The following is a 57,671-nucleotide window of genomic DNA, read 5'->3' on the forward strand; positions in this document are numbered from 1 at the left end:
CACGACCCCGTCGCCGTCGGATTCTCCTGGTCGCGCAACCCCGCCTACCAGCTCAGCGACCAGTTCGGCGGACCCCACGGCGACTACTACAACGACATCACCCGGGTCCCGGCCGGCGCCCGCGCCACCACCGTCGCCCTGCGGGCCGGCGCCCGCGTCGACCAGGTGAGCCTCACCCTCGCGGGCGGCACCGTACTCACCCACGGCGGCAGCGGCGGCACCGCCGCCTCCCTGACGCTGGGCGGCGACGAATACCTCACCACCGCCTACCTGTGCCAGGGCCAGAAGGACGGCCACACCAGGATCTTCTACGCCAGGTTCACCACCAACCTCGGCCGCACACTCGCCGGCGGGACCACGACCTCCACATGCGTCACCCGCACCGCGCCCACCGGCCGGCAGATAGCCGGGTTCCACGGACGGTCCGGCGACGCGGTCGACAAGATCGGATTCGTCTACACCCGGCGTTGAGCCGACCGCCGACGACGGCGGGCGCCCAAATCGTCCAGACGACGGACACCGACGCGGACAGCCGGCTGTGGCAGACGGTGACCTTGGACTGATTCCCTCCGTGCGGGCCGCCCTCCTCTCAGCCGTCCCGGCGCGCTGCTCGGGCGGACCGAGCAAGGCGAGGGCCTGAGGACGGTGCCGGCGCGAGGGGGGCCTGCACCGTCCCTGTGTCACAGAGGAACTCCTCAAGGGCCGCCATCGCAACCCGCCTCCGCGCCGGGCCCCTCACCCCCCTCCCGGGCAGTCGATGCGAAGCGAACCGTGCGGGTCGCCGTGAGCGGCGCCCGTCACGACCCCGGCCTCAGCCCAGTCGGGCGAGCCGCCTCAGCAGTGCGCCGCGGCCCCGGTCCGGCACCGTCCACAGGGTCTGGCCGCTGACGCCCCAGCGTTCCAGCAGCGCGTTGGCGGCGAGGAAGCCACTCGTGGCGGCGCGTTCCATGAGCGCCACCGGCAGTTCCGTGCGCACGAGGTCGCCGGCCACCACCAGGCCCGGGTCGCAGGTGCGCACCGTGGGCCGGTCGTCGTAACCGCCGACCGGGAACAGGGGGCAGTCGGACCGCCACTCGTGCCGTTCGTCGACCACCCTCGCCGCTCGCGTCTCCGGATACACCCGGTGCAGTTGCTCCACCAGGCGCTTCTGTTCCACGTCGTGGGCCGGGCGCTCGGGCAGGGCATAGGCGTGCAGTTCGACGACCGAGCCGCCGGTGCGGGCGGCCCAGCGCGCGGCCTCGCCCTCCCAGCGTTCCAGCACGCTGACGTTGTCGAGGCTCCCGTAGCCGCTGGTCCCGAGGAATCCCGGTCGGTCGGCGGCGACCGGGCGGTCCAGCCACAGGCGTGAGACGAGGAAGGGCGGCGCGGTGCGCAGCCTGGTCGTCCGCTCACGCCAGTCGGCGTCCGCCAACTGTGGGGAACGCGCGACGAGGGACCGCAGGCCCGCCGCGTCCAGGGCCAGCACGGTGGTGTCGTAGCGCCGCTGCGCGGCGTCGGCGGCGACGAGGAAGCCGCCGTCCGCGGTCGGCTCGACCGCCTCGACACGGACGCCGGTGCGCAGGTCGACGCCGTGACCGCGCAGATAGCCGGCGAGAGGATCCCAGAGAGACGCGGGGAAAGGCTCGTCCGGCACGTCGAACAGCAGGCCCTCCGACGAGCCGAGGAAGTAGATGTGGAACATCAGCACCATCTCCGCCGCCGAGAGATGGCGGGGGTCGGCGAAGAAGCTCCGGGAGAAGACCTCGAACGCGAGGTGGTGGGCCGCCTCGGGAAAGCGGATCGACCGGAGGAAGTCGTGGGCGCTGACGTCGTCCAGCCGCGCGTAGACCTCGGGGACGCGCACGTCCAGGAGGGGCAGTGCGGCGACGGGGTTCATGCGGGCGAGGTCGCGCAGTCCGAAGGTCGGGCTGAGGGCCACGAATCCGAGAGCGCTCCAGGGCGGGGTGCGCGGGACGTGCCGGAAGCTGTCGTGCACGCCGCTGCCGTGCCGCAGGGGGTAGTCGGGCAGCCCGCGCAGACGTTCCAGCCCCGGATCGGTGCGGCGCAGCAGTCCGCGCAGGTTGTAGTACTGCCGGAAGAAGGCGTGGAAGCCCCGGCTCATGGTGACTTCGCTGCCGTCGGCGAGGACGGTGGGCCGGCCGGCGAGACGTCCTCCCAGGGCGTCCTCGCGTTCGTAGAGCGTGACTCGCACACCCCGTTCGGCCAGGGCCGTCGCGGCGGCCAGTCCGGCGATGCCGCCGCCCACGACCGCGGTCGTGGGACGACGGGCGCCGGTGAGGCAGGGTGCGCCGGGGGCGGGGAGCAGGGTGCGGGCGCGCCGGTCCCTGCCGCGGCGGGGCGCGGTCGACCGCGGGGAGCAGGTCATCGGGCGTTCTCCGCGCCGGCGTGCGGGCGGCGGGCGACGACGGTGTGGGTGACGCCGGTCTGCCAGCCCGGCAGGGGCAGCACCCGCACGTCGCGCAGGCCCGCCGCACGGACCCGGGCGGCGAAGCGGTCCGCGGTGTCGAACTCCACGACACTGCGCCACAGATGGCGGTACAGGCCGCCGTCGCCCAGCACGGTGGCGACGGGCAGGACGATGCCGCGGCACACGCCCGTCCACACCGCGCGGTGAACGCTGCGGCCGCTCAGGGTGTACTCGTGGACCGCGAGCCGGCCCCCCGGCGCGAGCACGTCGTGCACCGACGAGAGCACGGCGTCGGAATCGGTGACGTTGCGGAAGAGATAGGCCGCGAAGACCGCGTCGAAGGGGCCGTGCACGCCTGCCGCGGCCAGCCGCTCGGCAGGGGCGCGCACGAACGTCACCCCGCTCCGCCACGGTTTGCCGACGGCGCGCTCCAGCATGCCGGCCGACGCGTCCACGGCGGTGATCTCGGCGCCGGGCAGGACGGCGGCAAGGGCGGCCGTGGAGGCCCCCGTGCCGCAGCCGAGGTCCAGCACGCGAAGCCCGGCGCCGCCGTCGGGCAGGCCGAGACGGCGTGCCGAGCGGCGCAGGTGGCCGTGGTAGCCGGGGTTGGCGGCGACCAGGGCGTCGTAGCTGCGGGAAGCGTGGTCGAACGCGGCGGCCAGGTCCTCGTCGCGCAGCAGGGTCATACGGTCTCCTCGGTCGGGTGCACGGAACTGCTTGTGTGCCGGCGGGTCATGGTCCGTGACGGGGCGTGCGGGGAAGCCAGGGGAGCTCGGCCGCGCTGCGGAGCATCGGCAGGACGGGGGTGCGGATGCCGACGGAGAGGTCCTCGTGCAGACGGGTCTCGCCGTCGAGGAAGCGCAGCAGCCGTCGCATCGGCACCTGCGCGAAGAGCCGGGCGAAGAACGCGGCGCCGTCCACGCGGCCGCTGTCCAGTGCCCGCAGCATCACCGCGTCCATGGCGCGCGAGCGGGCCGAGTGGGCGGGCGGGGGCAGCGGGTGGCGGCCCGCGCGCAGGGCGTCGGCGACGGCCCGCGTCTGACGCTGGACGGCGGAGAACGTGTACCCCGTGGACGGCCGGGTGGCGCCGCCCGCCGCGCCGATGCGGAAGACCGAGGGCGACGCCCGGCGGGCGAAGCGGGCGTCGGTCATGGGGATGACGCCCGTCTCGGTCGCGGTGACCTCGAAGCCGCCGAGACACAGCACGTCGTCGGCGTACCGGCGCAGCGCCTCCTCGTAGGCATGCTCGGGGAGGACGGCGTGGGAGAACTGGGTGTACTCCACGAGTGCCCGGTGGCGATCGGTGGGCAGCAGGTAGCCGAAGGCGAGACCCTGCGGCGGCTGAGGCACCCGGAAGTCCATGAGCAGCGCCGTGCCGGGGTCGAACACCGGGCGGTCGGTGCGCACGAACCAGCCGCGGAAGTGCTGCAGCAGGGTGGTGCGGGCCGCCGGGAGGCGGGCGAGCGGCCGGGAGTCGAACACCCAGCGGGCGTGCACGGTGACGGGGCGGCCGTCGTCGGTGCGCGCGAGGATCTCGGCTCCGTCTGCGTCGCCGCGCACCGTCTCGACGGCCGCCTCCAGCCGTCGCACGTCGTCGCTGTGGGCCAGGGCGTGGCCGACATGGCGTTCGAAGTCGTCGGAGCGCAGCATCTTGTAGCGGAGCGGGGCGATGTCGTCCTCGGACGACCGGCCGGTGGGGTCGTGTACGCGCAGCCGACGCCATTCGGCGGTCACGGCGTCGTCGTAGCGCCCGTCACCCGCTTCCCAGTAGCACCAGGTGCGCCGCGGCGGACGGAGGGGGCCGGGCGGGGCGTCCAGCAGCACCGTGGACACCGGCCTGCCCTGCCGGGCAGGGTGCGAGAGGCGGTGGGCGAGGGACAGTCCGGCTGCTCCCGCGCCCAGGATGGCCACCTCTGCGTGCAGCACGAGCCGCTCCCTCCGTCCGGCGCTCCCACCGGCGGCCGCGTCCGCGGCCGGTGATCTGTCAGAAGCATTCACCCGGGGAGGCCTCGGCGGATGCAGGCTCCGCCGGGTTGTCGGCCGTGTGGGTCCCGCCTGCCCGATCCGAAGGGTGACGAGGCACGGGACGCCCGGGGCACGAGGCAGGGGCAGGGAGACAGGGAAAGAGGCAGGGGCAGAAGCGCCGAGGGGCCTCTGAGACAGGGCGTGGAGGGCAGGGCACGGGGGCTGGGCACGGGCCACGAGGGCAGGGAGCAGAACGGCAGAGGGGATGGCCTGGGGGCGGAGCGCGGCGGAGGAGCCGCTCGGCAGCTCGGCGGAGGAGCCGCTCAGGGACTCGGCGGAGGAGCCGCTCAGGGTCTCGGCGGAGGAGCCGCTCAGGGACTCGGCTTGCGCCGCCGGACCGGCCGGAGTCGGGTGAGGCGCCGGACCACGGCCTTCGTCGCTCCGAACGAGCACTGCCACACCTGTCGGCAGGCTCGCCGGAGGGAGCTGACGGGCGACGGCGGGAGGAGGGGCGGGGGCCGGAGCGGCGGCCCCGGCCGTCGGCGGTCGGCCTCGAGATGGGCCCGCACGGTCGCCCACACCCGGGCGGGGGGCGGGTGCAGCGTCTCGCCCGGACGGTGGAGGCGGCCGGCCGCGGCAGCGCGTTCGTAGGCGGTGAGCCGTTCGCGGCAGATGTGACACAGGCTCAGGTGCCGTGCGGCGCCGGCGCCCCAGACCGCACGCTCGCCGTCCAGGGCGTGAGCGGCCAGTTCGGCGGAGGGAATGTGGGGCAGCGCCCGCCGCTCGGCCACGCCGACGCCTCCTCCCTGCGGCCGCTCTGCGGTCGCCTCGTCACCTCTACCGGGGGACGGGGCACGGCGGATGCATCGCGGACGCATCCTCGGCGCGGTGACCTGCCGGGCCGACCGGGCCGCAACGGCGCCCAGGGGGCAGCGCGGAGGCCGTCCGCCGGTCGCGTCGCTTGTGCATCGGATCACTCGGCGTGGTCGGCGAGGTCGTGGACGCCGCTTTCCCGGAGACAGCGGCTGAGCCGGTGCAGACCGCGCCTGGCGTGGCTCTTGACCGTGCCCAGGGGCCAGCCGGTGAGTGCGGCGATCTGCGGCTGCGTCAGGTCGTCGTAGAAGGCGAGCGTGAGCACACGTCGCTGGGCGGCGGGCAGTCTGGCGAGCTCGCTGCCGACGAGGACCCGGTCGAGCACGGCCTCGGGCTGCGCGTCGTGGTCCACGGACCCGACCGACATGCGCGCCCCTGCCGCGGCCACCAGCTCGGCGCGTCGTGTGCGGGCCGACAGGGCGTCGGCGATCTTGCGGCGGGTGATCCCGACGAGCCACGCCCCCAGCGCGCCCCGCTCCGGAGCGAACCCGGCACGCCCCCGCCAGGCGGCCAGGAACACCGTCTGGGTGACGTCCTCCGCTTCCCGGGCGTCCGCGAGGGAGCGCAGCGCGAGGGTGTGCACCAGTGCGCCCCACCGGTGGTAGACGGCGGCCAGACACGCCTCGTCGCCGTCGACGAAGCCCGCCGCGAGTTCCTCGTCGGCCAGGGAGTCCTCCGTCGGGGCCCGCAGCGGGACGTTGCCGGCGGTCTGCTCGGTGACTGGGCGTGCAGTCATGACGCTGCTCCTCGTGCGGGCGGTGACCATGCCGTCTCGGGCGGATGCGCGCAGGAAGTCCCCGTACGTGGGCTCCCCTGCCGACGCTTCGGTCGCGGACGGCGATCGCGGCTCCCTCACCATGCGAAGCGCGCACGAGGCGCGACAACTCGCATCGTCTGTGCATCGGTTTGAAGCCCGCTTCAGGTGCGGAGTCGTCGCTCGATCGCCCTTTCGAGCGAGAACCGACCGCACGTTCTCCCCCGATGGCGCATCCGTGGCGGCCCCGGCTGCGGAAGGAATGACGTCAGACCCGAAGCGACCGTGGCGAGAGGAACCGGGATGCGTCCCACCGAGGCGAAGGATCTTCCCGTGCCCGAGAAGGCACCCGATCCTCGGACCGAGCCCCCGCCGAGCGGCCGCCCCCGCATGGCGGACGGCCGCCGCTCCCGAGGCAGCCGCCCACAGGACCCGCCCGACCGGCCGGACGCGAACCGCCCCGATGCCGTCGACGCGGTCGACGCCGATGTGCCCGCGGCCGTGGGGCGCGTCCTCGACGCCCTCCTGGCCGAACGGGTGGAGCACGCCGCCGCCCTCGACCCGGTGTTCGGCCGTGACCTCGCCGAACGCGTCGCGCGGTGCACCCTGGAGGGGGGCAAGCGCATGCGCCCCCAGTTCGTGTGGTGGGCGCTGCGCGCCTGCGGCGGCGGAGCCGGGGAGGCGGAGGCCGCCCTGCGCGTCGGGGCCGCCCTCGAACTGATCCAGACCTGCGCCCTCGTCCACGACGACGTCATGGACGGCTCCCGGCTGCGCCGCGGACGGCTCGCCCTGCACGCGGACGTCACCGCCCAGTACGCCGACGCCGTGCCCGCCGACCGCTCCCGGGGCTTCGGCGAAGCCGCGGCGATCCTCGCCGGGGACCTGGCCCTGGCCTGGGCCGACGACACCGTCGCGGCCGTCGACGCGCCCCCGGACACGGCCCGCGTCGTGCGCGACCTGTGGAGCACGATGCGCACGGAGATGGTGGCCGGGCAGTACCTGGACATCCAGGGTCAGGCGACCTCCTCGGTGTCCCTGGCCAGGGCCGTCCGCGCCGCCTGCCTCAAGAGCGCGCTGTACTCGGTCGAACGCCCGCTGGCGCTCGGCGCCGCCCTGGCGGGAGCGGACGCCGCGCAGAGCGCGGCCCTGTGCTCGGCGGGCCGGTGCGTCGGCATCGCGTTCCAGCTGCGCGACGACCTGGCCGACGCCTTCGGCGACCCTCGGCGCACCGGCAAACCCGCGGGCGGCGACATCCGGACGGGCAAGCCCACCTATCTGGTGGCGGTGGCGCAGGCCCGTGCCGAGTCGACGGGCGACCGCCGCGGCGCCGCCGTGCTGCGGCGCGCCCTCGGCCGCGCCGACCTCTCCGAGAGCGGTCTCGCCGAGGTCCGTGACGTGCTGGTGTCCACCGGCGCCCGTGATCTCGTCGAGGCGAAGATCGACCGGCTGGTCGCCCAGGGGATGCGCCACCTGGACTCCGTGGTCCTGGAGCCGCAGGGCCGCAGGCGCCTACGACGGCTGCTGCACGCCTCGGCCGGCACGGCGCCCGCCCACACCCCCACCCCCGCATCCGGAGCGTGCGGAGCGGAGGACGGCGGCCTGCCGCTCTCCCTCCTCCTCTCCGCCGGCGCCGACGGAGTCCTGCGATGACCAGAACCGTTCCCGGACCCACGGATCACGTCGTGGTGATCGGCGCCGGGCTCTCCGGCCTGGCGGCCACGCTGCACCTGCTCGGCGCGGGCCGCCGGGTCACCCTGCTCGAACGCGACACGCTGCCCGGAGGCCGCGCCGGACGCCTGGAGCGCGCCGGCTACCGCATCGACACCGGGCCCACCGTGCTGACCATGCCCGACCTCGCCGACGAGGCGTTCGCAGCGGTCGGCGAGAACCTGCGCGACCGCGTCGACCTCATTCCCCTGCACCCCGCGTACCGGGCGCTGTTCGCCGACGGCAGCGGCCTCGACGTGCACACCGACCCGCAGGCGATGGAAGCGGAGGTCGAGCGCTTCGCGGGCGCGGCGGAAGCCGCGGGGTACCGACGGCTGCGCGCGTGGCTGGAGCGGTTGTACCGGGCTCAGATGCGGCGCTTCATCGACGCCAACTTCGACTCACCCTTCCAGCTGCTGACCCCGGACCTGGCCCGGCTCGCCGCCCTCGGCGGATTCGGACGGCTGGACGCGAGGATCGGCCGTCACCTGCGCGACGAACGGCTGCGCCGCGTCTTCTCCTTCCAGGCGCTGTACGCCGGAGTCACGCCGGCCCGCGCCCTGGCCGCGTACGCCGTCATCGCCTACATGGACACCGTCGCCGGCGTGTACTTCCCCCGCGGGGGGATGCACGCCCTGCCGCAGGCCATGGCGGACGCCGCCGCGAAGGCGGGCGCAGATCTGCGGTTCGGCCAGGAGGTCACCCGGCTGGAACGCTCCGCCGGCCGAATCACCGCCGTCGTCACCGGCCAGGACCGCATCGCCTGCGACGCCGTCGTCCTGACCCCGGAGCTGCCCGTCTCCTACGCGCTCCTCGGCCGCACACCGCACCGCCCCCTGGAGATCCGGCACGCGCCGTCGGCCGTCGTCCTGCACGCCGGAACCGACCGCACCTGGCCCGGACTCGCCCACCACACCCTGTCGTTCGGAGCGCGGTGGCACCGCACCTTCGACGAACTCACCCGCGAGGGGCGACTGATGAGCGACCCGTCGCTGCTCGTCACCCGTCCCACCGCCACCGACCCGACGCTCGCCCCGCCCGGCCGCCACCTCCACTACGTCCTGGCCCCCTGCCCGAACACCGACATCGGGCCGGACGCCGCCGCCTGGAGCGACCTCGCACCGCGGTATCGCGACAGCGTCCTGCGGGAACTCGAACGGCGCGGGCTCCACGGCATCGCCGACGCCGTGGAGGAGGAAGTCCTCGTCACTCCCGCCGACTGGACGGCCCAGGGACACGCGGCCGGCACGCCGTTCTCGGCCGCCCACACCTTCGCGCAGACCGGCCCGTTCCGGCCGCGCAACCTCGTCCGCGGCACCGACAACGCCGTGCTGGCGGGCTGCGGCACCACCCCGGGGGTCGGCGTCCCCACCGTGCTGCTGTCCGGCAAGCTCGCCGCGGCGCGGATCACCGGCCGGCACACGCGGCCCGCACCGCGGCGCGGGCGCACCCCGTCGGCGACGGCGAGCACCCCGGCCGTGTCGCCCGTGTCGCCCCTGCAGGAAGGAGCGAGCCCGTGACCGCCCGGGAACTCGACGCGGCGCGCATCACCGAACCGGCGCTGCGCGCGGCCTACGCACAGTGCCGCCGGCTCAACGCCCGGCACGGCAGGACGTACTTCCTCGCCACCCGGCTGCTCCCCGTGGAACGCCGTCCCGCCGTCCACGCCCTCTACGGCTTCGCCCGCTGGGCCGACGACATCGTCGACTCACTGGAGCCCGGGGTCCCCGTCCATCGCCGCGCGGCCGACCTCACCCGCCTGCAGGAGCGCCTGCACCGCGGGCTCCGGGACGGCCACAGCACCGAGCCGGTGGTCCTCGCGCTCGCCGACACGGCGCGGCGTTACGCCATCGACCACCGGCACTTCCACGACTTCATGGCCTCCATGCGCAGCGACCTGGAGGTCACCGACTACCCGACCTACGCCGACCTGCGCGCCTACATGCACGGTTCGGCCGCGGTGATCGGGCTGCAGATGCTGCCGATCCTGGGCACCGTGGTCCCCCGCGAGGAAGCGGCCCCGCACGCCGCGGCCCTGGGGGTCGCCTTCCAGCTGAGCAACTTCCTGCGCGACGCGGGCGAGGACCTCGACCGCGGGCGGGTCTACCTGCCCGCCGATCTGCTGTCCGCGCACGGCGTGGACCGCGAGCTGCTGCACTGGAGCCGGAGCACCGGCCGCCGCGACCCGCGGATCCGCGCGGCCCTCGAGGCCTTCGCGCACCTGACCCGCGGCGTCTACCGCGAGGCGGCGCCGGGAATCGCCATGCTGGACCCGGTGTCCCGTCCCTGCATCCGCACCGCCTTCGTTCTGTACGGCGGCATCCTGGACGCCGTCGCCGACGACGGCTACACGGTGCTGCACCGCCGTGCCGTGGTCCCGCGGCGACGGCGCGCCGCGGTGGCCGCCGACGGGCTGGTGCGTCTGCTCGCCGCCCGCGCCGCAGCCCGCGCCGGCCGCCGGACGGCGCTTCCCCCGTTGTCCGCGTCCGCCGGACGACGGCCCGCGGCGTCCGGGAGCGCCGCGGTGGAGCCCCTTCACGAGGAGGTCGTGTGAGCCCTGACCGTCCCCCGCGCCGCGGACGTCTTCCGTTGTCGCTGCGCAGGCGTCCGGTCGCCTGGGAGCGACAGCGTCCGACCTGGCGCGAGGCCCGTCCGGCGGTGATCGCCCAGGCGCTCGAGCGTGCGCAGGCCCGTCCGTCGGGCAACTGGTACGTCGTGGGCGCGAGCCGGGACGTGGGCGACGATCGGCCCCTGGCCCGCACGATCGCCGGGCAGGAGATCGTCGTCTGGCGCGACGCCTCGGGCCGGCTCGTCGCCGGGCCGGGAATCTGCCCGCACCTGGGGGCGCCGCTGCGCGACAGCCCCGTGCGGTGCGGCGCCCTGGTCTGCCACTGGCACGGACTCGCCCTGCGCGGCGGGCCGTTCGCGGGCTGGGACCCCCTGCCCGCACACGACGACGGCGTGCTGGTGTGGGTGCGCCTGGACGACGTGGGCGGCGAGCCTCCTCTCGAAGCGCCGGTGGTGCCGGCCAGGCCCGCACCGGCGGGCGCGGTGTCGGCGGTCTACGTCGGCGTCGGCACGTGCGAGCCTGAGGACGTCGTGGCCAACCGGCTGGATCCGTGGCACGGCGCCTGGTTCCACCCCTATTCCTTCGTCGACCTGACCGTCGTCGACGCTCCCGCGACGCAGGCACGGAGCACGGCGGAGACTCGGGGCACGGCGAAGGCGCACGGGACGGCGCAGGCGTACGCGGAGGGGGACGACGCGGAGGGGGACGACGCTTTCACCGTCGACGTCTCGTTCAAGCTCGCCGGCCGGCTGGTGGTGCCCGTCCGTGCGGTGTTCACCGCGCCCGAGCCGCGCACCGTCGTCATGCGCATCACCGAGGGCGAGGGCCTGGGTTCGGTGGTGGAGACCCACGCGACGCCGCTCGGGCACGACGACCGGGGCAGGCCGCGCACGGCGGTGGTGGAGGCCGTCGTGGCCGCGTCGGACCGCCCCGGCTTCGGCGTGGCGCGCGCGTTGTCGCCGCTGCTGCGTCCGCTCGTGCGTGCCGCCGCCGGACGACTGTGGCGTGACGACCTGGCCTACGCGGAGCGGCGCTGGCACCTGCGCTCGACGGGGCGTTTCCCCGGCTGAGCCGGTCCCGTCCCTGTTCTCGTGGTTCTCGTGGTTCTCATTTCCGTTCCCGTTGGGCGGGCGTCGCGGGCAGGGCGTCGACGGCCTTGCAGAGGAAGGTGAGAGCGCGGGGGAAGTCGTGCAGGCGCTCGGCCAGGACGCCGAGCCCGAGGCGCAGGCTGTGGGCGGGCACCCCGCGGGCGGTGAGGATGCCGGCGCTCCACGTGGTGAACGTCGTGAACAGGTCGGCGTCGTCGACGTAGAGGGCGGTGGCCAGGAAGTCGACGATGCGGGCGAGCTCTTCCGCGGTGCGTTCACGCTGGGCGGGCGTGCAGGACCTCATGGCGGGCCGGCGCTCGTCCAGGTCGGACACGCACTGCCGGACCAGGGTGGGCCGGCTGCCCTTGACGAGGGTGTACTCCTGGTCGGCGAGGTGGGAGAGGTCGTGGGTCCGGTGGCGCCGGTCCGTCCTCGGCGGGGTGAGGCCCCGGGCGAGGCGGTCCGCGGCGGAGCGGGCGTCGGGGGCCCAGACGTCGGCCCGGACGAGGCGGGCGTAGCGGCCGTCGGGGCCGAACGCCGCGCCGCCGACCATGACGGGGACGCCGAGGGACTGCACGGCGGTCACCGCCCTGTGCGCGGCGGGCAGATGGGTGGGGATCGAGGCCGACAGCAGCACGGCGACGGGGTTGGTCCGGTGCACGTGCGCGACGAGACGCGGGGTGGGGGTGCGGGCGCCGAGGAAGTCCACCTGCCAGCCCCTCCGGACGAGCACTTCGGCGAGCAGCCGGGCGGGGAGGAAGTGCCACTCGCCGTCGACGCAGGCCACCGTGATCCGCCCCCGATCGCACGGCCCGGACGGCACGGGGCGGCGGGCGAGGACGGCGACGACCCGGTCGGCGATCGCGCTGGCGGCGTGCTCCTCGGCCACGCTGATCCGGTCGGCGGCCCACTCCGCTCCCACGCGATGCTGCACCCCGGCGACGACGTCCAGCAACAGCGTCTCCTCGTCCGCTCCCGCGTCGGCCGCCGCGGTCACCATCCGCACGGCGGCCGACTCGTCCCTGTCGATCACGGCGGCCCAGAGCCGGGCCGACAGCGCCGTGAGGTCCGTGCCGGTTCCGGCGGCCGCCGTCACCGCCGCGCTCGGCGCGCAGGTCGGTCCCGGCGCCCCTCGACGACGCGGCCCGTGCCGTCGCCGACGGCGGAGTTGGTGATCGCGAGGGTGGCCAGGTCGTCGTGGCTGCCGTCGCCGAGCCACTGCGCGGCCAGCATCTGCACCCGCTCCACCACCGCCCCGGCGGGCATCCGCGCGCATTCCCGCAGGGCCCCCTGCAGCCGGGCCTCGCCGTAGAGCTGGTCGCCGAGCGGCCCGCCGCGGGCCTCGGTGACGCCGTCCGTGTACAGCAGGCACGTCTCCCCCGGCGCCAGGACCACGTCCGCACTGCGCGCGGTGATCTCGGGCAGCGCGCCCACCAGCGTTCCGCCGGTGTCGGCCTCCTCGACCCGGCCGTCGCCGCGAATGATCAGCGGCGGCAGATGCCCGGCGCTGGTCAGCCGCAGTTCCACCTGATCCGCCCGGCGGCGCACGGAGGCCAGCACCAGCGTCGCGAACCGCGTGTGGTGGGAGTCGAGGAGCGCGTTGTTGAGGAGGGTGAGGACCTGCCCGTGGTCGCCGGACAGCGGCAGGAGCGCATGCAGCACACTGCGGATCTTCCCGGTCAGCACGGCGGCTTCCAGACCCTTGCCGGCCACGTCGCCGAGGACGACGAACGTCTCCTTCGACGGGTCCGCGCCGGGATGGACGTCGTAGAAGTCACCGCCGACGAGCTCGTGGTCCTGCGACGCCCGGAAGGCGCCCGCGTACTCCACGCCGTGCACCCGTTCCAGCCGCGGGGGCAGCAACTCCCGCAGCAGTGTGGCCGTGATGGTCGCCTGCTCCGCGTACAGACGCGCCGCGGACAGGGCCGCGCCGGCCCGCGCGGCGAACAGCCCGGCGAAGACCTCCTCGCCGTCGGTGAACGCACGCCGGGTGCTGGAGCGCAGCAGTATCAGCACTCCGGCCGGGACCCCATGCCCAGGCAGCGGCGTGATGATCACCGATCCGATCGGGCCGTCGAAACCGGGCGGAAGAACCCACTCCGGCAGGCCGTCCGGGTCGATCCAGCGGGTGGGCACGGGCGGGAAGCCCTGCAACGCCTCCGCGAGTCCGGGCACCGCCGCCGTCTCGACCTGCGCCACCGCCCGGGAGAGCGCGCCGCCCGCCCGCGCATACGTCAGCGAGTGGCGGCGTCCTCGGGCCGGGGCGACGATGACCGCCGCGTCGGCCAGATGATCGGCGGCCATCCTCGCCGTCACCTCCGTGCAGCGGTCCACGTTCAGCGACGACGACAGCGCGCCGGAGATGTCGGCGAGCAGTGACGTGCGCTCGCGTTCGCTGTGCAGCGCCCGCTGCGCCGAGCGGAGATCGGTGTCCTCGACCAGCCACCACACCACGTTCCCGCCCTCGCCGGGCGAGGGATGGGCCGCGAAGGTGCGGTCCGCGACGGCGCCGGACACTGCGCCGGACGGGGTTCCGGTCGCCCGCAGGCTGCCGTGCGCCGTCGCGAGCCAGTGCGGCAGGCCGCCCTCCGTGAAGTCGTCGCCGGCGCGGTGGGAGAACAGGCTGCGGGCCGCGCGGTTCGCTTCGACCACGGCACCGCCGTCGTCGACGACGAGCACGGGGCAGGGGGCGCTCCATGCGGCGCCCATGGCGACGCCGTGCGGCATCTCGGAGATATTCGGAGAAGCGGTCACGAGTGGGGGAACGCGGCGCGCACCCCACCGCCTCTCCGCCGATCAGAAAAGGTTGTCATCCGGCAACCATCCCTCATCGTCCGGTCCCGTGCAACGCCCGGCGTGATTCCTCACGACTTCACCACCTCGACGTACGCCCTCCCGTGCGGCCACGAGCCCGCGGGCGAGGGCGTCCGGGCCTCGCCGTCAGGCGGCGGACCACTGATGGGGCCCGCCTCCCCGCCATTCCACCCATCGTGCGTCGTCGAGCACGCCGTCCGGGTCGGCGACGCCGGCCGCTTCGAGGAACACGGTCAGATCGTGGTCCGAGTAGGCCGTGCCGAGGATCTCGTCCCGCCCGCCGGTGTGCACGGTCACCCGCCGGCCGCCCGACGGGGACGGCCGGTGGACGACGATCGGAGCACCGGCCACCCCTCCAGCGTGCCTCCCGGCCGGCGCCGGAGCCAGTCCGCGGCGGCGGGTGTCGACGCGCGGACGGTCGCGGCGGTCGGGCCCGCGACGGGCGGTCCGTTCAACCGTTCGGTTGACACCGGGTTCCGTCTTCCGGCGCGCCGGTCGATGCGAACGGACGACGCGAGACGGCGTCGGACCCGCCCACACTGGCAGGGCCCAGGCGCCGGGTTCCCCACCCCACCCCCCTCAGAGAGGCCTTTTCAGCGTGTCCAGTTTTCTCAGCAGACGACATGTCCTCGCCACCGGCGCCGGCGCCGCTCTCGGTCTCGGCACGGCGGGCGCGAACGCAGCCCCGGCGGCCGCCGCCCCCACCGCCTCCCGACGCCCGGCCGGAGCCGGGGCCGAGGAGAACAGGACGCTCGACGAGCTGTACCGGGCCGCCGTCGCGGAAGGCGGCCGGCTCGTGGTCTACGCCGGCGGCGACACCCCCACCCAGCAGGACGCCACGAAGGCCGCCTTCCGCAGCCGCTTCCCGGACATCGACCTGACGCTCGTCGTCGACTACAGCAAGTACCACGACGTCCGCCTCGACAACCAGTTCGCGACCGACAGCGTCGTGCCGGACGTCATGCAGCTCCAGACCCTCCAGGACTTCACGCGCTGGAAGGACCAGGGCCGTCTGCTCCACTACCGGCCCGCGGGCTTCTCCCGGGTGTACGACGGCTTCAAGGACCCCGAGGGCGCGTGGGTGGCCGTCGGCGCGCTCGCCTTCAGCTTCATGTACGGCTCGGCGGCGGTCGGCTCCCACCCGCCCCGCACTCCGCTCGACCTGGTCGACCCCCGGTGGAAGGGGCGGATCGCCTCCTCGTACCCGCACGACGACGACGCGGTGCTGTACCTGTACTCCCTGTACGTGCGGAAGTACGGCTGGGAGTGGGCGGCGAAGCTCGCCGCCCAGGACGTGCGCTTCGCCCGGGGCAGCCACTCGCCCGGGCAGGCCGTGTCCGCCGGCGAGAAGGCGATCGGCATAGGCGGCGCGGGAACGCTGACCGCTCCGCCGTCCTCACCGGTCCGATTCGTCGTCGCCGACGGTCATCCGTTCATGTCGTGGGGGCAGCGCCTGGCGATCCTCCGGCAGGCCGCCCATCCCACGGCCGCCAAGCTGTTCCTCAACTGGCAGCTGTCGCCGGAGGTGCAGAACCGCTCCTTCAACGGCTGGTCCGTACGCACCGACGTGACCCCGCCCAGCGGTCTGAAGCCGATCTGGGAGTACCCGAACGGCAACCTGGACGGGTTCCCCCGCTTCATGGCGGACCGGGCCCAGGTCGAACGCTGGAAGCAGACCTTCGCCCTGTACTTCGGCGAGGTCCAGGGCGAGCCGACGCCCGGCCGGCTGGGGCTGCACCCGGGGGCATGACGCGCGGCGGGGGGCCGCCGGTGCGCCGGAGAGACGACCGGCGGCCGGCGGTCCTGGCCGCACACGGCCGGTGCAGGCGGTGGATAGACTCGGGCGGCTTGTCCGAGTGGATCATCCGTCCAGGGGAGTTCGCCGTGACCGACCACGCCTCCGTCCGCACCCCGTCGTCGGCCCGCCGCGCCCTGTCGACGCTCGACCGCGTCCCGCATCTCGTCTTCTTCTGTGTCGTCGGCGCCGCGTCGGTCCGGCTCGTCCGTGAACCGAACCCGCTGTGCACGCAGATCGTGGCCGTCAGCGGACTGCTCGCCGTGGGCTACGCGGCGGGCTTATGGCTGTGGAGCAGACTCGACGGACTCGCCCGCGGACTGTGGGTGACCGCGCTGCTGCTGCTCTGGACCGCGCTCATGTTCCTCAACCCGTCGCCCCTGGCCGCCGCCTACGCCTGGTGCGGTGTGCCGCTGGCCTGTCTGGTCCTGCGCGCCCTCGGCCGGCGCGGCGCGACGGTCGCGCTGGCCGGCATCACCGTGGTGCTGCTCGGCCGGCTGGCCCATCAGGCGGGGGGATTCGACGCCGAGAGGGTCCTGATCCCCGTGGCGGCCGTCTGGGGCACCGTGACGTTGTACCGCGCGCTCCAGCAGGACGCGACGGAGCGTCAGCGGCTGCTGGCGGAGCTGCGCGGGACGCGGCGCGTCCTTGCTGCCGAGCAGCGCAGGGCGGGAGCGCTGGCGGAGCGTGAGCGGATCGCCAGGGATCTGCACGACACCCTCGCGCAGGAGCTCGCCGGCCACCTGATGCTGCTGCACGCGGCGGAACGGGATCTGGCGGAGCGGCCGGACGCCGCGCGCGACCGGGTCCGCGCGGCCGTCGACGGTCTGGACGCGGGCCTCGCGGAGACCCGGCGGATCATTCACGACCTGACGCCGTCCGCCGTGGTCGAATCCGGGCTCGAGGACTCCTTGAGACTGCTGTGCGGCCGCGCACAGCAGGAGGGGACGGCCGGGTGCGTGACGTTCCGTTCGGTGGGGGCTCGCCCGGCGGAGGTGAGCGTGGAATCCGCGGCCACGCTGTTCCGGGTCGCCCAGAGCTCGCTGGCCAACGTCAGGGAGCACGCGCGCGCCCGGAACGTGCTGGTGACGCTTCGTCAGCGGCAGGGCGCCCTCGAGCTGGAGCTGCTGGACGACGGCATCGGTTTCGTCCCCGACGCGGCGGGCGCTGCCGCGGCGCGGGGCCGGGGGCTCGGCCTGCCGGCGGCTCGGGCCCGGCTGCGCGAGCTGGACGGTGACCTGCACATCGACAGCGAACCCGGTCGGGGCACGCGGATACGGGCCGTGGTCGCGTCCCGACGCAGGTCGGGCCGTGCGCTGCCCGCGGCCACGGCCGTGAACCGGTGACGGCGACCGGGGTGCGGCTGCTGATCGCCGACGACCACGTGGTCGTCCGCGCGGGCCTGCGAGCGCTGCTGGAGGGCGAGCCCGGCGTCGAGGTGGTCGGGGAGGCCGGCAGCGGCGAGGAGGCCGTGCGTCTGGCACGGGAGGTCGCGCCCGACGTCGTGCTGATGGATCTGCGGTTCGCGGGCGCCGGCCGCGGCATGGACGGCGTCGAAGCGGTCCGGCGGCTGACGGCCGAGTCGCCGGGCCTGCCGGTGGTCATGCTGACCAGTTACGCGGGTCGGGCGGACGTCGTGCGCGCGCTGGAGGCCGGTGCACGCGGGTACGTGCTGAAGGCCGGCCCGCCCGAGGAGCTGTTCCGTGCCGTGCGCGGCGTGGCCGCCGGGGGCATGGGTCTGACACCGGAGATCGTCGAGGGTCTCGTCGGCCGGGTGATCGGCGACCGGACGGATCTGACGCAACGTGAGCTGGACGTCGTCCGGCTGATGGCCGAGGGGCACGGCAACCGCTCCATCGCGGAGGCCCTCTTCCTGAGCGAGGCGACGGTCAAGACGCATCTGGTGCGCGTCTACCGCAAACTCGGGGTCGACAACCGGGCGGCCGCCGTCTCGGAAGCGGCTCGCAGGGGCCTGATCGACCTCTCGCCCTGATCCCCCGGCCGCCGGGCGGCTCCCGCATCGGGGCATGATCGGTACGGTGGAGCAGGGCGACGAGAGGGGCTGCGGGACGGTGAGCGAGCATCCGGCGATCACGACGGCGAAGGAAGCCGCGGATGACGAGCTGATCCTGGCGTTCGGGCGCTTGCAGGGCGCGGCCAACCGGCTCGAGTACATCCTCGGACGGGCCCTCGAGGTGGAGTGCGGGATCAGCCATCTGATGTTCGAGGTGCTGCTGATCCTGGGGCGGGCCGGCACGCCGGGCCTGTCGATGAGGGCCGTCGCCCAGGAGCAGGTGCTGACCACGGGGGGCGCCACCCGGCTGGTGGACCGCATGGAGGCGGCGGGTCTGGTGGCGCGGGTGGAATCCCCCTCGGACCGGCGGGGAAAGCTCGTCAGTCTCACGGCGCTGGGCGAGGAGACGGTGGTGCGGGCCGCCCGGGTGCACGCCGAGAACATCCGTCGCCACTTCGTGGAGCCGCTTCCCGCGGACCACCGGGCGCAGTTCGCCGAGGACCTGCGCGTCCTCAGCCACGCGGCCCGGGACACGCTGCCACGACTGCCCTGAACTCCCCCGGGCCGGTCACCGGGGCGCCGGGGGCGGCCCGGCGCCTGCCCGAGGGGCGTCGACCGCCCTTCCCGCCGCGCCGCACGTACCGACGAATCTGGTCCTGACGCTTGACGTCACCGGTATGACTGCGCTGACATGGCTGCGCAGTCATACCGACGTCGGCATCGACGCCGGCTGACACCGGGTTCGGACGGCGATCGCTTGGAGAGAGCATGACGGGAGCGGCGGAGCGGGGCATGTGTCACGGCATCCCGTGCGCTGCCGTCACAGCCCCGCAGGCCGGCGTCCCCCCTCGCCGACGCCTCCGGCGGCGGTTACGCGGCCATCCGGCACACGGCTGATCCGGGGCGCACGAGGCCGGACCACAGCCCGGTTCAACCGACCCCCTCACCCAGGACGAGCCGCCCCACCGTCTGCCCGGCCGCTTGGCTTCTCGCCGGCCGGGAACACCTTCCGCACCACCGGGACCGTTGACCGGCGAGCGCCGTACCCGCGTATCCCCACGACGTCTCACCGGCGCCTCACCGATGCCGTCCCCGCCGGTCGGCCGGCACCGCGCTCCTGCGGCGTCCGAACCCGAAACCCGAACCCGCCCCGAGCCCGGGCCGTCCGCGTCCTTGTCGCCGAACGGCCCCTCGACTCCCCACCCACAGCAGGGAATCCGGCCGCTCCGCGGCCGTTCCCAAGGAGGAACCGTGCAGAGAAGAACGCTGGGCAGAGCGCTGGGCATGTTCGCCGCGGCAGCGGCGCTGCTGGCGGTGCCGGCCGGAGCGCAGGCGTACAACCCGACAGGCGGAACCCTGTATCAGCTCGGCAGCGAGCCGTGTCTGAAAGGACGCGGCAACTGCGCGATCTACCCCAAGTCGGCGCAGCTGCCGAGCGGACGCCTGGTGGCCGCGTTCGAGAAGTCCACGGTCGTGCCGGCCTCGGGCAGTGCCGACGGACAGACCCTCCCGGTCTACAAGAGCGACGACAAGGGCACGTCCTGGCAGCCGTTGTCCGAGGTCAAGGCGCCCGCGTACATCTCCTCCGACCCGCAGTACGCGAAGTACACGAGCAACTGGACGAACCCGTACCTCTACGTCCTCCCCCAGGACGTCGGAGACCTGAAGCAGGGCACGCTGCTCCTCGCGACGGTGGTGTCGGGCGACGACTACTACTACAAGGAGCACAAGGCCGCCGACCCCAACTGGACCCCGTCCAACGACGGAGACCGCAAGGACCTGGCGATCGCCCTGTACTCCAGCACCGACGACGGCGCGACGTGGAAGATCCTCAACGTCGTCGCGACGGGCGGCTGGCAGGGCGGCAGCGCCGGCGCGGTCGGCCAGAACATCGCGAACGCCAACACGAGCAGGCAGGTGGACCCCCTCTGGGAGCCGTACCTGATGGTCTACAAGGGCCAGCTCGTCTGCTACTACTCCGACGAGAACGACTACACCGGCTTCAACGCGACCACCGGCGTCCCGACCCTCGACCCCGCCAACGACACCGCCACGGATTCCCTCGGCCAGATCCTCGTGCACCGGACGTGGGACGGCCGCGGCGCAGGCTGGAGCTCCGCCGTCGTCGACATAGCCGGCCTGACCCAGGCCATGGGCGGCGGCAAGTCGGAGATCGGGGGCGGCCGGCCGGGCATGACGAACGTCGTCCGCACCACCGACGGCAAATGGATGATCACCTACGAGTACTGGGGCGGCGGAGCCAACACCCGCTACCGGATCGCCGACGACCCGCTGAAGTTCTTCACCGGATCGGCCACCGGCACGGGGGTCGACTCACTGCCGGTCGACACCGGCTCCCATCCCCTCGCGATGGGCGGCAGCCCGGTCCTGATCAGGCTGCCCGGCGGCCGCCTGGTCTACAACGCCGCCGGCAGCGGCAACGTCTGGGTCAACGAGAGCGGACGCAGCGACGGCACGTGGAAGGAGTACCAGACGACCTCGCCGGGGGCCTACAGCCGCAACCTGCAGTACGTCGACGGCACCGGTCGCATAGTGATCCTCGCCAACCAGGGCACCTCGGCGCTCAAGTTCGCCGAAGTCGACCTCGGCCACACCGACGGCGCCTACTACCAGTTGGTGAACCGTAAGACAGACCAGGTGATCGGGACCGGGAACAAGACCAACGACGCCAACCTCGGCAACGGGGACGTTCCCGACGTCCGTCTGGAGGCACCCGGTTCCGCGGCGAACGCGGACACCCAGTTCTGGCACCTGACGACCGAGCCGGGCGGCGGCGTGACCCTGCTGAACAAGGCCGGCGGCCGTGCCGCGGCCATCTGGACGGGCAACGCGACGGCCGGCCAGAAGATCGGCCAGTGGGTCGACAACAGCAGCACCGGCAGCTGGAACCTGGTCAAGACCAGCGACGGCTTCTACCGGCTTCAGGCGGTCAAGAACACGAGTCTGTACCTGACCGGCGCCGCCGCCGGGACTCAACTGACCTTGCAGAACTCGGCCACCGACGGCTCGCAGGACTGGGAGCTCGTCCAGTAGGACCCTGCCTCACGCCCTGACCCCGCCGCCCCGGCCGGGTGGGCCCTGGCTCCGGACCGCGTCCGCCGGAGTCCGGTCCCGCCCGGCCGGGGCGCGGGCCGTCAGCGCCTCCAGCAGGAGGTCCACCGCCTCCTCGAAGGAGCTGTCGCGCAGGGTGGGCAGTTCCTGCCGCACCGCGGTCAGCGCGGGATGCGTCGCGGGGTCCAGCCTCTGGTAGACGCCGGCCCATGCCCGGTGATCGGCCTCGCGCTGCTCCGGCGCAAGCGCCTGGAAGGCCGCGTCCATGGCCGCGTGACTGAGCACGGTGTCGATGAACGCCAGGTACAGACGCGTCGCGTCGGCCGGCCCGAAGCCCGCGGAGAGCAGAAGGCCGATCCCGGTCTCCACGGCACGGATCTCGTTCTCGCGCCGCGTCACCCGGTACGCGGCGAACGCCGCCGCACGCGGGTGGGCGAGGTAGCCGGCCCGTACCCGCAGCGCCATCTCGCGCAGCGCGGCGGCCCAGTCGTCGCCGGGGGCGAAGCCGGCCATGGCGTCGCCGATGATGCGGTCGGCGATGGCGAGCACCAGGTCGTCGGTGTCGCGGAAGTAGCGGTACAGGGCGCTCGGGTCGCAGCCGAGGGCGGTGCCGAGGCGGCGGACGCTGAGCGCTTCCGGGCCGTGCTCGCCGATCAGCCGCAGGGCCGTTTCGACGATCAGCTCCTCCGACAGCACGACGCCGGAGCGGGTGGGCCGGCGGCGTCTGCGCTCCTGCGGGACACGGGTGGTCATGGCGGGGGCTCCTGTCGGTCGGGACCGCGTAGCAGCAGTGAAGGAGCCCGGCCGCCTTATGTCAACACAATTGACGCAAGGTTGACGGACGGTGTTCCATCACCCTCACCCGCGGCTCGTCCCCCGTCCTCCCTCCCCGCGAGGAGCCCACCATGCCCTCCCTGTCGTCCCAGCCGTCCACACCGCCCGCTCCCCCGTCGCCGACGCCGTCCGGCGGACCGGGTACCGGACTGCGCCGCTCCCTCGGCGTCGTCGACGGGGTCGCCATCGCCGCCTCCAGCACCGCCGCCACCACCAGCATCGCCATCGGCATGGGCACGATCGCCACCATCGTCGGACTGCAGGCCCCGGCGCTCCTGCTGCTCGCCTTCCTGCCCGTGCTCGGCATCGCCACCGCGTACGCCCGCCTCAACAGATCCGAACCCAACTGCGGCAACGGGTACACCTGGGTCGGCAAGACCCTCGGCCCCTGGCCCGGATTCCTGACCGGGTGGGTCACCGTCGTCGGCTCGGTCGTCTTCTGCGCCTACACGAGCGCGGTCATGGGCTCGGTCGTGCTGATCTTCGCCGACAAGGCCGGCCTGCACAGCCTCGCGGGCATCGCCCTCGACCCGTCGTCCACCGGAGTCAGCACGGCCGTCGGGCTGGTGCTGCTGCTCGGCCTCACGGCGATCGCCGTCACCGGCACCCGGGCCACCACCCGCTTCCAGTTCGCCCTGCTGCTCTTCGAGTACGCCGTGCTGCTCGGGTTCTGCGGCTGGGCGCTGATCACCGGCGACCAGTCCTTCTCCCTCTCCTGGTTCAACCCCTTCGAGATCGCGGACGGCACCGCCTTCGCCCAGGGCATGGTCCTCGCGGTGTTCTTCTTCTGGGGCTGGGACGCCGCCTTCAGCGTCACCGAGGAGACCAGGAAGCCGGACGACGCGGCCCGCGGCGGTCTGATCGCCCTGTTCGCCATGCTCGGCCTCTTCCTGTTCGCGTCGGTCGCCTTCCAGCGGGAGATGAGCCTCGCCGAGCTCATCAGGAACGGGCCGCAGGCGCTGCCCTACCTCGGGCAGAAGCTGGCCGCCGAACCCTGGGCGACCCTCCCCGTGGTGGCGCTGATGTTCTCGGCCGCGGCCTCCGTGCAGTCCACGCTGATCCCCACCGCCCGAGGCCTCCTCGCGATGGGCCGGGACCGCACCATGGGCCCGCTGTGGACCCGCGTGCACCCGCGCTACGGCACCCCCGCCGCCGGAACGGTCGTGGTACTGGCCATCGCCTCCGCCATCGCCCTGCTGGCCGTCGCCATTCCGCGACTGAGCGACATGCTGCTGGCCGCCGTCAACGCCATCGGTCTGCTCGTCGCCCTGTACTACGGCCTCACCGCACTCGCGTGCGCCGTGCGTTTCCGCGCGTCCGCCCGCGAAGGGCTGCGCACGGCGCTGCTCGCCGTGGGCGTGCCCGCGGTGTCCGGTCTGGTGCTGCTGGGCCTCGGCGGGTACCTCGGGTACTCGTATCTGACGATGAGCGACCACTTCGAACTGAGCCCCGCCAACGGCTGGTTCATGTTCTCCCTGCCCGCCGCCATCGTCCTCGCGGGGCTCGGCATGGCCGCGGTCGCCAAGTACGTGCGCCGATCACCGTACTTCTCCACCGGACACGGGACCGACGCCGAGAGCATCGTCCTCCCCATGGACCGCACCCCCGCCTGAGTCACCGCGCCTCGGGGCGGCCGGACAGACGACCCGGCCGCCCGGCTCCCCCTCCCCCGCCGTTCACGGAGACCACACTCATGCCACAGTCCCAGGTCACGGGCCCCGCCGACCTCGTCCTCACCGGCGGGCCCGTCCACACCGTCGACCCCGCCCGCAGCCGCGCCACCGCCGTGGCCGTGCACGGCGGGATGATCACGGCCGTCGGCCACGACGAGGTGCACGCACTGATCGGACCGGACACCGAGGTCGTCGACCTGGCCGGAAGACTGCTGCTGCCCGGCTTCCAGGACGCCCATGTGCACCCGCAGGGCGCGGGCCTGGAACTCGGGCTGTGCCACCTGGCCGACACCGTCGACCCCGCCGAGTACCTGCGGCGGATCCGGGCCTACGCCGACGACCACCCGGACGCCGAGTGGGTCACCGGCGGCGGCTGGTCCCTGGAGGCCTTCCCCGGCGGCGCGCCCACCGCCGCCGCCCTCGACGCGGTCGTCCCCGACCGTCCGGTCTTCCTGCCCAACCGCGACCACCACGGCGCCTGGGTCAACACCCGCGCGCTGGAGCGGGCCGGCATCGACGCCCGCACCCCCGATCCCGCCGACGGCCGCATCGAACGCGACGCCGACGGCAACCCGACCGGCATGCTCCAGGAGGGCGCCGTCCACCTCGTGGGCCGGCTGGTGCCGTCACCCACGCCCGAGGAGCAACTGACCGCCCTGCTACGGGCCCAGGCCGTGCTGCACTCCCACGGCGTGACCGCCTGGCAGGACGCCATCGTCGGCGCCTACGCCAACATGCCCGACCCCGCCCCCTCCTACCGCGCGGCCCGGGAACAGGGGCTGCTGACCGCCCGCGTCGTCGGCGCGCTGTGGTGGGACCGTGAACGCGGCGCCGAGCAGATCCCGGAACTCGTGGCCCGGCGCGAGGAGTTGGGCGCGGACCGGTTCCGCGCCGGCGCGGTGAAGATCATGCAGGACGGCATCGCCGAGAACCACACCGCGGCGATGCTCGACCCCTACCTCACCGGCTGCGGCTGCGCCTCGGGCGCCAGCGGCATCAGCTTCGTCGAACCCGGCGAGCTGAAGAAGTACGTCACCGAGCTCGACGCACTCGGCTTCCAGGTCCACTTCCACGCCCTCGGCGACCGCGCGGTCCGCGAGGCACTCGACGCCGTCGAAGCCGCCCGTGACGCGAACGGACTCCGCGACACCCGTCACCATCTGGCGCACCTCCAGGTCGTCCATCCCGACGACGTACGGCGCTTCCGGCACCTCGGCGCCACCGCCAACCTGCAGATGCTGTGGGCCGCCCACGAACCGCAGATGGACGAACTCACCCTGCCGTTCCTGGGCCCCGAGCGCGGTGCCCGCCAGTACCCGTTCGGCGACCTGCTGCGCGCCGGAGCCACCCTCGCCGCCGGCAGCGACTGGCCGGTCAGCAGCCCCGACCCGCTCCAGGCCATCCACGTCGCCGTCAACCGGCGCGCCCCGGGCGCCCCCCGGGACACCCCCGCGTTCCTGCCCGGACAGCGCCTGGACCTGGGCGCCGCGCTCGCCGCCTACACGGCCGGCAGCGCCTACGTGAACGGCCTCGACTCCCTCACCGGCAGCATCGCCGTCGGCAAGGCCGCCGATCTGGTCGTCCTCGACCGCGACCCGTTCCAGGGCCCGCCCGAGGAGATCGCGACCACCCGTGCCCTGGAGACCTTCGTCGACGGAGAGCGCGTCTTCGCGGCGCCCGACGCCTGACGCCGGACGGGCCCGGCGCCTGCGAAAGGCAGTGGGACCGGCCTCACCGTTTCCATGGTGCGGTGGGTCTGAGACCCGTGCGGGCGCCGGCCGGCGGGTGCGGCACCGCGTCCCGTCGTGAGGACGACGGCCGGCGGACGAGGGCCGGGGGCCTGCGGACGGCGCCCGGGGGCCTGCGGACGGCGCCGGACTGCCGGGCGGCCGCCGTTCACGGACGCGCTTCCACCGTGATGTGCGGCGACAGCGCGCGGAGGAAGTCCGCAGCGTCGAAGACCTCGCCCGCGGAGGCGACGCCGACCGCCTCGGTGCGTCCCGTGAGGACGCGATCTACGGCCTCGACCACCAGAGGCGCCGTGACGGCGTAGATGTCCCGGCCGCGGGCCACGGCCCGTCGTTCGGCGTCGCCGTTGCGCACGACGACGTCGACGAGAAACGTCTGGTCGGAGCGCCGCTGCTCGTCGGCGGCGGCCGGCGCCGGCGTGTCCGGGGCCGCGATGTCCCGGGCCGCCTCGACGGTCATGTAGGTCCGCACGTCGGGAATGGACAGGTGGCTCGGCACGGTCACGACGTCGGCCATCGTGAACTCGCCGATGACGGACCGCTGCCCCAGCGGCTCGGGGAAGGACCACTCCATGATCGGCGAGGCGTCGTCGCGGTACTCCAGCCGCCCCCCGGCGTAGCGGACGCGTCGGCCGTCCCGCCGCTGCCGGGAGACCGCGCCCGCCGTGCGCGTCCCGGCGGTGGGATGCCAGCTGCTCAGTCCGTACGCGATGTGGGCCTCGTCCGCGGTCGCCCAGTCCTGCGCCGCGGCGGTGACCAGCAGGTCGCCGAGGCCGCCGAAGAAAGCCATCGCCGGGACGACCAGCACCCCCGCCTCCCTTGCCCGGTCGGCGAAGTGCGCGAAGGTGTCGACGTTGGCCTCGATCTCGGCCGCCACGTCGAGGTACGGGATGCGGGCCCGCAGCGCCGCCTCGATCACGGGGGCGGCCGTCGTGGCGAAGGGCCCGGCGCAGTTGATCACTGCCGCGGCTCCGGCCAGCGCCCGGTCGAGGGCGTCCGGGTCGTCGACGGACGCCGGGCGGGCCTCCCAGCCCGTCTCGTGCTCCAGTGCCTTCAGCTGATCGGCGTCGCGGCCGGAGAGGACCGGGAGGTACCCCCGCTCCCCGAGCTCCGTCACCACGAACCGCCCGGTGTGCCCGTAAGCCCCGAACACCGCTACCTACTGTCCCGTTCCCATGGGTACTCCCCCGTACTCGATCGTTCCGCTGCACTCTGCATTCGCTGTGCTCTACACGCAGTGCGCACTGCATTCGATGCGCTCCGCATGCACTGCGCACTTCCTGCACCGCGCTCCGTCATGGACATCCTCGCGGAGGTCCGTTCCCGGCCGCGACGGTCCGGAACGCCATGCCTCGTACACTTCCGGACATGACCACCGTCGCGCTGGCCGTCACCGACGGCATGCTGCACTTCGAACTGGCCCTGGCCTGCGAGGTGTTCGGCTCCGATCTGACCGGCGTGGCGGACCCCTGGTACCGCTTCTCGCTCTGCGGACCGACCGCCGTGCGGGTGGGCCACTTCCGGCTGGAGCCCGATCACGGACTCGACCGGCTCGAGCACGCCGACACCGTGATCGTGCCGGGCTGGGCCGACATCGACCGCGATCCGCCGGCCGAGCTGGTCGAGGCGGTGCGCGCGGCCCACGAGGCGGGCGCCCGCGTGGCCTCGCTCTGCACGGGCGCCTTCGTGCTGGCCGCCGCCGGTCTCCTGGACGGCCGACGCGCGACCACGCACTGGGCGCACGCCGAGGAGCTGGCCGCGCGTCACCCGCGGGTGACGGTCGACCCGGACGTTCTCTATGTGGACGACGGCCGCGTGCTCACCTCCGCCGGCAAGGCCGCCGCCATGGATCTGTGCCTGCATCTCGTCCGCCTGGACCACGGCTCGTCGGTCGCCAACACACTCGCCCGCCGTCTGGTCGTGCCGCCCCACCGGGAAGGCGGCCAGGCGCAGTTCGTGAGGACGCCGGTTCCCGCACCGGGCAACCATCCGCTCGCCGAACTGTTCCCCTGGGCGCTGCGCCGGCTGGACCGTCCGCTCACCGTCGAGGACCTGGCCCGCCGGGCGCGGATGAGTTCGCGGCATCTGGGCCGTCACTTCAGGTCGGTCACCGGCACCACCCCGCTGCAGTGGCTGCTCACCCAGCGGATCCGCCGTGCCCAGGAGTTGCTGGAGACCACCGACGACACCGTCGACACCATCGCGACGGCCACCGGCATGGGCACCGCCACGACGCTGCGGCGACACTTCAACCGGACGGTCGGGGTGCCCCCGGACGCCTATCGCCGCACCTTCCGCTCCCGGAACCTTCCCCCGGAGCGCCGGGAACTCCACAGCGCGATCGGATGAGAGCGGAGACGTTGACAGCGCGGCATATGCGCCTCAGGATGTCAGCCACTCACTCCGCCCCTGGCCAGGGAGACGCTGTCCCCGCTGATTGAAACGTTTTAAGGACACCCCGTGCCGCCTGTCGCCCCGCCCTCCCGCGCTGCCCGAAGACGCCGCAGATCCCGCAGAGCCGGGTCCCTGCGTTCTCTTGTGACCGTCCTGCTCACCGTCTGCTTCGCCGTCTTCGGCGGCGTGACCGGACAGCTGCCCCCGGCCAGTGCCGCCCAGAACAGCCCCGCGGCGCTGACCGTGAACAGCCTGACCACGCCCGCCGACGTGGCCCCGGGCTCCACCCCGCTGCTCGGCTGGCAGGTCGGCGGCGACCGGCAGACCGCCTACCAGATCCAGGTCGCCGCGACCTCCTCCGCCCTGACCGGCACCCCTGACGTGTGGGACTCGGGCCAGGTCGCCTCCGCGGCCGACAGCAACGTCTCCTACGGCGGCCCGGCCCTGACGGCCTCCTCCGGCTACTACTGGCGGGTCCGCACCTGGGACTCCTCGGGCGCGGCGTCCCCGTGGTCCGCAGCGGCGCCCTTCGGCACCGGGCCGGGCAGCACCTGGCCGGGCGCCACCCCGATCTGGAGCGGCGCCCCCACGGCGTGGACGAACTACACGTTCCAGGGCAGCTTCGTCATCAACGCCAAGTACGCCAGTGTCACCTTCCGCGCCCAGGACACCAGCAACTACTACCTGTGGCAGTTCAAGGGCAACGGCGAGAACACCATCGCCCCCCAGATCCAGAAGAACGGCGCCTTCACCGCACTCAAGACCGCCGCAGCCCTCCCCTTCGCCCTCACCACCGGCTCCACCTACGACTTCCGCATCGACGCCTCCGGCTCCACCTTCACCACCTCCCTCAAAGCACACGCCGACACCACCTGGACCCAGGTCGACACCACCACCGACACCACCTTCACAGCCGGCGGCATCGGCTTTCGCACGGGTCTGACCGAGCAGGCCACCTTCGACGACCTCACCGTGACCGGCAGCGGCGGCCAGTCCCTCTACGCCAACGACTTCGGCGACGCCGACAACGCCGACTTCACCTGCGGCACGGTGACGAACGGCGCCCTGTTCGTCGACAAGGCGAAAAACTGCGGCACCGGGTTCCCGACCGCCTGGACGAACTACACGTTCCAAGGCAGCTTCGTCATCAACGCCAAGTACGCCGGTGTCACCTTCCGCGCCCAGGACACCAGCAACTACTACCTGTGGCAGTTCAAGGGCAACGGCGAGAACACCATCGCCCCCCAGATCCAGAAGAACGGCGCCTTCACCGCACTCAAGACCGCCGCAGCCCTCCCCTTCGCCCTCACCACCGGCTCCACCTACGACTTCCGCATCGACGCCTCCGGCTCCACCTTCACCACCTCCCTCAAAGCACACGCCGACACCACCTGGACCCAGGTCGACACCACCACCGACACCACCTTCACAGCCGGCGGCATCGGCTTTCGCACCGGCAGCACGGAGCAGGCCGCCTTCGACGACCTCACCGTCACCGGCGACAACAACCGGTCGCTCTACAGCAACGACTTCAGCGACGCCGACAACGCCGACTTCACCTGCGGCACCGTCACGAACGGCGCGCTGTCCCTCGGCACGGGCAAGAACTGCGGCACCGGACTGCTGACGGTTCCCAGCTGGTCCTTCCTGCGCGGCAGCACCAAGCTCGCCGTCGGCAAGAGCATCGCCTGGGCCCACCTGTACGCCACCGGCGCCTCCACCACTCCGGCGCGACAGTTCGTCTACAAGCTGTGGGTCAACGGCAGTTTCGTCGGCGTGGGCCCGACCCGGCCGGTCGGCTCCGAAGCGCGCTACGACGGCTACGACGTCACCTCGCTGCTGACCGCCGGCGCCGTCAACACCGTCGGCGCCCTCGCGTACACCACCAGCGATCAGCGCTTCCTCGCCCAACTGGTGGTCCGCTACACCGACGGCACCACCAAGACCCTGAGCACCGGCGCCGGCTGGAAGTCCCTGGACGGCACCCGCATCCTGCCCAACGCCGGTTCCATAGGCACCAGTTACTACAGCGCACCCAAGGAGAACTTCGACGCCCGCCGCTACCCCTTCGGCTTCGCCACGTCGGCCTTCGACGCCTCCGCGTGGCCCGCGGCCGTCACCAAGGCCGCCTTCGGCAACCTCCAGCCGGCGCCCACCGCGAAGGTCCGGCAGTCCTTCAGGACGCCCGTTTCGGTCACCGAGTACTCCGCCGGCAACTACTTCGTCGACTACGGCCGCACCTGGGTCGGCGGACTGTCCCTGAACCTGACGGGCACAGCCGGTCAGGTGGTCGACATTCGCTACGGCGAGGTCACCTCCGGCACGAACACGGTCAAGTACCAGACCTCGGCCGGCAACGCCTACCAGGACAAGTGGGTCCTGAAGTCCGGCAGTCAGCAACTGGAGACCTGGGGCCTGCGGGTCTTCCGGTACGCCCAGGTCATCGGCGCCCCGACAGGGCTGACCTCGTCCGACTTCAAGGCCGAGGCATACCTCTACCCGTTCGACGAGTCGGCGGGCGCCTTCGCCTCCTCCGACACCTCGCTCAACGCGGTCTGGGCGCTGTCCCGCAACACCGTCGAGGCGACCAACCTCAACCTGTACGTCGACTCGTGGGAGCGTGAGCGCGACATCTACGAGGCCGACACCTACCTCCAGCTCATGGGCAACCTCTACACGGGCGGTGACACGGCCCTCGGCGACTACTCGCTGAACTTCCTGAGGTCCAACCGCACCTGGCCCACCGAATGGCCCATGTACGTGATCCTGGCGATGCACGACAGTTACGAGACGACCGGCAACACCGCCCCGCTGTCCGCCGCGTACACCGCCCTGCAGGGCAAGCTGCCGGACGAGTGGTACGAGTCGGCGACGGGCCTGATCCACAAGACCACCGGCAGCACGGGCGCCGGCAGCTGCACCGACTGCGACATCGTCGACTGGCCCACCTCCGAGCGCGACGGTTACGTCTTCACCTCCTACAACACCGTTGTCAACGCCCTCGCCCACCGCGCCTACGAGAACATGGCCGACATCGCCACCGCGCTCGGCAAGAGCGCGGACGCCGCCGCCTACACGGCGAAGGCCGACGCCATCAAGGCCGCGGTCAACGCGCGGATGTGGGACTCCGCCAAGGGCGCCTACCGCGACGGCCTCAACAGCGACGGCACGGCGATCAACCACTACGCCGTCCAGGCCAGCGCCTTCGCCGGCGCCTTCGGCCTCGCCGACTCCTCGCAGGCCGCACAGGTGGCCTCCTACCTGGGCAGCCGCGGCATGGCGTGCAGCGTTTACTGCGCCCCGTTCGTCATCCAGGCTCTGTACGAGGGCAACCGGCCCGACCTCGCCCACACCCTGCTGACGTCGACCGGGACCCGCAGCTGGATGAACATGATCAACGACGGGGCGGGGGCCACCATGGAGGCCTGGGACCTGTCGCTGAAGTCCAACACCACCTACTCCCACCCGTGGGCTGCCTCTCCGGCCTTCACGATCGCCCGCAGCATGTTCGGCGTCCAGCCCACCGCCCCGGGCTACCGGACCTTCCGCATCAAGCCACAGCCGACATCGGTCACCTGGGCGAACTTCACGGTTCCCACCGCGCACGGCACCGTCGGGGCCGCTTACGACACCACCGGCGGCGGCCGGGTCGACGTCGGTGTGAAGGTGCCGGCCAACACGTCCGCCTCGGTGTACCTGCCCGGTGGCACCGCGGGCACGACCAGCGTCTTCATGGACGGCAGCAGCGTCGCCGCCACGTACGACAACGGCTTCCTGCGCGTCGACGGCGTCCAGCCGGGCTGCCACGTCGTCACCACGGCGTCCGACAGCACCCCGTACAGCGACGTCAGACTGACCGGCATCTGCTGACAGCCCCGGTTCTCCAGGCCTGAGGAGCCCCGGGCCTTCCGGGGCGCCTCACTGCGTAACCCGGTCACCGTCGGCCTACGGTGGAGGGGCTGGGGATTGCGGAGCATCGGAACGAAACCCGGCGCTGACTGATCGTTTCAGGGTTAAGTTCTCGGGGGCTTGTGCTCGACGATCCTGGTCGGCAGGGTGTCCAGGATGCGTGCTGATCTTGTTCCTGACGCCCTGTGGAAGCGGGTGGCTCCGCTGCTGCCGCCTGCTCCCGAGCGCCGCCATCGCCACCCCGGGCGGAACCGTCCGCGCGGCGGCGGACGTGTTTCTCGACTCGCTCGGTAACCCGAACACGGTCCGGAACTACGGGATCGGGTGGGCAAGACCGCCGAACGGCTCGGCGAGGCCCGGCCACTGGCGTCGGTCGCGGACGACGAGATCGGCGAGTCCCTCGAACTGCTCTGAGGTACAGCGGCGGTCGACACCTGGAACTCCCGCCGGGCGGGGGTGCTGTCCTGGCTCGGCTGGCGCCGTGAGCGAGGCTACGAGGGACCGACGGTCCCGGCCTGGGCGAAGCGGCCGGCGGTGCCGGACTCCGAGACCCCGGCCCGCTCGAAGGCGGCGGTCGACAGGCTGATCGCGCCCACGACCGCTGAAGGCTCTGCCCTCGAAGAAGGCCAGGTCAAAGCGCTCTCAGGGGCGCGGGAGGCTCAGCGCCGGTTTTCGTTCCGAAGTTCCTCCCCCCTGGCTGCTGCGGGGATGTGGGGGAGCACACCCCCGCAGCCGCCCGGCCTGTCGGCCGGGGTCGTCAGATCGCGGTGAAGGTCCACAGCAGGTTGGTGCTGGCGCCGTAGGTCCACTGCTTGGTGACGGCGCCCGAGGCGACGCTGCCGCCTCCGTCGAGCACCAGCCCCGTGGTGCGGTTGGCGATCGAGTAGCGGTCTGCGCCGCGCGAGGTGATCGTCCACTGCTGGTTGGGGCTGCCGTTCCAGGCGGCCTGTCGGGCCGGTGAACCGTCGGCGGTGGCGCCCCAGCCGTCGGCGACCATGCCGTTGGTGCGGTTGACCAGCTTGTAGAAGCCGCCTCCGACGTCCACCGCCTGCCACTGCAGGTTGGGGCTGCCGTCCCACGACCACTGCTTGAGGTTGGCACCGGAGGAGACGTTGCCGCCGCTGTCGAGGGCCAGGCCGTCGGTGACGTTGGTGATCCTGACGAACGTCGCCGGGTTGAACTGGACCTTCAGGGAGGTGATCTGGTCGTTGTTGCCGGTGACCCGCAGGTCGGGGTTGTCGGCGGTGAAGGTCCACGAGGTGCCGGTGAAGTTGTCGCCGGAGTAGCCGATCACCTGGTAGCCAGGAGCCGGCCGGAGGGAGGAGATCGTGCGAAGCGCCAGGCCCGACGCTGTCAGGTCGGCCGCGGTGTGGTCGCCGAGGGTGAGCACGGCGGCCGCGCCGGAGTAGCCGACGTCCGCGAAGGCGATCACGCCTGCCTGCGGACGCAGGTCCGGGATCGTGCCGGAGAAGGCGAGCTTGAGGACATAGGCGTTCGCGCTGTAGGGCGCCGAGGAGGGCAGGGTGACCGTGAGACCGGACGCGTTCTGCGTCGGCGTGGGCAGGTTGATGTAGGTGCCGGCGGTGGAGTCGAGGAGCTTCACCGAGGTCAGCGAGGAGAGGTTGATCCGGTCCGAGCCGAGCGTCTTGATCGTCAGGGAGCTGCCCGGCCAGCCGAGGACGGAGGCGTACAGCACGGTGTCGGCCTTGTTGCGCGTGAAGCGGATGTCCTGCGCCGTGCCGGCGGTCGGATTGGTGAAGGCTCCGCCGCCCATCTTCGTCGGGCCCTCGCCGTACACGGTCCAGGCGCGGGTCGCGTACACCGACTCGCCGAACCGCTTCAGGTGGTCGCCGATGCCGAGCAGGATGTTCTTCTGGGCCTGGGGGATGGTGCCGTCGGCCATCGGCGCGATGTTGAGGAGCACGTTGCCGTTCTTGCTGACCCGGTCGAGGAAGGAGTGCAGCATCTGCTGGGTGCTGTAGTAGCCGATGCCCTGGGTGTAGCACCAGCTGCTGCTGGAGATGCTGTCGTCGGTGAGCCAGTACGGGGTGGTGAGTTCGGCCGGGCCGCCGCGCTCGTAGTCGAAGACCTCGCCCTTCCCGTTCATGCCGTCCTTGTAGGTGGCGACGACCTCGCGCCCCCAGCTGTTGGCCTGGTTGTAGTAGTAGGACAGGAAGTTCAGGCGCTGGGTCTCGTCGACGGCGTCCAGCTTGAAGTCCTGCCAGAGGATGTCCGGCTGGGCCCGGTCGATGACCTCCTTGAGCTTGTCGTACCAGAGCTGGTCCTCAGCCGCCCTGCTCAGCTGCCCGTAGAGTTTCTTCAGGCTGGGGTCGGTCTGCGCGGGCACGTACTCGTAGAAGCCGTTGTAGTGGTACGCGTGGTGCATGGCCACCAGCAGTTTGAGGTTCCTGGCCCGGATGGCCGTGGTGAACAGCTGCAGCAGGTCGAGCCGGGGGCCCTTGTCGACCGAGTTCCACTCGTTGACCTGGCTGTCCCACATCGAGAAGCCGTCGTGGTGCTCGGCGACGGGCCCGGCGAACTTCGCACCGGCGTCGACGAACAGCTGCGCCCACTCGTCCGGGTCGAAGTTGCCGCCCGCCGACTTCAGCTTCGGCGCGAACTTCACGGTGTTCCCGGCCAGGTCCTGCGCCCCGTTGATGAAGTTGTGGTACGGCCACGCCGACGGGTTGCCGTAGGTCGCCACATGGTGCTGGTTGGCATTGCTGCCGCTCGCGTACATGTTGCGCGGATACCACTCGCTCTCGTACGCGGGAACGCTGAAGACGCCCCAGTGGAAGTAGATCCCGAACTTGGCGTCCTGGAACCACTCCGGGGCCGGCGGGTGCTGGTCGACCGAGTTCCAGTCGGGCGTGTACGTGCTCGGGGCGGCCTGCGCGCCGCCCGCGCCGAACAGGCCTCCGGCGACCGTCGCCGCCGCGACGAAGGTGGCTCCCGCCAAGAAGTGGCGTCGGTTGATCGAACTCGGCATGACACATCCCTGGTGCGGAGGGGCGAGGGGGTGGGGAAGGGGACGACCGGCGCGGTCCGGCGTGGGTCGCCGCTCGTTACGCACGAAGGTCGACCATGCGTCCTCCCTGTGTCAACGGGCGTGCAGGGATGAAAACCAGCTCTTGAGCAGGCTTTTTGACGTTTTTGTTCGCGTTTTTTCCAGTTTGTCGTGTGTCAGACATGGCATGTCTCGTGGAAATCCCTCGTCGAAGTCACATCACAGATGGGCCACGATTGATGGGATGGATCGGCTACCGATCCAGCTCCCCCTCAGCGCGAGACTGCTCACCGAGCGGGAACTAGGCGGCAAATTGCCCCAAGGGCTAGACACGCCGCCAATCAGCCACCTATAAACATCCCATCTCTCCTGGACGGCGTCACACGGTCGTCGCCCATGCGAAACATCTCCCGCTACGGGACCAGCGCGAGGAAGTACCCATGAGACTCAGAACCGCCCTCTGTTCCGCTGCCTCCGTCCTCTCCGCGATGGCGCTGCTCAGCGCCTGCGGCGGCTCCGGCACCGCGGCCGGCTCCGACGGCAAGCCGCTGGTCGGCGTCGACTACCCGCGGTCCGACACCGACTTCTGGAACTCGTACATCAAGTACACGCCGGAGTACGCCAAGGAGCTCGGTCTCTCGCTCAAGACCACCAACTCGCAGAACGACGTCGCCAAGCTGACCGCCAACGCGCAGACTTTCATCAGCCAGGGCGTCAAGGGCCTCGCGATGGCCCCGCAGGACACCGCCGCCATCGCCCCGACGCTGGCGCAGCTGGAGTCGAAGAAGATCCCCGTCGTCACGGTCGACACCCGCCCCGACAGCGGCAAGGTGTTCATGGTCGTGCGCGCCGACAACCGCGCCTACGGCGAGAAGGCCTGCCAGTACCTGGGCACCAAGCTCGGCGGCAAGGGCAAGGTCGTGATGCTGGAGGGCGGCCTGGACTCCATCAACGGCCGTGACCGCACCGAGGCGTTCAACGACTGCATGAAGAAGAACTTCCCGGACATCAAGGTGTTCGGTGAAGCCACCAACTGGGACGGCGCCGTCGCCGCGCAGAAGCTGCAGACCGACCTGACCGCCAACCCGGACATCAAGGGCGTCTACATGGAGTCCAGCTTCGCGCTGGCCGGCACCCTCCAGGTCCTCAAGCAGAAGGGCCTGCTGGTCGGTCCCGAGGACAAGAAGCACGTCTTCGTCGTCTCCAACGACGGCATTCCGGAAGAGCTGAAGTCGATAGCCGCGGGCAAGATCGACGCCACCGTCTCCCAGCCGGCCGACCTCTACGCCAAGTACGCCCTGTACTACCTCAAGGCCGCCATCGACGGAAAGACGTTCAAGCCCGGCAAGACCGACCACGACAGCACCATCGTCCAGGTCCGTGACGGACTGCTGGAGGACCAGCTCTCCGCGCCGCTGGTCACCGCCGACGGCGGCACCTACGGCGGGGTGCCGAGCCTCAAGAGCGACGACAAGTCCCTCTGGGGCAACACCCTCGGCTGACGGCCCCGCGAACACGACGGCTCACGAAGACAACGGCTCACGAACACAAGGCGGTTGAGATGAGCGACGGGGAGCGATCAGTGACCCCCTCGCCCGCCCCGGCGGACGACGGACGGGCCCCGGCGGGCCCGCCCGTCCTCGAGGCGACGGGCATAGTCAAACGATTCGGTCCGACAGTGGCCCTGGACGGGGCCCGAATCACCATCAAGCCAGGTGAGACGCACGCGCTCGTCGGCCGCAACGGAGCGGGCAAGTCGACTCTGGTGTCCGTCCTGACCGGGCTGCAGAGCCCGGACGAGGGGACGGTCTCCTTCGGCGGCCGCCCGGCTCCCCGGCCCTCGGACCGCGACGCCTGGCGGCAGCGTGTCGCCTGCGTCTACCAGAAATCGACGATCATCCCGACCCTGACCGTCGCCGAGAACCTCTTCCTGAACCGGCACGACCACGGCCCGAGCCGGCTCATCAGCTGGCAGGGTGTGCGCCGCCGGGCCCAGGAGCTGCTGTCGACCTGGTCGGTCGACGTGGATCCGCACACCCCGGCCGGCGATCTCACCGTGGAGCAGCGGCAGTTCGTCGAGATCGCCCGCGCACTGTCCTTCGGCGCCCGGTTCATCATCCTCGACGAACCCACCGCCCAGCTCGACGGAGCCGCCATCAACCGGCTCTTCGACCGGATCCGCGACCTGCAACGCCAGGGCGTGACCTTCCTGTTCATCAGCCATCACTTGCAGGAGGTCTACGAGATCTGCGACATGGTGACGGTGTTCCGGGACGCCCGGCACATCGTGACCGCGCCGGTCGCCGAACTCCCCCGCACCGAACTCGTCGCCGCCATGACCGGCGAAGCCGCCGGCGCGCGGCGCGAGGAACGGGCGAGCACCCTGGACGCCGACGCGACGGCCGCGCTGCACGTCCGGGACATCAGCGGTGACGCCTACCAGGACGTCACCTTCCGGGTGGGCGCCGGTGAGATCGTCGGGCTCGCGGGAGCCGCGGGCAGCGGCCGCACCGAGGTCGCCGAGACGGTCGTCGGACTGCGGTCGGCCGACGGCGGCTCGGTCGAGATCGCCGGCCGGCGGCCCCGGCCGGGCAGTGTGCCCGCCGCGCTCGCCGCCGGGGCCGGATTCGTCCCCCAGGACCGGCACCACCAGGGCTTCGTGCCCGATATGTCGATCGCCGACAACGCCACCCTGTCCGTGCCGCACCGGCTCGGCCGAGGCGGGCTTCTCAGCGGTCAGGCCCGCGACCGGCTCGCCCAGGGCATGATCGAGAATCTGGCGATCAAGACGCCGGGACCGGACCTGCCGGTCTCCGCGCTGTCCGGCGGCAACCAGCAGAAAGTCGTCATGGCCCGCGCCCTCGCCGACGACCCCCGGCTGCTGGTCCTGATCAACCCGACCGCGGGCGTGGACGTGCGCTCCAAGGAGTTCCTCCTCGGCAAGGTCGAGGAGACCGCGGACACCGGAACCGGAGTGCTCATCGCCTCCGACGAACTCGACGACCTGCGTATGTGCGACCGGGTCCTGGTGATGTTCCAGGGCCGAGTGACCTTGGAGATCCCCCGCGGCTGGCACGACCACGACGTCGTCGCCGCGATGGAAGGAGTGGACCTCGATGCCTGAAACCGTCCTCGCGGACGCGCCCACGTCCAAGCCCGACGAACCGCGTGTCAAGCGGACCGCGCTGTTCGGCGGCCGGATTCCGCTGGCGCGGCTGCGCGACCTGGCCCTCGTCCCCGCGATCGTCGTCATCGCGATCGTCGGTCAGATCGTCAACCCGGTGTTCCTGCAGGCGGACAACCTCATCAACGTGCTGCAGACGATGTCCGAGATCGCTCTGCTGGTGCTGGCCCAGACGATGATCCTGATCGTCAAGAAGATGGACCTCTCCCTCGAATCGACGATGGGCCTCGCGCCCGGCGTCGCGGCCTGGCTGGTGGTGCCGACCGGCGCCGGACACGGCCTCGGGCTGCTCCCCGGCTCCTGGGCGATCCCGGTCACCCTCGCCGTGGGCGCGCTCATCGGTGTGGTCAACTCCCTGCTGATCATCCGCTTCGGCCTCAACGGGTTCATCGTCACCCTCGGCATGCTGATCGTGCTGCGCGGTGTCCTCACCGGCATCTCCGGCGGTCAGACGTTCTTCCAGCTGCCCGAGTCGATGCTCTACCTCGGCACCGCCCAGTGGTTCGGGATGCCCGCCTCCATCTGGCTCACCCTCACCCTGTTCGCCGTCGCCATCGTGGTCCTCGGCTGGACCAGCTTCGGCCGCTCCCTCTACGCCATCGGCGGCAACGTCGACGCGGCGAAGGCGGCGGGCATCCGCACCGACCGCGTCCTTGGGATCGTCCTGGTCAGCGGCAGTGTGCTCGCCGCCCTCGCCGGGTTGCTGCTGTCCGGACGGCTGGCCTCCGTCGCCTCCGCGCAGGGCAACGGCTACATCTTCACCGTGTTCGCCGCCGCCGTGATCGGCGGGATCAGCCTCAACGGCGGCAAGGGCACCATGTTCGGCGCCTTCAGCGGCATCCTGCTGCTCTTCATGATCCAGAACGTGCTCACCCTGGCCGGCGTCCCCGCCCAGTGGATCGGCGCCCTCAACGGCCTGATCATCCTGGCCGCGCTGATGATCTCACGCATCACGGGCGGCAAGGTCCAGGAGTGATTCCGGGCGGCCGTGACCGGTCCCCCGGGACCCGCCGGCCGCCGGACTCCCCCTCGTTCCCCATCTCGTCGCAGGGACCGTCACCCCCTGCTCCTCCAGGAGTTGCCATGTCCTCCGCTGTGTCCCCCGCACCGGCATCCGCCCGCATCACCGCCCTCGATGTACTGGACGTGCGTTTTCCGACGTCCGAGCATCTGGACGGATCGGACGCCATGAACCCCGAGCCCGACTACTCGGCTGCCTACGTCGTCCTGCGCACCGACGCCGGGGACGGCCTGGAGGGCCACGCCCTGGCCTTCACCACCGGCCGCGGCAACGACGTCCAGGCCGCCGCCATCGCGGCGCTCGCCCCCTATGTGGTGGGCCTCTCGGTCGACGAGGTGTGCGGGGATCTCGGCGCGTTCTCCCGCTCACTCGTCCACGACCCCCAACTGCGCTGGCTGGGACCGGAGAAGGGCGCCATCCACATGGCGACCGGCGCCGTCGTCAACGCGGCCTGGGACCTGGCGGCCAAGCGGGCGGGCAAGCCCGTCTGGCGCTTCCTCGGCGAGATGTCGCCCGAGGAGCTGGTCGCTCAGGTCGACTTCCGCTGGCTCAGCGACGCCCTCACCCCCGAGGAGGCTCTCGAGATCCTGCGCCGCGCCGAGCCGGGCCGCGAGGAGCGCATCGCGCGCCTGCTGGAGCACGGGTACCCCGCCTACACCACCACGCCCGGCTGGCTCGGCTACTCCGACGAGAAGCTGGCCCGCCTCGCCCGCGAGGCCGTCGCCGACGGCTTCACCCAGATCAAGCTGAAGGTCGGCGCGTCCCTCGAGGACGACGTACGGCGGATGCGCACCGCCCGCGAGACGGTCGGCGACTCCATCCGCATCGCCGTGGACGCCAACCAGAGATGGGACGTCCAGCCCGCCATCGACTGGATGCGCGAACTCGCCCCCTACCAGCCGTACTGGATCGAGGAGCCCACCTCCCCGGACGACATCCTCGGGCACGCCGCGGTCCGTGCGGCGCTGAGCCCGATCAAGGTGGCCACCGGTGAGCACATCGCCAACCGGGTCGTGTTCAAGCAGCTGCTCCAGGCCGGTGCGGTGGACATCGTGCAGATCGACTCCGCGCGGGTCGGCGGAGTCAACGAGAACCTCGCCATCCTGCTCCTGGCCGCCAAGTTCGGCGCCCCGGTCTGCCCGCACGCCGGCGGCGTCGGCCTGTGCGAGATGGTGCAGCACCTGTCGATGTTCGACTACGTGGCCGTCTCCGGCACCCTCGAGGACCGGGTCATCGAGTACGTCGACCATCTCCACGAGCACTTCATCGACCCGGTGCGCATCGCCGACGGCCACTACCTCACGCCCACCCTGCCCGGGCTGAGCGCGGAGATGCACCAGGAGTCGCTGAAGGAGTACACCTACCCCGACGGCCCGGTCTGGTCCGTCCGTGTCTGAGGGCCGTGCGCCGACGGGACCCGGGGAGCTGGTGGACGCCCACCACCACCTGTGGGACCTGGACCGCCGGCCCCAGCCCTGGCTGGACGAGCCCGGCCACGAGCCGATCCGCCGCACCTTCGGCACGGACGACCTGCGGTCGGACGCGACCGGGCGCATCGCCGGCCGGACACTGGGGCGCACGGTGGTCGTCCAGTGCGTGGCGTCCGTCTCCGAGACCCGGGAGCTGCTCGCCCTGGCCGACGCCGATCCGCTGATCGGCGCGGTCGTCGGCTGGACCGACCTCGCCTCACCGGCGGTCGGGGACGTCGTCACCGGCCTGCTCGCCGGCCCGGGCGGCCGGTACCTCCGCGCCCTGCGGCATCTCGTCCAGGGCGAGCCGGACCCGCAGTGGCTGCAACAGCCTTCCGTGGAGCGGGGGTTGCGGACGATCGGGCAACACGGACTGGCCTACGACCTGTTGATCCGCGACCACCAGTTCGACCAGGCCGTGCGGCTCGCCGAACGCCTCCCCGAGCTGCCGCTCGTGCTCGACCACGCGGGCAAACCACCCGTGGCCCGCGGCGAACTCGGCGACTGGGAACGCGACGTGCGACGACTGGCCGCCCACCCGCAGGTGCGCTGCAAGGTCTCGGGCCTGGTCACGGAGGCCGACCACCGGAAGTGGACGACCGACGACCTCCGCCCCGTGTGGGACGTCCTGCTCTCCGCCTTCGGAACGCAGCGGCTGATGTTCGGCTCCGACTGGCCCGTCTGCCTCCTCGCGGGCGGCTGGAACCAGTGGGCGGCGACCGTCGAGGAACTCCTCCTCGGCTGCTCCGCCGCCGAGACCGACGCAGTCCTCGCGGGCACCGCGGCCGGCTTCTACCGCCTCGACCCGGCGAACCCGAAGGCCCCTGGAAGCAAGAAGGGAACACCGTGCTCCTGACCGACCTGCTGCACCCCGGAATCCTCGAAGCCCTGGCCGGCGCCGGTCACGGCGCCCGCGTACTGCTCGCCGACGGCCACTACCCCGCGAGCACCGCCACCGGCGACCGCGCCCGCATCGTCCATCTGAACCTGGCGCCGGGCCTGTTGGACGTCACCACCGTGCTCGACGTGCTGACCGCCGCCGTGCCCCTCGAGTCGGCGCATGTGATGGTGCCGCCCGAGGGCGCACCCGAGCCGCCCGCCATCGGCGAGTACCGCGCCCGGCTGGCGCCCGTCCCCGTCGAGACGCTCGGCCGCTTCGAGTTCTACGACGCCGCCCGTTCCCCCGATCTGGCGCTGGCCATCGTCACCGCCGACGTCCGTACCTACGCCAACCTGCTGCTGACCATCGGCGTCCGCGCTGAAGGGACCCTGACGACACGATGACCGCTCTCGCCGTCCGTTACACCGCCGCCCGCACCCTGGACACCGCGCCCGCCGAGACCTCCCCGCCGGGCCCGGGCGAGGTCGAACTGGCCCCCGCCTTCGTCGGGATCTGCGGCACCGACCTGCACATCTTCCACGGCGACATGGACACCCGGGTCCGCACGCCCGCCGTCCTCGGACACGAGATGTCCGGCCGCGTCGTCCGCGTCGGCCCCGACGTCGAAGACTGGCAGCCCGGAGACGCCGTCACCGTCATGCCCCTGCGCTGGGACGACACCTGCCCCGCCTGCCGAGCCGGCCACCAGCACATCTGCCGCCACCTCGACTTCATCGGCATCGACTCCCCCGGCGCCATGCAACACCGCTGGACCGTCCCCGCCACCACCCTCCTCCGCCTGCCCCCCACCCTCCCCCTCGACCACGCCGCCCTCGTCGAACCCACCGCCGTCGCCGTCCACGACGTCGGCCGCGCCGGCATACGCGACGGCGACAAGACCGTCGTCGTCGGCGGCGGACCCGTCGGCGTCCTCATCGCCCTCGTCGCCCGAGCCGCCGGAGCCGACGTACGCGTCGTCGAACCCAGCGCCCACCGCCGCGCACTCGCCCGACAACTGGGACTCACCGCCTGGAACCCCGCCGACGACGACGTGACCGAACTGGTCGAGAAGTGGACTGAAGACGCCGGCGCGGACGTCGCGTTCGAGGTGTCCGGCGCCGCAGGCGGCGTGGACACCGCCGTCGACGTCCTCGGCGCGCGCGGCCGGCTCTGCCTGGTCGCGATCCACCCCCGACCCCGTGAGATCAACCTGCACCGCTTCTTCTGGCGCGAACTCACCCTCGTCGGAGCCCGGCTGTACGACCGCTCCGACTTCGAGAAAGCCATCCGCCTGGTCGCCGACCGCACCATCCCCGCCGAACAGCTGATCAGCAAGGTCGTGCCCCTCACCGAAGCACCCGCCGCATTCGAAGCACTGGAAGGCGGCGGCGACGTCATGAAGATCCTCGTCGACTGCACCACCGACACCGCCGACGACGCCGACGCAGCTCAGGGAGCCGCCGTATGAACGCCTTCGACCTCACCGGCAGGCTCGCCGTGGTCACCGGAGCCCGCCGCGGCATCGGACGGGCCATGGCCCGCGCACTCGCCCGGGCCGGCGCCGACGTCATCGGCGTCAGCGCCTCCCTGGAGGAGACAGGCAGCGACGTGGAGAAGGACGTCACCGCCGCGGGCCGCACCTTCGAGGCGATCCGCACCGACTTCGCCGACCCCCACGCCGTCCACGCCCTCGGCGCCGACCTCGCCGCACGCGAACGGCCGGTCGACATCCTCGTCAACAACGCCGGCACCATCCGCCGCGCCCCCGCCGCCCAGCACACCGACACCGACTGGGACACCGTCCTCCAGGTCAACCTCACCGCCCAGTTCGCCCTCACCCGCGCGGTCGGCACGACCATGGTCGCCCGCGGCCGCGGCAAAGTCGTCTTCACCGCCTCGCTCCTCAGCTACCAGGGCGGCATCACCGTGCCCGGCTACACCGCCGCCAAGCACGGCATCGCCGGACTGACCAAGGCCCTCGCCAACGAATGGGCCCCGCACGGAGTCAACGTCAACGCTCTCGCCCCCGGCTACATCGCCACCGACAACACCCAGGCCCTCCAGAACGACCCCGCCCGCAGCAACGCCATCCTCGACCGCATCCCCGCCGGACGATGGGGCAACGCCGACGACCTCGCCGGCGCCACCGTCTTCCTCGCCTCCGACGCCGCCGCCTACATCCACGGCGCCATCCTCCCCGTCGACGGCGGATGGCTCGGCCGATGAACGCCGGCCACCCCATCCCCGGTCCCGCCTCCGTCCTGGCCGGTGCACGGGTGATGCCCGTGCTGACCATCCCGTCCCCGACGATGGCGGCCCCGCTGGCCGAGGCGCTCGTCGCCGGCGGCGCCCGGTGCGCCGAGGTCACCTTCCGCACCCCGGACGCCGAGCAGGCGCTCGAGGCGATGGCCGCCCACGGCGGACTCACCGTCGGCGCCGGCACGGTTCTCACCCCCGGACAGGTGGAGCGGGCCGTCGCGGCGGGCGCCCGCTTCGTCGTCTCACCCGGCTTCGACGAACAAGTGGTCTCCAGATGCGCCGAGTTGGGTGTCTCCGTGATACCGGGTATCGCCACCGCCACCGAGCTGATGCGCGCCCTTCGCGCGGGCCTGGACACCGTGAAGCTGTTCCCCGCCGAACCGCTCGGAGGCCTCTCCACCCTCCGGGCGCTCGCCGCGCCGTTCCCCGGGACGCGCTTCATCCCGACGGGCGGCATCCGCGCCGCCCACCTGGCCGCCTACCTCGCCGACCCGTCGGTCCTCGCGGTCGGCGGCACCTGGCTCGCGACTCCCGCTCATCTCGAGCGGGGCGACTACGAGGAGATCCGCCGGCTCACCGCCGAGGCCGTGGCGAGGAGCACGTCATGACCGACGTGGTGGCCCTCGGCGAGGTGATGCTGCGCTTCGACCCGGGCGAGGGACGCATCCGCACGTGCCGGACCTTCCAGGTGTGGGAGGGCGGCGGCGAGTACAACGTCGTACGGGGTCTGCGGCGCTGCTTCGGACTCCGTACCGCCGTCGTGACGGCTCTCGTCGACAACGCCGTGGGCCGGCTCGTCGAGGACCTGATCCTCCAGGGCGGTGTGGACGCCTCCCTGATCCGGTGGACACCGGACGACGGGATCGGACGCACCGCCCGCAACGGACTCAACTTCGTCGAACGCGGCTACGGCATCCGCGGCGCCCTCGGTGTCAGCGACCGCGCCCATACCGCCGTCTCCCAGCTGCGCAAGGGCGACGTGGACTGGGACGCCGTGTTCTCCGCCGGCGTGCGCTGGTTCCACACCGGCGGTGTCTTCGCCGGCCTGTCCGACACCACCGTCGACGTCGCCGACGAGGCGATGGCGGCCGCCCGCCGCCACGGTGTCACCGTGTCCTACGACCCCAACTACCGCCCGAGCCTGTGGAGCGGCCGGGGCGGCCCGGACCGGGCCCGCGAGGTGGACCTTCGCCTCGCCCGGCACGCGGACGTGGTGGTGGGCGCGCTGGGTCTGGCGGGCCCGCGGCCCGGTGCCGTGCGGGTTCCGGCCGGCGAGGTACCGGACGCGCTCGCGGGAGTGGCCGGACTGGTCCCGTCGGCCCGGGTGCTGGCGACGACACTGCGGGAGGTGCCCTCGGCCGGGGTCAACGACTGGTCCTCGGCCGCCTGGTCCGCCGACACCGGTGTCGTCACCGGTCCCCTGATGCCCGGACTGCACGTCCTGGACCGCATCGGATCCGGCGACGGGTTCGCCGCCGGCCTGATCCACGGCCTGCTGAGCGGTGACGAGTCCTGGCCCGGCCCGTTGACCGCCGCCATGCTGGAGCGGGCCCTGGCGTACGGCACCGCGCACGGCGCGCTCACGATGACCACCCCCGGGGACGTCTCCATGGTCTCGCTCGCCGAGGTCCATGCGCTGATGGAGGGCGGCTCGGCCGCCGTCAGACGCTGACCGGGCGCCCGACGGCCCCGCCCCACCCGTACTCGCGAGGAGCACAGTTGACACATCAGAGCATCGGACGCCGGACCATCTCGAACACCCCCGTGGAGCTCACCGGGCTCGGCTTCGGGGCGTCCGTCATCGGCAACCTCTACCGGGTCACCCCGGCCGACGACGCGGCCGCCGCCGTCGAGGCCGCCTGGGACGCCGGCATCCGCTACTTCGACACGGCGCCGCACTACGGGCTGGGCCTCTCCGAACAACGCCTGGGCGCGGCCCTGCGGCACCGCCCCCGCACCGAGTACACCGTCTCCTCCAAGGTCGGGCGGCTGCTCGTGCCCAACGAGCGTCCCCGGGGCGTGGACAGCGAGGGCTTCGTCGTACGGGACGACCTGCGTCGCGAGTGGGACTTCAGCCGCGACGGCGTGCTGCGGTCCATCGAGGACACCCTGCACCGCACCGGACTGGACCGCCTCGACGTCGTCTACCTGCACGACCCGGACGACCACTGGCGGCAGGCCGCGGACGAAGCCCTTCCCACCCTCGCCGACCTGCGCGACCAGGGAGTCATCGGCGCGATCGGCGCCGGCATGAACCAGTCGGCCATGCTCGCCCGCTTCCTGCGCGAGACCGCCGCCGACGTCGTCATGCTCGCCGGCCGCTACACCCTCCTCGACCAGTCCGCCCTCGACGACGTCCTGCCCGCCGCGCAGGAACACGGCAAGAGCGTCGTCGCGGTCGGCGTCTTCAACTCCGGTCTCCTCTCCCGCGACCACCCCGCCGACGGCATGAAGTACGACTACCGGGACGCCCCGCCCGCCCTCGTCGCCCGCGCCCGCGCCATCGCCGACGTCTGCACCGCCCACGGCACCACCCTCCCCGCCGCCGCCATCGCCTTCCCCCGCACTCACCCCGACGTCGTCAACGTCACCCTCGGCATGCGCAGCCCCGACCAGGTCGCACGCAACGCCGAACTCCACCGGCGACCCGTCCCCGAAACCCTGTGGGACGACCTCCGCGTCCAGGGCCTGATCAGGTCCGACGTGCCCGGGGCCACCGGTCGTGCAGGGAGTGCGCGGTGTCCCTGACGGACAAGGCCATCGAGCAGATCCGTGAGCTGATCCGCACCGGGGCCCTGCCCCCGGGGTCGAAGCTGCCCCCGGAACCGGACCTGGCCGCACAACTCGGGCTGTCCCGCAACCTCGCCCGCGAAGCGGTCAAGGCCCTGTCCGTCGCGCGGGTCCTCGAGATCCGCAGGGGCGACGGCACCTACGTCACCAGCCTGCACCCCAGTCTGCTGCTGGAGGGGCTCGGCGGGGCGGTGGAACTCCTCCAGAGCGACGCGGCGGCGCTCCAGGATCTGATGGAGGTGCGGCGGCTTCTCGAGCCCATGGCCACCGCGCTCGCGGCCACCCGGATCACCGATGCCCAACTGGCGCAGCTCGAAGGCCACTTGGAGGCGATGCGTGAGGCCCGCGACGACGTCGAGCGACTCAACGCGCATGACGCCGCCTTCCACCGTGCCGTCGTCGCCGCCACCGGCAACGAGACCCTGCTCACCCTGCTGGAGAGCGTCTCAGGCCGCACCCTGCGCGCCCGCATCTGGCGTGGACGGACGGACGCCCGGTCGGCGGGCCGCACCCTGGCCGAGCACGAGGCGATCCACCGGGCGCTGTGCACCCGCGACGCCGCCCTCAGTCAGGCCGCCGCGCTGCTGCACGTGAGCACCACCGAGCGATGGCTCAAGGAGCACCTGCGCACCAACGGGCCGCCGGTCACCGCGGCGCCTGCGCAGCTCCTGCGCACCGGCACGGCGGACGTCGCCCCCGGGCGGCGCGGCCCGGGGCGACGGGGAACCGGCCCAGGATGACGGGCCTGGACGCGGCGGCCTCTGCGGCTACGGCTGCGGCTGCGGCTGCGGCCCGCACTCGTCGAGCTGGTCCACCGGCTGCGCCGGGTGCACATGGGCTGCATCGGTGACGACGTTTCCGTAACGGTCCGCCGGTGACGTCGATGACGGGAGCGCCTACCGTCCGACGTGCGACGCATGGGCGACAGTGATCCGGGGGACTCCGGAGTCACGGTGTCCCCCGCCGCCGGTGCGGCTGGGCCGGCGCCGTGTGAACGAGAACGACGAGAACAACGAGCACGAGGAGCAGTCGTGAACGGTCCCGAGCCCCTCGCCCTGCAGCGGGAGATCGCCAGGGAACTCCAGGTCGCCGAGAACTTCGAGGTCGAGGCGGAGATCGAGCACCGGGTGGCCTTCCTCGCGGAACAGCTGACCTCCACCGGGCTGTCCTCCCTCGTGCTCGGCATCAGCGGCGGCGTCGACTCCACGACCGCCGGCAGGCTCTGCCAGCTCGCGGTCGAGCGGGCCCGGGAGGGCGGGCACGACGCGCGGTTCTACGCGATGCGGCTGCCCTACGGAGTTCAGGCCGACGAGCACCACGCCCAGCTGGCCCTTTCCTTCATCAGCCCCGACCGGGTGCTGACGGTGGACGTCAAACCCGCGAGCGACGCCGCGCTCGAGGCCCTGCGCGCCACCGACGTCACCTTCCGGGACGCCGGCCACGAGGACTTCGTGCACGGCAACATCAAGGCCCGGCAGCGCATGATCGTCCAGTACGCGGTGGCCGGCGCGCACCACGGCCTGGTCGTCGGCACCGATCACGCCGCCGAGGCGGTCTCCGGCTTCTTCACCAAGTTCGGCGACGGCGCGGCCGACCTCGTCCCGCTGTCCGGCCTGACCAAACGCCGGGTGCGGGCCGTGGCGGACGCGTTGGGAGCGCCCGCGGAGCTGGTCCGCAAGGTTCCCACCGCCGACCTGGAGACCCTCGACCCGGGCAAGGCGGACGAGGACGCGCTGGGCGTCGCCTACGACGAGATCGACGACTTCCTGGAGGGCAGGCCCGTCACGGAGCGCGTCTTCGAGACGGTCGTCCGCCGCTATCACCTCACGGACCACAAGCGGCGCCTGCCCATCGCCCCGTAGCCCGCCGAGGTGCGCCGCCGGCCGGCCCGTGCCGAAGGTCCCGGTCCGGGGCGGGCCGGGGAATGTGGCCGGCCCAGTCCAGGATCTGCACCGCGGCTCCCGCGGCCTCCAGTCCCCGGCAGTGGGCGTGGTGCCGGCGGGCGATGCCGTCCAGGTCGAGGTGGGCGCCGAAGGCGGGATGGGCCGCGAGACGGCGCGCGTAGGACCACAGGTGCGGATGCTCGGCGATGCGGTGGACGGCGGCCGCGTCCAGGTGCAGGCGGTGAACGGTGTCGAGCTGCACCAGGGTGACCCACAGCTGCACATCGGCGGCGGTGACGGCGTCGCCGAGGACGAACTGCCGGTCGGCGAGCCGCCATTCGAGCGAGCCGAGGACGCGCAGCAGTGAGCCGAGCGCGCTCTGCCGTTCCGCCGCGTCGCCGCCGGCCTGTCCCGCCCGCTGGGCGGCTTCGTTGATGCGCCGCTCGCAGAGGCGGGCGACGGCCTCGATCTCCTCCTCCGCGCCGCGGGGGTGAAGGGCGGGCCGGGCAACGCCGTTGCCGTCGAAGTGGCCGACGAGGTCGCGGAGGATGTCCGGGGCGTGGGCGCTGACGATCCGTCCGCTCCAGTCGTCGCTCAGGACGGGCGCGGCGGCCGGCCCGGGGTGCCGGTGTGAACTGGCCTCGTACAGCGGGCGCAGAGCGGAGTGTCCGCCGTCGGGGCTGTCGGGCACGGCGGGGAGCGGGACCACCGGGAGCGTCTGCTCCAGTCCGAGGAGGCTGTGCGTCACGGCGATCTGCAGACAGTGCGGGCAGGAGGGCGAGAGGTGGAGGCGGTAGCGGCGTGGCGCCGCGTAGTAACCGCTGCCGGCATGGCAGCCGATCCTGCCCCGCAGCGGCGGGGCGACGGCGAGGGACGGCGCGGTGGGCAGGGGTGCGGCGGGCATGGGTCTCCCTGGGTCCGGGGCCGGCTTCTGGTTCTCAGAAGTGCGACGGGGCAGCGCACGTGGGGCTGAAGGGCGCGCGGCGGCGTCGGCGCGCGCCCGTTCTCGGCGGGAGTGCGGCGCGGGTGAGCGCCGGCGGTTCAGCGCAGTGGGCTCGTCGCGCTGCAGACCCGCAGGAGGTCGATGTGGCGGCGGGAGGTCAGCAGGAGCGGCGGTCGGCCCACGCGTTCGGCGCGGTCGGCGGGTGACTCCGCACGATGCTCCGCACGACGCTCCATCTGTTCCCTACCCGTTCACTAGGAATCTCTCCTCCGGAGTGTCGGGCGGCCAACGCGCCCCGTCAAGGGGGCCGTACACCGTCTCACCAGCTGTCTCACGTCGTGGGAGCAGAGCGGTTCCGGCCGCTCACCGCGCCGCTGTGCTCTTCTCCGGTCGCCCGACGCCGGACCGGCGATCGGCGGAGGCGGAGGCGGAGGCGGAGGTGCTCATCCGGCGGCCGCCAGAAGGGCGGTGCGGCTGCCGAGCGCATGGGAGAACTGATCGACGACCTGGGCCAGGCTCTCACCCGTGGCCGGTGTGACGGTCAGGGTCCCGTCGTCGGCCACGGCGATGTCCTTGTCGAGCGTGAACCAGCCCTGGACGACATGGGCTGCGCCCATGGAACTGAGCACCGGGCGCAGGGCGTAGTCGATCGCCAGGACGTGGGCCGCGCTTCCGCCCGTCGCCAGGGGCAGGACGGTCTTGCCGGCCAGGGCGTACTGCGGCAGCAGATCCAGCAGGGACTTGAGGAGCCCGGAGTAGGCGGCCTTGTAGACGGGCGTGCCGATCACCACACCGTCGGCGCGGTCGAACAACTCGGTCGCCGCGACGATCGCCGGATGCCGGAAGTCGGCGCCGAGGAGCGCCTCGGCGGGGATGGTCCGGACGTCCAGGGGGATCACGTCATGCCCCTGTGCGGTCAGCCGCCGGTCCAGGTGGCGCAGCAGGCGGGCGGTGCGGGAGGCGGGGGACGGACTTCCGGAGACGGACAGGACGGTGGCCATGGCGGACCCTTCGCGAGCACGAGGCGGGAGTGGAGCGTGGTGGGCATGAAGCGTGGGGCGTGGTGGGGGGTGGAGCGTGGCGGGGGGCGAGTGTGCGGCGGCGTTTCGCGACGCGCGGCGGCGCCCCCGGAAGCGGCACGGGCGGGGTGTGGCCGGTCGTCAGACAGAGGGCGCGCGCCTCGGGTCGGAGGCGTCCGGCGCCGAAGCAGATCCACCGGTGGCCGCGGGCGGCTGCCTCGCGCTCGAGTTCGGCGACGACGCCTCAGGCCGGACCGCGCCGCCGGTGCGTGTCAGGTGTCGCGGACCGATCGGCGGGCGGAGGCGGGACGTTGTGCCGGCGCATGCGCACGACGGGACCGCGCGGGGAGGCACTCGGCCCGTGACGGGGTCACCGCGAGAGGGAGGGGCCGGTCAGACGGCCCACTGCCGTGTCAGGCGCAACACGCCGCGGACCACACGCGACCGAAGTCGATGTGGTCGCGGGTGACCAGGCGCTGCTCGGCGTTCATGCGGTCAATTGAGCAGGACATCTCGCATCCCGTCAACCACCGCCCGGATGCCGGACCTGCGCCTCGCCGTGGCTTTCGAGGTGTCCGTCGGGCAGCCTTCCCTATATTTCCTATCGGATAACTAGGAAAGCATTGACGGCCCGCCCGCGGGATGCGCAGGATGATGCACATGCCACCCATGCACGACGTGAGCCGCGCGCCCTGGACGGTTCCGCTCCGTGCATGCCCCCGACAGCCCAGCACCACCACGCGGACGTGATGCCCGCGGCCTGTCGCCGCATCCGCCGCCGACCTTGAGGAGAGCGTCGTCATGGGCGTTGCCACCGCGCCGTCCGCACCCGTCTCGCCGCACCATGGGACCGCGCAGGGCCGTGCGCACTGGCTGCGCGTGGCCCGCGAGACGGCGGACGACCTGGCCACGGACGCGGTGACCAGGGAGCAGGCGGGCAAGGTCCCGTTCGACGAGGTGTCGCGACTGCGCGAGGCGGGGCTGCTGGCGCTCCTGGTCCCGGCCGGGCAGGCAGGCGGCGGCGCGGACTGGAGCACGGCCTACGCGGTGGTCCGGGAGATCGCCGCCGCCGACGGCGCGATCGCCCAACTCCTCGGGTGTCACTACTTCCTGGGATGGATCACCCGGTCGCTCACCGAGCCCGGTCGCGCCGCCCTGGTCGAGCGGCAGTCCGTGGCGGAGGGCTGGTGCTGGGGCGGCGGCCTCGCCCGCCGGGATCCGTCTCCGACGCTGACCAGGACAGCCCAGGGGCTCGTACTGGACGGCCGTCAGAGCTACTCCTCGGGGATTCTGGTCGCCGACCGCATCGCCGTGCGTGCGGTGCGCTCGGACACCGGCGAACCGCTCGCCGTCGTCGTCGACCCGACCGACCACCGGGTGCGCATCGACGGCGACGCCGGGGCCTTCGGCCAGCGACTCGCGGCCGGCGGCGCCGTGGAGTTCGACGCCGTGCCGGTCGCCCCCGTCGACGTGCTCGGCTCCCTGTCAGCCGACGAGGACGTCCTGTCTCCCGCGCTCGCGCTCGCCTCGCCGGTCGGACGCCTCCTCTCCGTCCAGCTCCTGCTCGGCATGACCGAGGGAGTGCTCGCCGAGGCCCGGGAGTACCGCAGCGCGGGTCACGCCCCCTGGCACCCCGCCTGGCCCACGGGCTCCTCCCAGGACCCGCATGTACTGACCGCGTACGGAGAACTGACCGTCCTCGCCCGCTCCGCCTCCGCGCTCGCCGGGCAGGCGCTCTCGGCCGTGGAGGGGGCACTCGCACGCGGCGCGGACCTGTCCTACGACGAGTGCGCGGAGGCGTCCGTCCTGGTGGCCGTGGCCGAAGCCGCCGCCTCCCGGGCAGCACAGGAGTCCACCACCCGCGCCCTGGACATCATCGGCGCCCGCTCCGCGTCCTCGCGTCTGGGCTTCGACCGCTTCTGGCGCAACGCACGGGCCCACACACTGTACGAGCCCCCGTCCCACCGTCTGCGCGATGTCGGGGACTACTTCCTGAACGGCGCCCACCCTCCGTTCGTGCTGCCCGCCTGACCTGCGGACTCAGGCCCGGAACGAGGACGGCGGAACCCCGCCCGGAAGGCGTCGTCCCACTAGGTGAGATAGAGCTGTCCATCATACGAACGCCCCCTTGGGAGAAGCGCGCGCTTCTGCCACGATCCCTATCAGCCAGGTAGGAATACTAGGGATCAGGGGGTGGCCATGAGTTCGTTCGACCGCACCGGCCGGGCGCTGCCCCTGCTGACCTCGCGCCGCCACATCGACTTCGGCCGCACCTCCAGCGCCTTCTGTCGCCCCGTCTGACGCCACAGCAGCTGCATTCCCACCCTCACCAGCGCTGAACTCCCGTCCGGCCGCCGCACCAGGCGCCCGACACCCCCGGCCGGCCGCTCCCCCACTCGCCCGCGCTCCGTCGCCCGGCCCGCCACGGCTTCTCCGCCGTCGGCGGCCGAGGTGCGGCGCGCCGGTGCACGCGGAAGGCCGTCGTCCCGACCCGCCCTTCACGCTCCGCTCTCCGTTTCCCTGAAAGGACACTGCCGTGTCTGCCGCAAGACCGCTCGCCACACTCCGCGCCGTCGCCGCCATCGCCGCCCTGCCTCTCCTGCTCACCGCCTGCGGCTACGGTTCCGAGGCCACCGACGACGGCGGCAAGCAGACCGCGGTGGCGGCGGACGCCAAGAAGCTGTCCGCCGACGAGGTCAGCATCGGCTACTTCCCCAACCTCACACACGCCACCGCTCTGGTGGGCGTCCAGGAGGGCCTGTTCCAGAAGGAGCTCGGCGGCACCAAGATCAAGGCGTCCACCTTCAACGCCGGCCCCTCCGAGATCGAGGCGCTCAACGCCGGCTCCATCGACATCGGCTGGATCGGCCCCTCCCCCTCGATCAACGGCTACACCAAGTCCAAGGGCAAGAACCTGCGCATCATCAGCGGTTCGGCGTCCGGCGGCGTGAAGCTGGTGGTCAACCCCGAGAAGATCAAGACCCTGGACGACGTCAAGGGCAAGAAGATCGCCACCCCGCAGCTCGGCAACACCCAGGACGTCGCGTTCCTCAACTGGATCGCGGAGAAGGGCTGGAAGGTCGACGCGCAGAGCGGCAAGGGCGACGTCTCGGTCGTCCGCACGGACAACAAGATCACCCCGGACGCCTACAAGTCCGGTTCCATAGACGGCGCCTGGGTGCCGGAGCCGACCGCGTCCAAGCTGGTCGCCGAGGGCGCCAAGGTGCTGCTGGACGAGTCGACGCTGTGGCCGAACAACCAGTTCGTGATCACGAACATCATCGTGTCGCAGAAGTTCCTCAAGGATCACCCGGACGTCGTCGAGGCCGTGCTGCGCGGCTCGGTGAAGACCAACGAGTGGATCAACGCCAACCCCGACAAGGCGAAGGCGTCCGCCAACACGGCGCTGGAGAAGCTGTCGGGCAAGGCGCTGCCCGCCGAGGTCCTCGACCCGGCCTGGAAGTCCATCGCCTTCCTCGACGACCCGCTGGCCGCCACGCTCGACACCGAGGCGCAGCACGCCGTCAAGGCCGGTCTGCTGGACCAGCCCGACCTGAAGGGGATCTACGACCTCGCGCCGCTCGACAAGGTCCTCAAGGCGGCGGGCAAGCCCGAGGTCAGCGACGCCGGTCTCGGCGCCGAGTAGCGGAAATCCCCCACAACCGAACAGCTCCCAGGAGGTGACGACCATGGCCACCACGATCGCCCAGGCTGCCGAGACCGCCACGGCGGCGACCCACGCCGCCCGCATCGCGCACGTCTCGAAGTCCTTTCCCGCCCCGGGCGCTCCCGGCGGACATCAGCTCGTACTGGACGACATCACCCTCGATGTCGCGCCCGGCGAGTTCGTCACCCTCCTGGGGGCCTCCGGCTGCGGCAAGTCCACGCTGCTCAACCTGGTCGCGGGACTTGACCGGCCGTCCGCCGGCTCGATCGCCACGGACGGCCGGCCGGCCCTGATGTTCCAGGAACACGCCCTGTTCCCCTGGCTGACCGCGGGCAAGAACATCGAACTCGCCCTCAAGCTGCGGGGGGTCGCCGCACCCGAACGCCGCCAGGAGGCGGAACGGCTCCTGGACCTCGTCCGGCTGCGGGGCGCGCACGGCAAGCGCGTGCACGAACTCTCCGGCGGAATGCGCCAGCGCGTGGCCCTGGCCCGTGCGCTGGCCCAGGACAGCCGACTGCTGCTGATGGACGAGCCGTTCGCGGCCCTCGACGCCATCACCCGGGACGTGCTGCACGACGAACTGACCCGCATCTGGCGCGAGACGGGACTGTCGGTCCTCTTCGTCACGCACAACGTGCGGGAGGCCGTGCGCCTCGCCCAGCGGGTCGTGCTCCTGTCCTCACGGCCGGGGCGCATCGCCCGCGAGTGGACGATCGGCATTCCGCAGCCGCGCCGCATCGAGGACAGCGCGGTCGCCGAGCTGTCAGTCGAGATCACCGAAGAACTGCGTAGGGAGATCCGCCGACATGGCCAGCACTGACACCGGCGTCGCCGTCGACGGGGACGGTCACCCGCAAGCCGGACCCCCCGGGGACCCGCACGACCTGACGGGGCTCGAGGCCGGACTCGACGCGCTGGACGCGGTGCAGACGGGTCGTACGCCGCTGCGCGAGACCCTGCTGCGCAAGGTGCTGCCGCCCGTCACCGCCGTCGTGCTGGTCCTGCTGGTCTGGCAGCTGCTGGTGTGGTTCGAGGTCGCCCCGGACTACAAGCTGCCCTCGCCGGCCGACGTGGGGAGCGAGATCCGCGACGCCTGGGTGCAGGGCACCCTGCTCGACTACATCTGGACCAGCGTGTCGCGCGGGCTGCTCGGCTTCCTGCTGGCGCTCGTCATCGGCACGCCGCTCGGCCTGCTGGTCGCACGGGTGCGGTTCGTCCGGGCCGCCATCGGCCCCATCCTGTCGGGACTGCAGTCGCTGCCGTCGGTGGCCTGGGTGCCGCCCGCCGTGATCTGGCTCGGGCTGGACGACTCGATGATGTACGCCGTGATCCTGCTCGGCGCGGTGCCGTCCATCGCCAACGGCCTCGTGGCGGGCGTCGACCAGATCCCGCCGCTGTTCCTGCGGGCCGGGCGCACGCTGGGCGCGACCGGGCTGCGCGAGGCCTGGCACATCGTGATGCCGGCGGCGCTCCCCGGCTATCTGGCGGGTCTGAAGCAGGGCTGGGCGTTCGCCTGGCGGTCCCTGATGGCCGCCGAGATCATCGCCTCCTCGCCCGACCTGGGCGTCGGTCTCGGCCAGCTGCTGGAGAACGGCCGCAGCAACTCGAGCATGCCGCAGGTGTTCCTGGCCATCTTCCTGATCCTGCTCGTCGGCATCGCCATCGATCTGCTGATCTTCAGTCCGCTGGAACGGCGGGTCCTGCGCAGCCGGGGTCTGCTGGTGGCCCCCTGACCGGAGGAGGACCTCAGCAGGACCGAGAGAGGTCCGCGAGAGGGACTGCCTCCGGGCGAGAGGGACAGGGGCCGGGACAGGAGCGAGGACAGCGGCACGGACGCAGGCGACGGGCGGGAGCCGCGGCCTCAGTCCGGGCCGGCGCAGAGCTTGTCGCGGGGAACGGGGGAGCTTCCCAGCGTCTGCTGGACCTGGTCGAGATCCGCGAGGAACCGGCCGGGGTCCCTCGTCGCGGCGCTCGCGTAGTCGAGGACGGCCCGGTAGAACGCGGCCGACACGTCGGGCGTCATCGCGTCGGCGGCGCCGAAGCACAAGGTGTAGCCGGAGTGCGGCCGCAGCATCCGGGCTATCCGCTGCTGCACCGAGGTGACGTAGCGGGTGACGTGGCTGTCGGCGGAGAAGGCCGCGCCCGCCTCCTGGTCCACCCACAGCTGCTGGGCGCTCGTCCCGGCGAGGAAGGCGATGAACGCCTCGGCGCCCGGGTTGTCGTCGGTGAACATGCCGACGAAGTCTGCCGAGACCTCCAGCCGACGCGTCGGGGAGGAGGTCACGAAGTCGTGGTCGTGCCCCTTGTCGAAGCCCATGGCGGACAGCGCGCCGTGCGCGAGGGAGCACCTGGGGGGCGTCGTGGTCATTCCCGCGGCCGCCTCGCCGAAGTTACGGACGGTCGCGCCCCGCACGCCGGAGCCCATGAGGGCGCGCCAGGTGGTCCACGCCTCGTCGAGCTGGGGCGAGCTCCACTTCTCGCCGCCGGTCAGCCACTTCGTGTAGAAGTCGGCGCCGGACCGGGCGAGGAGGATGTCCGCGATCCAGTCCGCGCCCGGCCAGCCGGAGGTGGGGCCGGACTCCAGTCCCAGGCACCAGGTCCCGGGGGTGCCGAGATCGGGCGGCGCGGACCGTCCGGTCGCGGGCTTCGCGAACCAGGCGAGGCTCTTGACGTCCACTTTGACGGGCACCGCGTAGACCTCGCCCCGCACCGTGGCCAGCCCGCGGAACGGCTCCAGATAGGCGTCGGTGGGCACGTCGAGCGGCTGCAGTCTCCGCTCCTTCCCGTTCCCCCTCTCCGCGTAGCCGTGGACGGCTCCCACGCTCGGCAGCATGGCGAGGTCGGGCGGCGCCCCGGCCGTCACCGCGGCGTCGAGCTGCTGGGTCAGGGCGCGGGTGACCTGTACGTCCACCTGGATGCCGGTCTCCTTCTCGAACGCCGTCAGTACCGAGTAGAAGGCCTGGAACTCGTCACCGGACCACGGGATCATGATCGTCACCCGGTCGGGCCCGGACCCGCCGCCGCAGCCTGCCGCCGCCAGCAGCAGGCCGAGGACCAGGACACAGCGTGTGAGCCGCGCCGTCAGCGTCTTCCTCATGGGCGCGGGAACCTGTACTCGGAGAGACGGGGGCGGTAGCCGAGGTAGGCGAGCACCGCGGCGACCGCGAGGAGGCCCAGCGTGAGCGTGGTGGTCAGCCAGTGCCCGAGCAGCGGGGTGTGGTGCAGGGCCAGGGTGTCGCGTCGGCTCAGCCGGCTGGCGGTGATCCCGACCGCCGCGGTGGCGGCCAGGGCGACGACCAAGGGCAGGCCGACGAAGCGCCGGAAGCGCCGGGCGACGACGTGACCGGTCGCGAGGACGCACACGAGCATGACGGCCGTCGGCCCTACGAGCAGGGATCGGACGTAGACCGGGTTCAGCCAGCGCGACCCTTTCTGCGCGTCGAGGGCTTCCTTCTGCAGGTCCCCGAGGTCGGTGAGGGAGGCCGTGAGACCGCCCGTGCCCGGGATCCACTCCCCCGTCCGCGGGTCCTTCGCCCGTGGCGCGGTGAGCGCCAGCCGGGCGGAGTCGAGTGTGCCGGGACCGCTGCGGGCGTAGTCGCGCACCGCGGTGTTGGCCAGTTGCAGGCAGGTGGTCAACTGGCTCTGGACGTACTCGAACTGGGTGCGTCCCCGGTTGCCCGCCGCGTTGCCCTCGGCCGCCGAGGTGACGAGGGTGTTCACCCGCGCGGTGTCGTTGGCGAACTCCGTGCCCGTGCCGATCAGTGTGACCTGCCGGGTGGCGGCGACCTTCGCGAGCGCCGCCTCCGCCGCCACGGCCGTCCCGCGTGCCTGCTCGATGTCCTCGACCGCGGCCTCGGTGCGTCGGGCGGCGGCCATCTGTTCGCCGGCCTGGGCCGACACCAGCAGGTAGAGCAGCGCCGTGGCCGCCACCAT

At 72.5% G+C, this 57,671-nt stretch carries 46 protein-coding genes and 1 pseudogene (1 of these 47 running past the window's edge); 32 read left to right on the forward strand and 15 right to left on the reverse strand.

The features are described from left to right. A partial coding sequence (locus ACN6LD_RS27020) for a jacalin-like lectin (RefSeq protein ID WP_319198164.1) occupies positions 1–471 on the forward strand: 471 nt, incomplete at its 5' end. A gap of 340 nt (positions 472–811) precedes the next feature. On the opposite strand, the gene ACN6LD_RS27025 is transcribed toward ACN6LD_RS27020, so the two are convergent. The 5 genes from ACN6LD_RS27025 to ACN6LD_RS27045 all read right to left on the reverse strand — a co-directional run bounded on the left by ACN6LD_RS27025 (position 812) and on the right by ACN6LD_RS27045 (position 5,981). Further along, complete coding sequence (locus ACN6LD_RS27025; protein ID WP_445044533.1) at positions 812–2,365, reverse strand: FAD-dependent oxidoreductase; 1,554 nt, start codon at positions 2,363–2,365, stop codon at positions 812–814. Continuing rightward, complete coding sequence (locus tag ACN6LD_RS27030; RefSeq protein ID WP_445044534.1) at positions 2,362–3,093, reverse strand: methyltransferase domain-containing protein; 732 nt, start codon at positions 3,091–3,093, stop codon at positions 2,362–2,364. The genes ACN6LD_RS27025 and ACN6LD_RS27030 overlap by 4 nt, the downstream gene beginning before the upstream one ends. A 46-nt stretch (positions 3,094–3,139) precedes the next feature. Next, positions 3,140–4,333, reverse strand: coding sequence for a lycopene cyclase family protein (locus tag ACN6LD_RS27035; protein WP_445044535.1), 1,194 nt, complete (start codon positions 4,331–4,333; stop codon positions 3,140–3,142). A 410-nt stretch (positions 4,334–4,743) separates the two neighbouring features. Beyond that, positions 4,744–5,163 carry a hypothetical protein gene (locus tag ACN6LD_RS27040; protein WP_445044536.1) on the reverse strand — a complete coding sequence of 140 codons (420 nt, stop codon included), beginning with the start codon at positions 5,161–5,163 and terminating at the stop codon, positions 4,744–4,746. A gap of 182 nt (positions 5,164–5,345) precedes the next feature. Continuing rightward, positions 5,346–5,981, reverse strand: coding sequence for a sigma-70 family RNA polymerase sigma factor (locus ACN6LD_RS27045; protein ID WP_319191469.1), 636 nt, complete (start codon positions 5,979–5,981; stop codon positions 5,346–5,348). Between the two features lie 408 nt (positions 5,982–6,389). Here ACN6LD_RS27045 and ACN6LD_RS27050 point away from each other — a divergent pair, with 408 nt between their 5' ends. Genes ACN6LD_RS27050 through ACN6LD_RS27065 form a run of 4 tightly spaced genes read left to right on the forward strand, consistent with a single transcriptional unit; the run spans position 6,390 to position 11,345 of the window. Then, positions 6,390–7,649: a polyprenyl synthetase family protein gene (locus tag ACN6LD_RS27050; RefSeq protein WP_445044562.1), complete on the forward strand. Its 1,260-nt coding sequence runs from the start codon at positions 6,390–6,392 to the stop codon at positions 7,647–7,649. Next, on the forward strand, positions 7,646–9,226 hold the full coding sequence (locus ACN6LD_RS27055; RefSeq protein ID WP_445044537.1) for a phytoene desaturase: 1,581 nt from the start codon (positions 7,646–7,648) through the stop codon (positions 9,224–9,226). The genes ACN6LD_RS27050 and ACN6LD_RS27055 overlap by 4 nt, the downstream gene beginning before the upstream one ends. Then, positions 9,223–10,260 (forward strand): phytoene/squalene synthase family protein, encoded by a 1,038-nt coding sequence (locus tag ACN6LD_RS27060; protein ID WP_319191464.1) that lies wholly within the window; start codon positions 9,223–9,225, stop codon positions 10,258–10,260. The genes ACN6LD_RS27055 and ACN6LD_RS27060 overlap by 4 nt, the downstream gene beginning before the upstream one ends. After that, on the forward strand, positions 10,257–11,345 hold the full coding sequence (locus ACN6LD_RS27065) for a DUF5914 domain-containing protein (RefSeq protein WP_445044538.1): 1,089 nt from the start codon (positions 10,257–10,259) through the stop codon (positions 11,343–11,345). The genes ACN6LD_RS27060 and ACN6LD_RS27065 overlap by 4 nt, the downstream gene beginning before the upstream one ends. Positions 11,346–11,382: 37 nt before the next feature. Here ACN6LD_RS27065 and ACN6LD_RS27070 read toward each other — a convergent pair whose 3' ends face one another. The 3 genes from ACN6LD_RS27070 to ACN6LD_RS27080 form a co-directional block, all read right to left on the reverse strand. Beyond that, positions 11,383–12,459 (reverse strand): cobalamin B12-binding domain-containing protein, encoded by a 1,077-nt coding sequence (locus ACN6LD_RS27070; protein WP_445044539.1) that lies wholly within the window; start codon positions 12,457–12,459, stop codon positions 11,383–11,385. Then, entirely contained in the window at positions 12,456–14,090 is a 1,635-nt protein-coding gene (locus tag ACN6LD_RS27075; protein WP_445044540.1) for a SpoIIE family protein phosphatase, read from the reverse strand. The genes ACN6LD_RS27070 and ACN6LD_RS27075 overlap by 4 nt, the downstream gene beginning before the upstream one ends. 213 nt (positions 14,091–14,303) lie before the next feature. After that, positions 14,304–14,528: a hypothetical protein gene (locus tag ACN6LD_RS27080; RefSeq protein WP_319191457.1), complete on the reverse strand. Its 225-nt coding sequence runs from the start codon at positions 14,526–14,528 to the stop codon at positions 14,304–14,306. Between the two features lie 247 nt (positions 14,529–14,775). Between ACN6LD_RS27080 and ACN6LD_RS27085 the strand changes: the two genes are divergently transcribed. The 5 genes from ACN6LD_RS27085 (at position 14,776) to ACN6LD_RS27105 (ending at position 21,040) form a co-directional block, all read left to right on the forward strand. After that, on the forward strand, positions 14,776–15,927 hold the full coding sequence (locus ACN6LD_RS27085; RefSeq protein WP_445044541.1) for an ABC transporter substrate-binding protein: 1,152 nt from the start codon (positions 14,776–14,778) through the stop codon (positions 15,925–15,927). A gap of 98 nt (positions 15,928–16,025) precedes the next feature. Further along, the gene (locus tag ACN6LD_RS27090; RefSeq protein ID WP_445044542.1) at positions 16,026–17,318 is read left to right on the forward strand and encodes a sensor histidine kinase; all 1,293 of its coding nucleotides are present in this window, start codon (positions 16,026–16,028) and stop codon (positions 17,316–17,318) included. Continuing rightward, complete coding sequence (locus ACN6LD_RS27095) at positions 17,315–17,965, forward strand: response regulator transcription factor (protein WP_319191452.1); 651 nt, start codon at positions 17,315–17,317, stop codon at positions 17,963–17,965. The genes ACN6LD_RS27090 and ACN6LD_RS27095 overlap by 4 nt, the downstream gene beginning before the upstream one ends. Positions 17,966–18,044: 79 nt before the next feature. Then, a complete protein-coding gene (locus ACN6LD_RS27100) occupies positions 18,045–18,539 on the forward strand; it encodes a MarR family winged helix-turn-helix transcriptional regulator (RefSeq protein ID WP_445044563.1) in 495 nt (164 codons plus the stop codon). 731 nt (positions 18,540–19,270) lie between these two features. After that, positions 19,271–21,040: an RICIN domain-containing protein gene (locus ACN6LD_RS27105; RefSeq protein ID WP_445044564.1), complete on the forward strand. Its 1,770-nt coding sequence runs from the start codon at positions 19,271–19,273 to the stop codon at positions 21,038–21,040. 9 nt (positions 21,041–21,049) lie between these two features. Here the strand turns inward: ACN6LD_RS27105 and ACN6LD_RS27110 are convergent, their stop codons facing one another. Continuing rightward, complete coding sequence (locus ACN6LD_RS27110) at positions 21,050–21,811, reverse strand: TetR/AcrR family transcriptional regulator (RefSeq protein WP_319191450.1); 762 nt, start codon at positions 21,809–21,811, stop codon at positions 21,050–21,052. A gap of 152 nt (positions 21,812–21,963) precedes the next feature. On the opposite strand from ACN6LD_RS27110, the gene ACN6LD_RS27115 reads away from it, so the two are divergent. Further along, positions 21,964–23,505 (forward strand): APC family permease, encoded by a 1,542-nt coding sequence (locus ACN6LD_RS27115; protein WP_319191449.1) that lies wholly within the window; start codon positions 21,964–21,966, stop codon positions 23,503–23,505. A gap of 80 nt (positions 23,506–23,585) precedes the next feature. Next, on the forward strand, positions 23,586–25,253 hold the full coding sequence (locus ACN6LD_RS27120; RefSeq protein WP_319191447.1) for an amidohydrolase: 1,668 nt from the start codon (positions 23,586–23,588) through the stop codon (positions 25,251–25,253). A 208-nt stretch (positions 25,254–25,461) separates the two neighbouring features. On the opposite strand, the gene ACN6LD_RS27125 is transcribed toward ACN6LD_RS27120, so the two are convergent. Then, on the reverse strand, positions 25,462–26,466 hold the full coding sequence (locus tag ACN6LD_RS27125; protein ID WP_445044543.1) for a saccharopine dehydrogenase family protein: 1,005 nt from the start codon (positions 26,464–26,466) through the stop codon (positions 25,462–25,464). 215 nt (positions 26,467–26,681) lie between these two features. Here ACN6LD_RS27125 and ACN6LD_RS27130 point away from each other — a divergent pair, with 215 nt between their 5' ends. From ACN6LD_RS27130 to ACN6LD_RS27140, 3 genes and pseudogenes are all read left to right on the forward strand, one after another. Continuing rightward, a complete protein-coding gene (locus tag ACN6LD_RS27130) occupies positions 26,682–27,662 on the forward strand; it encodes a helix-turn-helix domain-containing protein (protein WP_445044544.1) in 981 nt (326 codons plus the stop codon). 189 nt (positions 27,663–27,851) lie between these two features. Continuing rightward, on the forward strand, positions 27,852–31,577 hold the full coding sequence (locus ACN6LD_RS27135; protein ID WP_445044545.1) for a family 78 glycoside hydrolase catalytic domain: 3,726 nt from the start codon (positions 27,852–27,854) through the stop codon (positions 31,575–31,577). Positions 31,578–31,830: 253 nt separating this feature from the next. After that, positions 31,831–32,207: pseudogene (locus ACN6LD_RS27140) on the forward strand (site-specific integrase); the annotation flags it as partial. Between the two features lie 166 nt (positions 32,208–32,373). Here ACN6LD_RS27140 and ACN6LD_RS27145 read toward each other — a convergent pair. Next, positions 32,374–34,605 (reverse strand): alpha-L-fucosidase, encoded by a 2,232-nt coding sequence (locus tag ACN6LD_RS27145; protein WP_445044546.1) that lies wholly within the window; start codon positions 34,603–34,605, stop codon positions 32,374–32,376. A 458-nt stretch (positions 34,606–35,063) separates the two neighbouring features. Between ACN6LD_RS27145 and ACN6LD_RS27150 the strand changes: the two genes are divergently transcribed. From ACN6LD_RS27150 to nadE, 13 genes are all read left to right on the forward strand, one after another. Next, positions 35,064–36,125, forward strand: a complete 1,062-nt coding sequence (locus ACN6LD_RS27150) for a sugar ABC transporter substrate-binding protein (protein ID WP_319196183.1) — start codon at positions 35,064–35,066, stop codon at positions 36,123–36,125. Between the two features lie 59 nt (positions 36,126–36,184). Continuing rightward, entirely contained in the window at positions 36,185–37,747 is a 1,563-nt protein-coding gene (locus ACN6LD_RS27155) for a sugar ABC transporter ATP-binding protein (protein WP_319196181.1), read from the forward strand. After that, positions 37,740–38,783 carry an ABC transporter permease gene (locus tag ACN6LD_RS27160; RefSeq protein WP_319196180.1) on the forward strand — a complete coding sequence of 348 codons (1,044 nt, stop codon included), beginning with the start codon at positions 37,740–37,742 and terminating at the stop codon, positions 38,781–38,783. Before ACN6LD_RS27155 ends, ACN6LD_RS27160 begins: the two co-directional genes overlap by 8 nt. 107 nt (positions 38,784–38,890) lie before the next feature. Next, positions 38,891–40,225 carry an L-fuconate dehydratase gene (locus ACN6LD_RS27165; RefSeq protein ID WP_445044547.1) on the forward strand — a complete coding sequence of 445 codons (1,335 nt, stop codon included), beginning with the start codon at positions 38,891–38,893 and terminating at the stop codon, positions 40,223–40,225. Then, on the forward strand, positions 40,218–41,153 hold the full coding sequence (locus ACN6LD_RS27170; RefSeq protein ID WP_319196178.1) for an amidohydrolase family protein: 936 nt from the start codon (positions 40,218–40,220) through the stop codon (positions 41,151–41,153). Before ACN6LD_RS27165 ends, ACN6LD_RS27170 begins: the two co-directional genes overlap by 8 nt. Continuing rightward, positions 41,144–41,581 (forward strand): RbsD/FucU domain-containing protein, encoded by a 438-nt coding sequence (locus ACN6LD_RS27175; RefSeq protein WP_319196177.1) that lies wholly within the window; start codon positions 41,144–41,146, stop codon positions 41,579–41,581. The genes ACN6LD_RS27170 and ACN6LD_RS27175 overlap by 10 nt, the downstream gene beginning before the upstream one ends. Beyond that, on the forward strand, positions 41,578–42,645 hold the full coding sequence (locus tag ACN6LD_RS27180; protein WP_445044548.1) for a zinc-dependent alcohol dehydrogenase: 1,068 nt from the start codon (positions 41,578–41,580) through the stop codon (positions 42,643–42,645). The genes ACN6LD_RS27175 and ACN6LD_RS27180 overlap by 4 nt, the downstream gene beginning before the upstream one ends. Beyond that, positions 42,642–43,403, forward strand: a complete 762-nt coding sequence (locus tag ACN6LD_RS27185; RefSeq protein ID WP_445044549.1) for an SDR family oxidoreductase — start codon at positions 42,642–42,644, stop codon at positions 43,401–43,403. Before ACN6LD_RS27180 ends, ACN6LD_RS27185 begins: the two co-directional genes overlap by 4 nt. Beyond that, complete coding sequence (locus ACN6LD_RS27190; RefSeq protein ID WP_445044550.1) at positions 43,400–44,044, forward strand: bifunctional 4-hydroxy-2-oxoglutarate aldolase/2-dehydro-3-deoxy-phosphogluconate aldolase; 645 nt, start codon at positions 43,400–43,402, stop codon at positions 44,042–44,044. Before ACN6LD_RS27185 ends, ACN6LD_RS27190 begins: the two co-directional genes overlap by 4 nt. Next, on the forward strand, positions 44,041–45,108 hold the full coding sequence (locus ACN6LD_RS27195) for a PfkB family carbohydrate kinase (RefSeq protein WP_445044551.1): 1,068 nt from the start codon (positions 44,041–44,043) through the stop codon (positions 45,106–45,108). Before ACN6LD_RS27190 ends, ACN6LD_RS27195 begins: the two co-directional genes overlap by 4 nt. A gap of 47 nt (positions 45,109–45,155) precedes the next feature. Next, positions 45,156–46,184, forward strand: coding sequence for an aldo/keto reductase (locus ACN6LD_RS27200; RefSeq protein WP_445044552.1), 1,029 nt, complete (start codon positions 45,156–45,158; stop codon positions 46,182–46,184). Continuing rightward, positions 46,175–46,966: a FadR/GntR family transcriptional regulator gene (locus ACN6LD_RS27205; RefSeq protein WP_445044553.1), complete on the forward strand. Its 792-nt coding sequence runs from the start codon at positions 46,175–46,177 to the stop codon at positions 46,964–46,966. Before ACN6LD_RS27200 ends, ACN6LD_RS27205 begins: the two co-directional genes overlap by 10 nt. A 291-nt stretch (positions 46,967–47,257) precedes the next feature. Next, positions 47,258–48,088 carry an ammonia-dependent NAD(+) synthetase gene (gene nadE / locus ACN6LD_RS27210; RefSeq protein ID WP_445044554.1) on the forward strand — a complete coding sequence of 277 codons (831 nt, stop codon included), beginning with the start codon at positions 47,258–47,260 and terminating at the stop codon, positions 48,086–48,088. Here nadE and ACN6LD_RS27215 read toward each other — a convergent pair. Both ACN6LD_RS27215 and ssuE read right to left on the reverse strand, forming a co-directional pair. Beyond that, positions 48,051–49,013, reverse strand: coding sequence for a glutathione S-transferase C-terminal domain-containing protein (locus ACN6LD_RS27215; RefSeq protein WP_445044555.1), 963 nt, complete (start codon positions 49,011–49,013; stop codon positions 48,051–48,053). The two genes, nadE and ACN6LD_RS27215, sit on opposite strands and share 38 nt — an antisense overlap. Positions 49,014–49,495: 482 nt before the next feature. Further along, a complete protein-coding gene (gene ssuE / locus ACN6LD_RS27220) occupies positions 49,496–50,053 on the reverse strand; it encodes an NADPH-dependent FMN reductase (RefSeq protein ID WP_445044556.1) in 558 nt (185 codons plus the stop codon). An 819-nt stretch (positions 50,054–50,872) separates the two neighbouring features. Between ssuE and ACN6LD_RS27225 the strand changes: the two genes are divergently transcribed. From ACN6LD_RS27225 to ACN6LD_RS27240, 4 genes are all read left to right on the forward strand, one after another. Further along, positions 50,873–52,102, forward strand: coding sequence for an acyl-CoA dehydrogenase family protein (locus ACN6LD_RS27225; RefSeq protein WP_445044557.1), 1,230 nt, complete (start codon positions 50,873–50,875; stop codon positions 52,100–52,102). Between the two features lie 505 nt (positions 52,103–52,607). After that, positions 52,608–53,717 carry an aliphatic sulfonate ABC transporter substrate-binding protein gene (locus ACN6LD_RS27230; RefSeq protein WP_319195218.1) on the forward strand — a complete coding sequence of 370 codons (1,110 nt, stop codon included), beginning with the start codon at positions 52,608–52,610 and terminating at the stop codon, positions 53,715–53,717. 43 nt (positions 53,718–53,760) lie between these two features. Next, entirely contained in the window at positions 53,761–54,558 is a 798-nt protein-coding gene (locus ACN6LD_RS27235; RefSeq protein WP_057580455.1) for an ABC transporter ATP-binding protein, read from the forward strand. Beyond that, positions 54,545–55,471: an ABC transporter permease gene (locus ACN6LD_RS27240; protein ID WP_445044558.1), complete on the forward strand. Its 927-nt coding sequence runs from the start codon at positions 54,545–54,547 to the stop codon at positions 55,469–55,471. Before ACN6LD_RS27235 ends, ACN6LD_RS27240 begins: the two co-directional genes overlap by 14 nt. Positions 55,472–55,599: 128 nt before the next feature. Here the strand turns inward: ACN6LD_RS27240 and ACN6LD_RS27245 are convergent, their stop codons facing one another. Beyond that, complete coding sequence (locus tag ACN6LD_RS27245; RefSeq protein ID WP_445044559.1) at positions 55,600–56,835, reverse strand: extracellular solute-binding protein; 1,236 nt, start codon at positions 56,833–56,835, stop codon at positions 55,600–55,602. Next, a protein-coding gene (locus ACN6LD_RS27250) for a hypothetical protein (protein WP_445044560.1) crosses the window boundary here: on the reverse strand, positions 56,832–57,671 show its 3' portion. 123 nt of this gene lie beyond the right edge of the window; the window shows 840 of its 963 coding nt (coding positions 124–963); its start codon lies beyond the right edge, outside the window — the gene reads right to left on this strand; it ends in the stop codon at positions 56,832–56,834. The genes ACN6LD_RS27245 and ACN6LD_RS27250 overlap by 4 nt, the downstream gene beginning before the upstream one ends.

This window comes from Streptomyces sp. SAS_272 (genome assembly GCF_052543235.1).

What these genes read in the sequence shown, in the direction of transcription:
- ACN6LD_RS27150 (WP_319196183.1), top strand. Translation starts at nt 35,064, where the DNA reads ATGAGACTCAGAACCGCCCTCTGTTCCGCTGCCTCCGTCCTCTCCGCG.
- ACN6LD_RS27045 (WP_319191469.1), bottom strand. Translation starts at nt 5,981, where the DNA reads ATGACTGCACGCCCAGTCACCGAGCAGACCGCCGGCAACGTCCCGCTG.
- ACN6LD_RS27145 (WP_445044546.1), bottom strand. Translation starts at nt 34,605, where the DNA reads ATGCCGAGTTCGATCAACCGACGCCACTTCTTGGCGGGAGCCACCTTC.
- ACN6LD_RS27115 (WP_319191449.1), top strand. Translation starts at nt 21,964, where the DNA reads ATGCCCTCCCTGTCGTCCCAGCCGTCCACACCGCCCGCTCCCCCGTCG.
- ACN6LD_RS27075 (WP_445044540.1), bottom strand. Translation starts at nt 14,090, where the DNA reads ATGCCGCACGGCGTCGCCATGGGCGCCGCATGGAGCGCCCCCTGCCCC.
- ACN6LD_RS27190 (WP_445044550.1), top strand. Translation starts at nt 43,400, where the DNA reads ATGAACGCCGGCCACCCCATCCCCGGTCCCGCCTCCGTCCTGGCCGGT.
- ACN6LD_RS27240 (WP_445044558.1), top strand. Translation starts at nt 54,545, where the DNA reads ATGGCCAGCACTGACACCGGCGTCGCCGTCGACGGGGACGGTCACCCG.
- ACN6LD_RS27245 (WP_445044559.1), bottom strand. Translation starts at nt 56,835, where the DNA reads ATGAGGAAGACGCTGACGGCGCGGCTCACACGCTGTGTCCTGGTCCTC.
- ssuE (WP_445044556.1), bottom strand. Translation starts at nt 50,053, where the DNA reads ATGGCCACCGTCCTGTCCGTCTCCGGAAGTCCGTCCCCCGCCTCCCGC.
- ACN6LD_RS27030 (WP_445044534.1), bottom strand. Translation starts at nt 3,093, where the DNA reads ATGACCCTGCTGCGCGACGAGGACCTGGCCGCCGCGTTCGACCACGCT.
- ACN6LD_RS27185 (WP_445044549.1), top strand. Translation starts at nt 42,642, where the DNA reads ATGAACGCCTTCGACCTCACCGGCAGGCTCGCCGTGGTCACCGGAGCC.
- ACN6LD_RS27160 (WP_319196180.1), top strand. Translation starts at nt 37,740, where the DNA reads ATGCCTGAAACCGTCCTCGCGGACGCGCCCACGTCCAAGCCCGACGAA.
- ACN6LD_RS27180 (WP_445044548.1), top strand. Translation starts at nt 41,578, where the DNA reads ATGACCGCTCTCGCCGTCCGTTACACCGCCGCCCGCACCCTGGACACC.
- ACN6LD_RS27130 (WP_445044544.1), top strand. Translation starts at nt 26,682, where the DNA reads ATGACCACCGTCGCGCTGGCCGTCACCGACGGCATGCTGCACTTCGAA.
- ACN6LD_RS27025 (WP_445044533.1), bottom strand. Translation starts at nt 2,365, where the DNA reads ATGACCTGCTCCCCGCGGTCGACCGCGCCCCGCCGCGGCAGGGACCGG.
- ACN6LD_RS27120 (WP_319191447.1), top strand. Translation starts at nt 23,586, where the DNA reads ATGCCACAGTCCCAGGTCACGGGCCCCGCCGACCTCGTCCTCACCGGC.
- ACN6LD_RS27225 (WP_445044557.1), top strand. Translation starts at nt 50,873, where the DNA reads ATGGGCGTTGCCACCGCGCCGTCCGCACCCGTCTCGCCGCACCATGGG.
- ACN6LD_RS27165 (WP_445044547.1), top strand. Translation starts at nt 38,891, where the DNA reads ATGTCCTCCGCTGTGTCCCCCGCACCGGCATCCGCCCGCATCACCGCC.
- ACN6LD_RS27155 (WP_319196181.1), top strand. Translation starts at nt 36,185, where the DNA reads ATGAGCGACGGGGAGCGATCAGTGACCCCCTCGCCCGCCCCGGCGGAC.
- ACN6LD_RS27055 (WP_445044537.1), top strand. Translation starts at nt 7,646, where the DNA reads ATGACCAGAACCGTTCCCGGACCCACGGATCACGTCGTGGTGATCGGC.
- ACN6LD_RS27235 (WP_057580455.1), top strand. Translation starts at nt 53,761, where the DNA reads ATGGCCACCACGATCGCCCAGGCTGCCGAGACCGCCACGGCGGCGACC.
- ACN6LD_RS27050 (WP_445044562.1), top strand. Translation starts at nt 6,390, where the DNA reads ATGGCGGACGGCCGCCGCTCCCGAGGCAGCCGCCCACAGGACCCGCCC.
- ACN6LD_RS27105 (WP_445044564.1), top strand. Translation starts at nt 19,271, where the DNA reads ATGTTCGCCGCGGCAGCGGCGCTGCTGGCGGTGCCGGCCGGAGCGCAG.
- ACN6LD_RS27215 (WP_445044555.1), bottom strand. Translation starts at nt 49,013, where the DNA reads ATGCCCGCCGCACCCCTGCCCACCGCGCCGTCCCTCGCCGTCGCCCCG.
- ACN6LD_RS27110 (WP_319191450.1), bottom strand. Translation starts at nt 21,811, where the DNA reads ATGACCACCCGTGTCCCGCAGGAGCGCAGACGCCGCCGGCCCACCCGC.
- ACN6LD_RS27195 (WP_445044551.1), top strand. Translation starts at nt 44,041, where the DNA reads ATGACCGACGTGGTGGCCCTCGGCGAGGTGATGCTGCGCTTCGACCCG.